The following is a 57,671-nucleotide window of genomic DNA, read 5'->3' on the forward strand; positions in this document are numbered from 1 at the left end:
CAACAGACCCGCCAGAATGCGTTGTGAATCCTTCTTCACTTCATGAATCTGCTGAGCAATGCCCAGGGTGCGCTGACTGTATTGATTCATGTCCTGCTCCCGGAGATCGCGATATAGATCATAGCTGTCTGCCGTAATGCCTTCAATTGTATTCATCGCTTTCTTCAGGTAAAATACCTCGCTGTACAGACCTGAGTTCACACTCAGCATCTGCTCCATCCGCTTCTCCTGCTCTGCATGTAATAGCCGCATCTGCCTCACCGCAATGCTGTTATATAACCCAATCACAAAGTAACTTCGCAGACCGCCTACCACAAGCAGATACAACCATTCCTTCATATAAAAGATATTGGTCCCGCTTAACATTCCACGAAGAAACAACTCAACAAGATTAGAGGAGAAATCGATACAGGTAATCAGCCCACCGAGCAGAAGAGGCTGCATCTCATGGAATCGATGCTTGAATTTGCTAAGCCCATAGGCAAAGACCACATAATACACACCTGCCCCCAGATTGTCCCGCATGCTTTCAAGTATGGACACAGTCTGCACATGATTGATGAGATCTGCCGACTGAAACAGCAAATTCGCGATGCCTGTCAGGATTCCTGTCTTCACATAAGACAAGTGTGGCATGATCATCAGCAGAAATAAAAGGATGCTAACCCCAAGCCCGATTCGGAAGTAATCTTCCCGGAACGGATTTATCTTGAATTGCGCCCCTACCGCTGTGGCAAAGGCAATGGCCGTCATCTGCACATTCTCATTTTTGACCCAATTGCGCATCGATCTCTTCACCCACTATAACAACGTTTAGCGCCCAATGCCGGAACCCGCGCTTCTAATGTTAAACATACTAACATATGAAAGAAGCATTAGAAATAATTAAAATTAGGGAATGAACGCTCAAGCAAAATAAAAAGGCCGGAAGTTTTCTGAAGTGCTCCCTGTCAAGTAGACAGACTAAAAAAACAAAATCATTAGTATTCAATATCCCCTCGGTTATATTGAGGGGATTATTTTTCTTAATTAAACTGCTCGTCGATATTCGTTTGGGGATAAGCCGTTTAGTCGTTCCGTGTATCGAAAATTATTGTAATAATGGATATACGTTCTTACGCTACGAAGGAGACTGTCATACGTATCGTACTTCTCCAGATAAAAGCTTTCTGCTTTAAAGGTACCCCAGAATCGTTCAATGGGTTGGTTGTCCAAACACCGGCTTACACGAGACATACTTTTTGTAAACTTGTATCTCTTTTGAAGTTGTTTGTATTCCAGCGAAGTATATTGAAAGCCCCGATCACTGTGCAAGAGCGGCGTAGCATTCGGGTTTCTTTTATAAGCTTTCTTTACCGTGTTCATGACAAGCTCATTGTTATTGGAGTGGCTGAGCACCCATGAAACAATAGAGTTGTCATAACCGTCGATAATGGCACTCAGATAGGCCTTACGGCCATTTCCGTATTTTAACTCTGTTACATCGGTGCACCACTTTTGGTTGGCGACCTCCGCTTGGAATTTTCGGTTCATGACATTCTCAGCGATATGAAGGGTTGGAGCTTTCACGTAATTGGGCCGCTTTTTGCGAATCACTGCCTTTAATTCAAGGGCTCGCATGATGCGGTAATACCGTTTACGGTTGTACCTTTTTTTAAGCTTACGATTCAACTGAGTACGCATTTGGCGATAACCGAGTATCCCGTTTCGTTTGTCATAGCGAAGTTTGACTTCCTTGGCTAGTGCAAGGTTTTCAAGTTCCCTGTCGGATGGCATCCATTTCAGCCCTTATAATAGGCAGATCGGGCGATTCCTGCTAGCTCACAGAGCTTGGTGACCGCATACCCTTTCTCGGCATGCAGCTCTGTAATCGCTTGATAGATGTCTGCATGTCGAACAAAGGTTAACGTGTATTTCTTCGCCGGATCTCTGCCAACTTTTTTGCGAGTGCATTCTCCATTTCTAAATGCTCATTTCGTGCCTCGAGTTCCTTGATCCGAAGCTTTAGCCGTTCCTGTTCGTCTAGCTCTTCTAGCGGCTTTTTACGACCTCGGAGGTCTTTTAAAGCTTCATGACCACTCGCTTGATATTTACGAACCCATGCGTACACTTGCTGGTAAGAGACACCGTACTTGTCGATGGCTTTCTGGTAATCTAAATCATGGGCGATGGCGAATTGTACAATTTCAATACGTTCCTCGTAAGTCGTTTTCCGTCCTTTATTCATATGAGGGGATCCAATCCTGTTCCGAGTTGGTTTCATTTTCACCCCTTCAGTATACTTGGAAATCCAGCTCTCTAACACAGATTTACTCGAAATATGGTACTTTTTCACCACCGCTCGTACAGAGTATTCGCCAGAGCGTACATCTTGAATGGCAGATAGCTTTAGCTCCTTGGAGTAAGATTTCCATCCCCTCGATTCTCTTAATCCTTCTTCTCCATCTACCTTGTATTTTCTTATCCAATCGGTAACCGTGTTTTTATGGACCCCCAGTTGCTTTGCCTCATGGTTGGGGTTGGATTCATGTTGCAGGCAACGCCTTACAACCTGAATCTTGATTTCATATGAAACCGGGCTTCTTTTGGACATTACAAAAACTCCCATCATGGTAGAAGTAGAGTTTTGTTTTTTCTACTGTCTACTGTGATGGGAGCATATCATTCACTTCTGCGGCCTTTTCCTTATATCTCATCTGGAATATCAAATGACACCATCGTGCCCTCACCCGGCTCACTTACGATCGATAATCCCTGACCATAACGTTGTAGCAATCTGCGGTTTGTATTCACAATGCCTATTCCGCCTTTTCCACCTGGCGTAGCATGTAACAGCTCTGCAACCTTCTCCGGTTCGATGCCTTTGCCATTATCCTTCACCTCAATACGGGTATAACCCTCATGACGAGTGATGGATAGGCATAACGTACCGCCTACATTGCGGCTTAATAGTCCGTGTCTGACGGCATTTTCAATCAACGGCTGAATTGATAACGGCGGGAGAAGCAACGGAAGGTCCGGCTCTACGTTTAATACCACCGACAATCGGTCTTCAAATCTTGTTTTTTCAATAAAAAGATAGGCTTCAACGAGTTCCAGCTCGTATGATAATTTCACCAGTTCCCCTGTATTGAGATAGTTGAAGCTGATCCGTAAATAAGATGAAAAAGCTTCACCAAGCTTCCGCATATGCTCTGTATCAATATCACTTAAAACCATAAGTGAATTCAGGGTATTGAACAGGAAGTGAGGCTGGATCTGAGCCTGCAAATAGGCGGCCTCCATACGCAGACGTTCTTGGATAGACTGATTTAGCATGGTCAATGCACGTATCCGGTATTTCAGTTCCACCGCATCTACAGGCTTCGTGACATAATCATTGGCCCCCGATGCAAACCCCGTGTAGATATCTGGCGGCTGACTTCGTGCCGTCAACAGCAGCACAGGAAGCTCCGACATCGAGAATTGTTCCCTCACCTTCTGGGTTAACTCATACCCGGACATATTGGGCATCATCACATCTGTAATGAGCAGATCCCACTGACGTGTGCCGAGCAATTCCATCGCTTCCTGACCCGAACCTGCTGTAGTTATATCGTATGGTTCCGTCGAAAGAATGCTGACCAGCACATCCAGATTCACCGGATCATCATCCACAGCCAGAATGGTGGCTCTCCCTTCTTTTAGCAACGGAGCAATCTCCGCTGTCGCCAAGGCTTCCGTGTCCCCCATACCTGGGCGGGGTAACAGGAATCCGCTAGGTGCATCTTCCATCATCTCGGCGGCCTGTTCCCATATCAGAGGAAGTTGTGACTGAGCCTGATGGGTGATTTCATTCGCAAGCGGCAGATTGAAGCTGAATACCGAGCCCTTTCCGAGTTCCGAGTGAACCGTAAGTGCCCCGCCGTGCAGTTCTACGAGCTCTTTGCAGATGTTCAGTCCAAGCCCGATGCCTTGTCCATCACTGATTCCATACGACCCTTGTTCATACGGGAGGAAAATGCGCATCCGTGTATCCTCATCCATGCCAATGCCTGTATCCGTCACATGAATCAGAGCATGTCCTTCACGAATTTCGGCACTTACGGATATCGTTCCTTCCTCTGTATGTTTAAGCGCGTTATGCAGCAGATTATACAAAATCTGAACGAGCCTTTCTTCATCAGCCATGACCAGTGGGAACGATTCCGTAATCTCCATATGAAGGCGGACTGGTTTTCGTTCTGCCATGAATTGCAGCATGGCGATAACGCCAGGCACAACCGACTGTATGGAAAGAGGCCCCTGACGTAACACAATACGGTGCTCCTTCAGCCGGACTACATCCAGTAGATCACCAAGGAGATGTGACATCCGTCGACCGATCGTAATCAGCAACTCCATATCCTCCAGGCTCCGTTCATCCAACCGGCTTTTCTCTCGGGTGATCACGTTGTGAGCGATGTTAATGATCCCGTGCAGCGGGGTCCGCAGTTCATGTGATGTATTCGCCAAGAATTGATCTTTAATTTTGTCACCCTTCTGCAGTTCTGTATTCAGCTTCATATTCTCTTTGGCATTCCTGAAGTATTTCTTGAACCAATAGGCGGAGAAGCCGGTAATGGCAAAAATGATGTCAATAGGATAATAGACGGTTGTCACATCTCTGGCTGTCTCAGCCACACTCCATAACAGGTTGGATGTAATGCCTCCTGCAGTAAGCAGCAGAAAAACAATATCCCGGTCCGCCTGTTTCCTGAAGATCATCGTTCCGACGATATATAGGAACCAGATCAGAGATACAAGAAAGAATAGGTTAATAACGTTGTAATGGATCATGGCATATGTAATATGAATGGGCACCGCCACAATCACGGCCGTATAGATCAAGGTCATGACAACATGCCACTTTAGCCATGCCTTTCGTACGTGAACCACCGTTAATCTCTGGAATAACAGAAGGATACAAGCATTTTGCAGTAACAATGAGATCAATCGAATTTTAATGCCCCAGGTATAATTAATTGGAAGCCATAACATCAATATATTGTCATGACCCATCGTAACCGTGATGCCCACAGATAAAGTTAATACGGCTCCAACCAGCAAGGAACGTTCCTGTCGATTAAATGCGTAAAGAATACAGGCATACATGCCGTGGAGGAGCAGAACCAGAAAGGTGAGCATCTGAAAACCAATGGAATACCAACGCGAAAAATCAACGGTTGCCTGTGAACCAAAGCGAACAGGTTTGCTAATTCCGCCCATATACGGGCTATCGTAATTGGCTACACGAACCAATAGTTCAATGGAGGTTGTTCCTTCCTGATCATAGGTCGCTGTATATGAAGTGCTTCGGGGTATATATGTACTGCTATCCGCGGAGACCTCACCCATACCCCCGTCGTTGTATCCATTCATCTCAACCTCGGATGAACTTTGAATCCCTTTGAACCAAAAGGTTACCGGCGTCTGAAGCGGATCTGTTAAAATGCGCAATCGATACGTTCCGTATCCGAACGAATTCTCTTGTTCCTGACTCTGTCCAATCCTCCAGTCTCCTGGGACCTGAACACTCTTCGCACCGCCATTCCTCTTCGCAATATCTTGTTGGGTTAGTAACTCATCCGGGTAAAGTTCCCATTCCCCATTCAAGTACATGACAGGGGACTGATCCAGATCCACATCTCTCAGATCAAGCACCCCGTTAACGGCGCGATGCTCATCTACTGTGTCGAATAACTCTGACCATACCGAGCGCATGCCAATTAACACTCCAAAAATGATTAGCATGATGATCAAATATTTGTAACGGTCCCTACGTTTCGTTTGAAGTAATTTCATTAATTATTTTCTCATGACTTTGGTTAAACCGAGCTTCCAGTCCTGATACCATTCGGTAATGTCCTCACTGATCGGTATCTCCAAATCTTGCTCCATTCTGGTGGTTAAGAGACGATACTGCTCCTCCACACCGAGATCGTTGTGCATTTCATCATATAACTTCATTAGCATAAAATAACTTTCTTCTTCATCCGGAAGCATGTGCTGGATACGTTGTGTACTCTCGATCACTTTCTCCGCCAGCCCATGCTGCTGGTAGTACAGACTTAGTTGTCTCATATGATACAACCACAGATAGCGTAATCTTTCCCGCTCAGGTTCAGCCCACATGTATTCATAATTACCAAGATAGGTACCCTTATATAGATGGAGCGCTTGCTCATAGGCATGAACGGTACTTGCGTTTACGACTTTCCATTGCCTGATCTCTTGTTCCCACTGCTCACTATCCAACTGAGCTTCACCCAATTCGAGTCGATAGCCGGCTTCCAAGTGTCCACTCTGAATGGTGATCATATCCATGTTGCATGCTTTCAGGGTTTGTCGGACATGATACATTGCGGTATAGAGCTGATGCACCGTCTTGTCCTCTTCCAATTCAGGCCACAGCATCTCCAGCAACACACTGCGATGAATTGTCTGATTCCGGTGGTGAAGTAAATAGGCAAACAGCTCCTGTGCCTTACTTGTACGCCACTTGGCAACTTGGATATCCTTGTCTGGAAGCTTAAATTGAATCTGATTAAAACAGCAAATTAATGGCACATCTATATCCTTTGACCGCTGCTCGCGTTTCGAACTCAGTTTCTCCCGTACTCGGCTCACCGTCTGCTTTAATCGATCCTTCTGGATAGGCTTCATGACATAATCCAAAGCCTGTAGATCGAAGGCATGCACTGCATATTGGTCGTAGCTGGTCACAAAAATAATTTCGACCCCAGGTACTGTGGCCTGAATCTGTTTCCCCAGATCCATACCGTCCATCTCTGGCATATGGATATCCAGAAACACCACATCAGGGCGGTGCTCCATAATTCCCCCTATAGCCTCTGTCGGATTCATATATGTAGCGATAATTTCAATACCGCTTACTTCTTTCTCTAGTGATTTTTGAAGGCCTATCAACGCTAGACGTTCGTCGTCAACCAATATCACTTTCACAGGAGCTTCCTCCTCGACCCTGAGGTCTTGAGATTTATTTTAACTATTATATCATAGACATTTTAAGTATTTAGCGTTCTTCGTTATCCATTTTTAATTTTTAGCAATTTAATTGTATAATACTAAATAGAAGACAGGTTAACAGATCCGGTCTGGAAGAGAGGAAGGTTCCATATGTCAGATGCTAATCATAGCTTTGGGCAAGCCCTAGTCAAATCATTAGCGGGCGAACGCGGTCATATCCGCATCGCTCGTGCTCTACCCGATATCGATGTCACACTTGCTGCTCGTACACACGATGCCATGCCATATACGATCTATCAGTTGGTGAAGCATATGCATTATTGGCAGCAATTCATGCTCGAACACTTGGAAGGACGCAAGCCACAGCTCCCTGCTAACGTGAGTGAGAGCTGGCCTGAAGAGAAGGGTCCACAAGACGAAGCCACGTGGAAGGCAGATATTCAGGCATTCCTGGATGGGGTTGATCAAGCCGTAGCCATTGCAGAGTCTGCACAATTAGATGATCCACTGCTCTATTTCCCGGGTGAAACCAAGGCAGGACTTCTGCGCAATATCGCATCCCATAACTCGTACCATTTGGGTGAGATTGTTCTGCTGCGTCGCTTCTACGGCGCATGGCCGCCTCCAGGTGGTGGATTCCCGGCGTAAACTGGAAAGAATCCGATAGAACGAAAACAAGCCGCAAGGGAATGTCTGTTCCTCGCGGCTTGTTTTGCTTTTACCATTCTGTGCATTGTCTAGATAGCGATAGTGTAGAAGCACTTCAACACAACGGTATTATACATACTTTACTGCATTCCATATGTCTGAACGTGCTACCGTTCATAAGGTTCTAAACCCCCGGAGTCATTAACCCTTGGATAAACGTCTCAAAGTTCGGTGCCAGTGGAGTGATCTCTTTGGGATTGTCCCTTTTCACATAGACTACCTCGGGTTCTCCGTCATTGCCAAATGAACGATAATCCAGCATGACGACCCCTGTCTCCGAAGGAGATACCGCGATGACCACGCCAATTTCCGGGTAGCCTTCACGTTCAATCAAATTCCAGCTGCCTTGTACACCCGCTAGTGTGCGAGGCTTCTCATGGCCAATGCCCAGTATGCCTTCAATTTCAACATAATCCGTAGCTCCCGTATCTGTGTTCGCTACAGGGAAATAACGATTGTACGGAATACCGCCGTTATGTACCTTCATCATCTCAATGTACGAGGCTGGGAGTCGGAACACCAACTGCTCCTCGACAGAATCAATGAGACCGTCACTTGGCGGATTGGACACATAATGTTCCAGTGCCTGCTCACTATCGTTCCAGAATTCACCCGATTCCGACCTCGGAACGGTTTGAAGAGTCGCTACAACGTCAACGGGTACACGGAATTCCTCGACAGCCTCTGGGCCCGTTTCAACTTCAGGTTCAGACTCGGACGGCTCCTCCATTTTGCTTCGAATCCATTCCAGAAACTCCAGCGTATCTTCATCCTCAGGCTCCAATTCATCCGCTCTTTCGAACGCTTGCAGTGCATGCGCATATTGCTCCAGATAATAATAAGCCAGTCCAATCCGATAATGCCAGAGTGGGTCACCTGTTCCCTCTTTGGCAACCGTCAGGAATTGTTCGACCGCTTCTTCATACCGTTCCAGGTTATTCAGCGCTCGTCCCAAATGGTTAACCAGCTCATAATCTCTTTCTTCCACAGGAATTGCTTGAATTGCATCTACAATTTCTTGAAATTCATCTTCTTCATGCCACTCTTGCAATTGAACCAACAGATCGTCTCTCATTCCTTTGGCCTCCCCGTTCATTCACTCATGATTACGTACTGAAAATTATACCACTATCCGGATCACCATCTCCAGCAAGGTGAGAGATAGAACGAGAGTAAGTACAAGGTATACAAAGAGTAGCTGTGATCATTTTATATAACGCTTACAAAATTATGTATAACAAAGAGAATTCTGTCTTATTAAGGTACATGGGCTTTTTAGAATATCAATTCACTATGATATGTCTGAGAGAGAGAACTCTAGTCTGAGAAATTTCCCTTAATTTTCCCGAGAGCAAAAGTAAATAAAAAAAGAAATCTGCTTTTTAGAGCAGATTTCCCTCATTCTTGGTTACCCGTTTGGGCCAGTTCGATGTTTAACTGTTTTGGCAGTCTCATCTTCATATCAATATTATACGACATACATCTTAAAATGTAAACGTCCGCTTACACTTTTTCATTTTACTCATTGCTGCTTTCCTTCAATTCGTTTAATAAATCAAAGAATTCTTGGGCCTCGTGGCTAATTTGTTGTTTTTTAAATAAATCAATAAGATATCAATTTTCCCTAGATTTTTTCTGTATTTTTCTATAATTCGTTCTTGGGTTTGTATTTTAGTTTCACTTTGTATTAACTTATGTTCATTTTGATTAATACTATTTTGTAACTGTCGAATTTCTTGGTTAAGATCATATACTTTAGTCCTTAACTTTTTATTACTCTCAGCACGTCGCTGTACTTCTTGATGATACTCATGATTTATTCTTAAATTAAATTCTTCAATTTTCTTAAGAATCCGTTGACTCGTTTGACGACCGGTGGCATGTTTAATACGATTTTTATGTATCCAACGCATGTTGTACAACAACAGTCCCGTATCTCTGTCGAATCCATCGTTTGCACTAGTAGCATCAACCACCCCTTGCTGATGAATGCCAAACTTTTTAGAACTGCCAGGAACAACGAATACCATATCCAAAGTTTCATAAACTACAATAACTGGATGCGTATAACTAAATTCATAGCCATAGTTCATTGCTCCAAGATCCACCATCAAAATATCTCCGCGGGAATAGTTGGTTGTAAACCTTCTTCCATATGTATTCGACCAATGATCTATGTACTTAGTCCATTGCACCATATTATAAGCCTTAAATTTTGAGGTTATATCATGCATGTTCCAGAGCATAAGCTTGTAAGCATTTACTACGTCCGGAACTTGTTGGCCATCCGTTTGTTTCATTACTGGTAATCTTACAGCTCTATCAAGCTGCACTTCATTAATTTGAAAACAATCCAATTCACCATCCTGATATTTATTCTCATGTTTGTATAATAACTGAGAGTGAATTATTGAACAACATATTATATTATAAATATCCCACTTAAATAATTGATTATCACATATGAATAAAATCACTAAAATATATCTTTATCAGATTTGATTTGCTAAAAAAATAAAAGAGCAGCATCCGCTGCCCTTGCCTACACATTTGATATGAATCTATTTCAACCCAGATACTCCGCCATAATGTGCTCGATATCGTACGGCGTAACGCCTTGATCCACCGAATAGATTGTATCCGCCTGATCCATTGTATCCACCAGTTCTCCTCTAGCTTTGGCATGGAGCATGAACAAGTCATGCAGATCGGGTTTACGTAAATTCGTTAGTGCTTTACCCATCAGGACCATGCCTTTCTGATTGCCTTCCACATTATTGTAGTAATCCGGGTGGCTTGTCAGCGCCAGGTCTGTCCAGATGACGGTACGTTCGACCAGGTCCATAATGACAGGGATTGCAATCTGGGTATCTGCTGTAATATCGATTTTGTTCGCTACGGTAGACGGTTCGAAAATCTCGCCAGACCCCGGCTTCTTCCGCATCATCCACCCTACAAAACATTCCGGCAGATCACAATACGGATGACTGGTGAACGAAAGCAGGGTTGCCACCACATATCGTCCACCATAAGCCACGATGGATGGAATATGCAGATCAATGAACTCACTTGCTCCGTTAGGTGCGGTCACAATGTCTCCGCTATGGACAGCCTTATAGTTGGAGGAGCGCAGATTCGTATAGGAAATATGCTCCACATAGGTCCAGTCCTTATCGTACATCACCGCAGACAAGTCAATGTCCACACGCCCTGTAGACTTTCCATCCACGTCCCCCTCTTTCCACCAGTTGAAGAAACGAATCGTATCTCCCTCGGCCATCGGCACACGGCTTCCACGAACGATGGTACGTAGAGCCTTGCTTGCCGATCTCTGGGAAAAGGGTACCAGATAATTATGAAGCTGTAGATCGACATAGGTCTTTCCTAGCGTGGGAAGGGCAGCGAAGCGCTCTACCAGCGCCTGTTCGCATAATTGCACGACCTCCTGACACGTGGCTTCATCGATGTCTGGCAACTCATTCGGAACAGCAAAGGCTTTGGCTACATTGCCTTTTGGGAAGAAGACACGCAGATCTTGCGGTTCATTACGCTGTGTAAAATGCTGTCTCACTTGCAACAAGACCGGGGTAGATACCTGCTCCAAAACCTCACCAAATGCCAGCAGTACATACGCTTCATCTTCGGTCATCCGCAACAAGTGATCCAGTCTTCTCGCGAATTCACCTGGACGCTGTGATAACAGATCGATCAGACTCCAGACATTCCGATATTGGAAGGCAAGTTCCACACTTCCGTTGAAGGTCGAATACGGCTTATTATTACGCAAAATAGCAAAGGCTTCTTCACATCGTGGATACCGAAGTTTATATTCCGAAGGATGAAGGATTTCGCCGAGGCGAATCCAGCGATCCTTATATCGCAGCATATCTTCCGTGATGGAGCCACATTGCTCCAGCAATCCGAGCAAAAGGCGTCTCTCGCGGCGTTTGAATTTCCGGAAGGGAGAAGCCGTTGCGAGGCTGACATCACCATCGGACCAAGCAACAGCCAGACGCAGGACATCACTTGCCGTTTTGAAATATGGTCCGATTCGGTCGATGTTTGCCTTTTCATGCTTCAACAGCGAGGCAACCACAGAGCCCACATTTTCTTTGAACGGAATCTCAGCGGGTAATAGCGCATCCACGTCTTCCGGGTCTGCATGCTCCAATACCATATCGATATCCGCCTTGTCCGTTTCCGAGATGGAACCTTTTGCTTCAATGATCTGACGGATGAGCGTCTGGAATGCTTGCTGGTTTCCCAAACCAATGACTTTCAAGTCCGTCTTCTCCAGCAAAGGCATTCTTTCCACACATTGTTGATCCGTATATACCACAGTCAGGTTGGTCAGATAATGAATAATTGCATTAAGGTATAACTCCGCTTCATCCGCTTGCATCACCTGCATCGGGAATCCTGCATACATTGGTTGATACTTCACATGTGCACCGACCATGACTCTCAGATCAGCCACCAGTTGATGATATACTGTTTCAAACTGTTCCTTGGACAGCTGCCGCATCGCCTGCATTAGCTCATCCGAGAAGGTGTATCCGAGTGCTTCAATATTTTTGAGGGCAGTCGCCAGATGTGTCTTAGGCAACTGTTGCTTCCCTTCGTTTGATTCGATAATGAGTTTGTTTGCTCTGCGCAAATAGATGGTATTGTTCATGATAAAAGAGTCCAGGAAAGCCACATCCCTATATAACGTGAAAGGTTAGGGTTAGAAGGAAGGAATATGATAGCCTGGACGCCTCCTCTCTGAAATAAAATCTTCAGGAGAGCTGCGACCCTATGATCTCCAATGATTGTAGAAGGAAGAATCGCAATAGCCTGAAGGCCAGCGGTTCGAAGTTTGTCACCCGAACCTCTGGTGAACCCATCATCTCAGATTCCACGATCTGCCAACAGGGCGAAAGTATTACGACATGAATTTGATGAAATAAAAAAAGCCTTTGCCGACCCCCAATGTCAGCAAAGGCTTTTCATTTTAGATTGTGTTTATTGATCAATCAAGTTTGTTACTTTCAACATTCTTGCAATCAATGCTGTGACCTCTGCACGGGTCATCGTAGTCTTCGGACTCAGAACCTCTGGCCCATTACCTTGGATGATACCCGCTGCAATCAACTGGGCTACATCTTCTTTCGCCCAATTCGATACATCCGCTGCATCACTGTAACGTTCAAGTTCAGAGTTCATCTGATCCGGGCTGATTGCCGCTTCCGGTTCAATCAGACGGTAGGCACGAGCAACCATCGCAAATCCTTGCTCACGTGTGATCTCCTGATTACCGTAGAAGTTCCCATTATCGTAACCGCGAACGATACCGAATTCATTCGCAAGGGCTACCGCGGAGCGGAACCATGCGGAATCGTTAACGTCAGGGAATAGATTCTGTGGTGCATCCTGACGCATTAAGCCCAGTCCAAGTACAACAATCTCGGCAAACTCAGAACGAGTAACCTGACGGTTCGGTGAGAATGTGTTATCTCCGTTACCTTGCAGATCTAATCTCGCAGCGATGTTGTTCACATCGGTTTTGCCCCAATGGGCTCTGGCATCTTCAAAATCCTGCGGGTTCCAGATAACCGAGTAACTTCCGCTGCTACGCAAGTCATTAATGAGCGCGTAGTAACGACTATTGATCTTCGTGACAACCGTTGGTACATGGAAAATGCTACCGTCCGGGTTGATAATCACGCCTGTTGTAATCCGGTTCGGGTCGATACCTTCCGGAAGTGCAATATACTTCGGTGCATAACCGTTCAGCTGGCCGGATCGCACGGTCTGTCCATCTTTCGTAAACGTCAGATCCAGATCAACCGGTGTGACAAGTAGCTCGTATCCTTGGGATGCGGCTCTCGTCTCGGCACTATCGATGATAGGATCCGAGGATTGCTTAATATTGATATGGACATCAATATCATTCAATTCTGCATCACCAAGCTGTCTGGACACACCACTCACATCCATTTTGCTGCCAGGCACCGGATAGATTGCCAGCGGATTGCTAATGTTTAGTTTGGAACCTTGATCTACCAATTGTTTCAGTGTTTCCAGGGTTAAACCGTCCACCTTCATATGTCCATCATTTGGTGAGTGAATGGCGAACTGCTGGCCTGTGCCTTGTGACATGGCAACATTCAGCTTGGCTGGATTAACATGAACCAACGTTTCTTTGTTATTAGATGGTTTGGATGTAGCAAATGATTGATGGTTACCATCCCGAGTTGTTTCCAAATTATCCTTCACGGGTGCTGGCGCTGGTGTAGGTGCTGGTGTGCTTCCACCGTTACCTCCCGTATTTCCGCCCCCATTGTTGCCTCCATCATTGTTACCATTGTCATTTGATGCTCTGGTCACGTTAATTTTATACTCCGTAACATGGCCAAGTGAATCCGTTACTCTAACAACGATCTTATTTCCACCAACTTGGAGCGGTAGATTCTCACTTACAGTACCACTTGAAACCTCGTTCCATTCTCCATCTCCAACAGCTATTTCAATCTTAGCAAGTGGATCAAGCGCCGTTGGCGTCAGCTGGAATTGATATACGCTATTTGGCACAGAGATGGTGTACGTGTCTTTAGCCGGATCAAATGCCGGGGACAAGCTTCCCACGGAAGGGACCAGTGTCTGCAAGGTAGATGCATCCGTACCAATCACTTTGGTAAGTCCCGTTCTAGCGTTAGTCAGGTCTTGAAATGCCTTGTCTACCTGCGCTTGATTCGCTGTCAGATCATTCAACACACGCTCTGCTTCATTCATCGCATCTTTGAGTGCTACCCAGCTCTCTACCGTATATTCCGTTTCAGTTAGATTTTCACCCTTGATTCTATCATATTCGTTTTTTAGTGCTGTCGTGTCGACACCAGCACCAGGCTTTTTGGTAAGACCCTTCCGGGCATCCACCAAATCCTGATAAGCCTTTTCCACGAGCTCCGGTGTTGCATTCGCGTCGTCGAACACGGATTCAGCAACTCCTAACGCATCTTGCAGCGTTTGCCATGTTTCTGGTGTGTACTCCTCTTCGTCCAGTTCGCCTGCTTCGATCTTACCGTTAATCTCATCGACTTTAGCTTTCAACTTCGCTTTATCAATAGGAACAACATAACTTTTCGAATTGGACTCTTCTGAATCTGAATAGGCTGGATTGTCCGTCTTCGCTCTGACTGTCACCGTGTAGGTGCCAGCTTCCAGCGGCGGTTCCAACTGCGACAAGTTAAGTACTCTATCGGTTACCTCTACCGTCCGCTTCTTGCCGTCTTCCATTTCGATCTTTACTTCATATTTATCTGCATGCTCAACTGCATCCCATTTCAAGTCATCGTCGGTCAGTGTGACGTCTGGTACCGTCAAAGGAATGGCAGCAGTTGCAATAGTAAAATACGAGTTCGGAACAAAGTTTGAGGTATTAAGGGTTACTTCGCCGTTCTCAATTAAATGTATTGAGTCTGGAGCACCAAATTGATCATCCTCGCTGATTACAACATACTGAGGCAACTCCGGGGTATCCCCCGTTTCGTCCACTTGGAGTGTAATTTGTGTTTCAGCCCATTTTGATTTATGTACTCTGTAGATACGCTCCATCCCAAGCAGCTTTTTCTCATCTTTCGTAATCGGTGTTTTGAATTCAGTACTTGAACCATTGTCACCAAACGTAAAGAAAGAAGAATCATTTGAAAATTTATTTTTATTTGTAGAATTGGTATCCTTAACACTGTCGCCCAATGCAATCGTCAACGTAGATCCCTGTTCCTGCGCTTTGGCTTGTTTCTGCATTAAGCCGCTCTGATCATCTCGACCGATGCTTGTAATGCGATGGGTATAGACCTTATTTACACTTGAATCCCAGATCATATCCATGTTGGAATCAAAATATGAATTGGCTGTCGCCTGATCCAGCGTATAGCCGTATTTGATTGCCAGATATGTACTGACTTTTTGACGTTCTAGGTCCGTCAGAGCATGGTCAAATACGATAATTTCTTCAATTGTACCCTGCCAATAGCTTTTATTATTTGCAGTTGCCGGGATAAGCTTACCAACTACAGCTCCGTCAGAATTACCGGTATCCCACTCCTTATTAAACTCTTTTCCATATCCATTCAGATCCTGTACCTTTTTCATTTTGCTGTATAATCTAGCTATGTTGGATTCCGTGTTCCCACCTGTCCAAGTAACAAATAGCTCGTTTGGAGACGTCGTTTCCATAAAGCTGTCGGGAGAGTATAATGTCTGATTAGGGGAACTGTTAAATGTCGTCAAGCCGCCTATTGTGTCAACTTGCAGCATCCCCATACCCGTATAAGGCCCCGTATGACTCCCCCAGGAAGTGATATATCTGATTACTCCAGTTATATTAGTTTTACTAACAGTAATGATCGATCTGGGACTCTTCCCTTGAGGAAGCTTACTTACATCCAGATTCATAAAACTACTTGTGCCGTTATATTCCAATACCGGATTGAAATTAATATTATGACTCTTATCATCCCAATAAATTGGTTGGTTATCGACCTCATTTTGCGTTGCGTTATTTACTTTACTGCCTTGATCTTCCCAGATACTCACCTTTTCGCCGCTGGTAACTCCGTTTACCCGCTCTGGTCGTAGCCATAGTGAAGGGGATCCAACTCCGCCCGGACCAACAGGAGTCTGGTCAGTCGCCTCCGCTTGAGCTAAACTCATTGGCAACGTTCCAATCGCCAGAATAAAGGAAAGAACCAGCATGGACATTCTTTGCCATGGTTTCTTCCGGATTTCTGCTGTGTACATAGGTTCCTCCTACTTAATATGTTATTTTTGGACTGCTTACTGACTCAAAACATCATATCTACCCTCATCTTGCTTATTCTACACATAGCCTCTTACCAAACTCTTACCAAACTCCTCGATAACAAATACAACAAAAAAACAGCCCTGCAGATGAAGCTGCAAGGCTGTGTACTTTCAATTATATATTCGAATTTTTCCATTGTTGGTACCATAACTCGACTTCCAGGCCAGGACGTATGCCCGCCTCTTGTTCTAACGCAGTAACTAACTGATTATATTGAGCAATCACAGGATCTTTGTTGCCTAATCGATCATAGGTCTTCATTAACGCCAGTCCAACTTGCTCCAATGAAGGCTCGAATTGCTGTACCCGGTGATATAGCGTGATTGCTTCCGTATTCTGTCCCATTTCAATATAGTATTGTGCAAGTTGCATGGCGTGATTACGCCAGAGTGCATGCAAGCGCTGACGCTCCAGCTCAGCCCATATGTAATCGTCCTCACCATAATATTTGCCTTCATATTGATCTGAGGTCTGTCGATGTTCAGCTATTGTAGACGAAGATAATAGAGGCAATCGGTTAAGACGGCTCTCCCATTCTTCCGCGTCAATCCTGAATTCACCCGTTTCCAATAGATAACCAAACTGTTGATAGCGAATGGACATCTTATCCTCACCCATGAGTTCGTTCATCATGCTGCGTAAGCGATGGATCCCACTGTGCAGATTGGATATACCTCTCCGCTCATCCAACTCTGGCCACAACAGTTCAAGTAACGTATCCCGCTTAATCGGCTTGTTCCGATGGTGGAGCAGATAAGCGAATAACTCTCTAATCTTGGTTGTTCTGAATTTCATATGTTTTGGCGGCTCATTGGGGTGCACTTGGACTTGGAGCATCCCCAGACAACGGATCAACATGGATGGCCCTTCTGCTATATTCAGACTTGCTGACACCGTTCGGCGTTGATACATCTTCATCGTTTTTTCCAAACGGTCACGCGTTACAGGCTTCATAATATAATCCAGCACTTCAAGCCCATAGGCCGTGAGTGCATGTTCGTTATATGCGGTTGTGAAAATAACTTCTGTTCCAGGAGAAACCTCATGGATACGTTCGGTCGCCTCGATCCCGTTCATCCCCGGCATCTGAACGTCCATAAAGACGATTTCCGGCAGATGAATTTCGATCTGATCTATGGCTTCCTGTGCCGTCAGAAAAGAGCCGATAACTTCGCAATCCTCTCTCTCTTGCAACAGTTTGTTCAACCTGCTCAGAGCGAGATATTCATCATCTACCAAAATCACTCTCATATGCACAACTCCTCTGGCTCACTGATCACCCTTTAATCTATAATTTTACCATAAATCCTGACGTGGGACCGCTATCATTTAAATATAGAATCTATGTTCCGGTATTCAAAAAAATGTTCTTCTTTGGCGGAGGGCATGCAGGAATTTGAAGTAAACTGTCGAAAACTAAAGTCTGCCATGAAACTAATAACCTATAAAAAAATACCCCGATATGTAATGTTGTCAATTCTATTTCTGACTATTTTACTTGGCTTTCGCTGGATATGGTCCGTGTCTTTCACTATACCCGCACATCCTGAACCCGTTAAAGGCGTGTTGGACCTCCGAGGCTGGGACCTCGCCAACGCTTCACCCATATCCCTGGATGGAGAATGGGAATTTTACCCCCAGGCGTTAATCTCTAATCGTGACGCGAAAATAGCAGACAACCCATCCACACGGATTCAAGTTCCCGGTGACTGGCGGAATGCATTACCACAATCCTCATCGTCATTCGGATATGGAACGTATCATCTTCGCATACTTTTAGATCCATCTGTGAAGGAAATCGCTCTCTGGGCTCAGAAAATCCAGACATCATCGATCATCGAGATGAACGGGACCATTGTGGCCGAATTCGGCCAACCTGCCACTCATGCCGAAGCCTATCGACCAGAAAGGACTGCATTTACGACTTCCTATGTGCTTAACGGTTCTACCGAACTCAATCTTTTGGTGCAGACCGCCAATTTTGACGATCCTTATAGCGGAGGGATCACGCGCTCTCTCTATTTTGGTTCTCCAGAAGCCATTGGAAGTGAACGAGGATTGTCTATCGATCTGCAAAAGATCACGTTCGCCATACTGGTTTTGCACAGTTTATATGCTTTTGTCATGTTTCTGTTTATCCGGAAGGAACGAGCTCTGCTGACGTTCTCAATGCTAACATTGGTAGCTGCCCTAACGGTCGCCTCCGACCATGACAATCTGTTATTGAGTTGGATGCCACTCAACTTCACTTGGATCGTTAAGGCCAAAGCGTTGTCCTATCCGTTGTTCGCATTCTTCCTTATACAGATGGCTAGAAGCTTCTCCCATAATCTACAAGGGCGTACACTGTTCCGTATCTATGCCAGCGTGCTTGGCGCTTACTGTTTATTTCTGCTAGTCGCACCAGTGACCCTGATCTACCATGTACTTGAGATTGGACTATCTGACATCCTTTATCTGTTTGCCATTGGCTGGTCTGTGTACCTGTTCTTCCGAATGGCAGCCGAGAAACGAAGTGACGCCAGCTTTTTGCTCTTTGCGGCAACTAGCAGCCTATCAAGCGTGTTATGGGGAATTGTGAACTCGCGTAGCGAGATCACCAACGTGTATTATCCGATAGATGTGATCGCGGCCATATTCGGCTTCTCCGCCTATTGGTTCAGGAAATACTTCCGCAATTCAAGTGAGATTGAGCAGTTGTACGAACAGCTCAAAGAGGAGGATCGGCAGAAGGATCAATTTCTTGTGAATACGGCTCATGAGCTGCGTACACCGCTGCATGGCATCATCAACATTGCTGAGAGTATTGCAGTCCGTGAACGGCGTAAATCAGGTGGGCAGCAGGCAGAAGACATGAAACTGTTAGTTACCATCGGTCGTCGCATGTCTCAACTCGTTGATGACCTCCTGGATGTCATTCGTTTGAAGGAAAAACGCATTACGCTTCAGAAGAAACCTTTATCTCTTGCATCTGTCATTCCAGGCGTGATCGGTATGTTCCGATTCATGGCAGAGGGAAGGCCTGTCCACATGAAGGTAGATATTCCTGAATCACTGCCTTTAATTCAAGCCGATGAGAGAAGACTCGTTCAGGTGCTCTACAACCTGTTGCATAATGCACTGAAATTTACCGATGAGGGTACGATTACCGTATCTGTCCGGGAAAATGGAGAAAGCATTGTAATTCAAGTCTCAGATACAGGTGTTGGTATAAGTGAGGAGATACAACAGCGAATATTCGAGGCGTATGAACAGGGCACCCCAGAGGCTCGTTTAAGCGGAGGAATCGGCCTCGGTCTTAATATCAGCAGGCAGCTCACCGAGCTCCATGGCGGTCAGCTCACCGTGCAATCTGTACCTGGACAAGGATCAACCTTCCAGATCTCGCTTCCACGGGAAGGTACCGCATCGCTATCGGACCAGACTGAGCAGCAATGGGACGCTCACAGCTTCGATGAAATTGCGATTGCAGAGCCGCAGCAGCAGACCATCTCTCAAGATAAGACTGCCGCAAGAATTCTTGCCGTCGATGATGATCCTGTAAACCTGCGAGTACTAGTCTCCATGCTTGCGAATGAACCATACCACATTCAACCAGCAGCTTCCGCACTTGAAGCACTAGAGTTGCTGGATAAGGAGCCTTGGGATTTACTGATTGCGGATGTCATGATGCCCCATATGTCCGGTTATGAATTGACCGAGAACGTACGCAAGCGTTATTCGGTATCGGAGCTTCCCATCCTGTTACTGACGGCCCGTAACGAACCAGCGGATGTATACGCCGGATTCATGGCCGGTGCTACGGACTATGTCACCAAGCCCGTGGATGCCGTTGAATTAAGGCATCGCATCGGGTCTCTGATCGTACTGAAACAATCCATTGATGAGCGACTGCGCATGGAAGCTGCTTACTTACAAGCACAGATTCAGCCACACTTCCTTTTTAATACGCTCAATTCAATCATGGTTCTTAGTGAGATGGACACGGAGCGAATGCAGAAGCTGGGTGACGCTTTTATCGAGTATCTTCAGACCAGCTTTCATTTCGTCAATTCGGAGAAAATGGTAGAGGTCACTCATGAGTTGGATCTTTCCCGCGCCTATCTCTACATTGAGAAAGAACGTTTCATGGACCGGCTAAATGTTATCTGGGATATTCCAGAGGATCTTGATCTGTCCCTGCCGCCACTCACCATTCAACCGCTCATTGAGAATGCTGTTCGACATGGTATTCTCAGCAAAGTGGAGGGTGGAACCGTGCATATCCGAATCATCAACCAAGCAGCGTCCACCTTGATTGAAATCGAGGATGATGGTGTGGGGATGCAGCCCGAGCAGATCGAGCGGGCCCTGGCTTGGCCCAAGAAAGGTCCCGGCGGAACCGGAGGCATTGGATTAACCAATACACATCGCCGGTTGACCCAGATGTACGGACAGGGCTTAAGCATCGTTAGCTCGCCGGGCCAAGGTACGAAAGTTTCCTTTGTCATCCCTTTGGACCGCAACACAGGAGTCTAAGCGATACGATCTTTCTATGACTCTACAGCCGCATGCTGTACGATCGGTATCCGTATGCTTTGTGTAAAAGGTCTACGGGGAACGCGATGATAGCGGACATGTTCAAGTTCAATTCCAAGCTCAAGTTCAGGTTCAGGTTCAGGTTCAGGTTCAGGTTCTGACATACCAAATAAACCAAAAGAGAGCTAGGCACGGGTTTCATCCCGGCTTAGCTCTCTTTTCTATGACTTCATTATGACCTAACACGATAAGCTAACGGTTATACGTGCATGACATGTTTTTCATCCGATAACCCCAACGCCTTGGCTGTTGAAGAATGAACCTCTTTGAGAAGATCCAAGTTCTCCACAAGTGAGATACCGTAGGAAGGAATCATTTCCTTAATCTTTGGCTCCCATGCCTCCATATGCTGCGGGAAGCAACGCTGAAGAATCTCAAGCATGACCTGAACCGCGGTGGATGCACCCGGTGATGCACCTAGCAGAGCCGCAATCGTTCCATCTGCAGACGTGACCACTTCCGTACCAAATTGGAGCGTACCCTTTCCGCCCTGGACGGTATCCTTGATCACCTGCACACGCTGCCCCGCCAGAACCATATCCCAATCCTCGCTCTTCGCACCCGGAACAAAGTCACGCAATTCAGCCATACGTTGTTCTTTGGATAACATCAGTTGCTGGATCAGATATTTGGTCAAAGAGATTTCTTTGACACCTGCTGCGAGCATCGTAAGCAGATTATGCATCTTAACCGACGTGATTAAGTCAGCATTGGAACCCGTCTTCAGGAACTTCGGCGAGAACCCGGCAAACGGCCCAAATAACAGCGACTTCTTATTGTCGATAAATCGAGTATCCAGATGCGGAACCGACATCGGCGGAGCGCCTACCGAAGCCTTGCCATATACTTTGGCGTGATGCTGTTCCACGACTTTTTGATTTTTGCACACCATAAAGATCCCACTGACCGGGAATCCACCGATATGTTTACCTTCCGGAATGCCCGTCTTCTGGAGCAAATGCAGACTCCCACCGCCCGCGCCGATAAAGACAAATTTCGCCTTATGGCGTTCGACTGCACCGCTCTTTAGGTTTTTCACGGATAATTCCCATTGTCCATCGCTGGTGCGTTTCATATTCTTCACGCTATGTTGGTAGTGGATGCCCACGTGTTGTTCCTTCAAATGTTTGATCAGCATACGCGTTAAAGCACCAAAGTTAACGTCCGTACCGGAGTCAATTTTGGTCGCTGCAACAGGTTCATTACTGGTACGATCTTTCATCATCAGCGGCATCCATTTCGCCAGCTCTTTCTTGTCATCCGAGAATTCCATGCCTGCGAACAACGGGTGATTCGACAAGGAGTCATACCGTCTTTTCAAAAACTGGACATTGCTCTCTCCATGTACATAACTCAAATGAGGAATCGGCATAATGAAGTCCCGTGGATTACGAATCAGACGGCTATTGACGAGATAGGACCAAAATTGCTTTGAGATCTGAAATTGTTCATTCACTTTAATCGCTTTGCTAATATCTACGGTTCCGTCTGGTCGTTCAACGGTATAGTTAAGTTCGCACAATGCAGCATGCCCGGTTCCGGCATTATTCCATTCGTTGGAGCTTTCCTCTCCTGCAGTGGCTAGCTTTTCGAAAACCTTAATATTCCAGTCTGGTGCCAATTCTTTTAGCAAAGTTCCCAAAGTTGCACTCATAATTCCGGCACCAATCAAGATAACATCTGTACTCGTTTGTCCCTGGCTCATGTCTACCGTCCTTATATCCTATATTTGCCAAAAGGATGTAAGCGTTATCGATTTGGCATTTGCAGCAAGCCCATTCTTGAACGGGATCGCACCTTCTCTGAATGATTATAACCTTGATCTAGTGTATCAATAATATAGAGCAATTTAAATATGCAATTTCAAGATATTTGCTATTCCATCAGTATACGCTAGTTTACATCGGAACGTTAGCCCGGTTATAGGCCTGAAAGATATATTTGTTCAAAACAAAGAAAGGAACCCGGTTTTAGGGGGACTTTGGGTGATCAAATGAATGCACTAAAAGCCGCTCTCGAATCTCTTCGTAAGGCGGCTTCATATATAAATTAACGATTACCACCCCCGGCGTCTCCGGGAGTACTCAGAAGATCGAAATTAACTCTTTCGTATACGGATGGCGTTCTTCAGCGAACAACGCTTCTGCACCGAAGCGGTCAACGATCTGACCTTCCCGCATAACAATGATACGCTGGCTCATGCGATGTACAGCAGCCAGATCATGCGAGATAAACACGTATGAAAGACCAAGCGATGTGCGGAGATCCGTAAGCAATTGCAGAACTGCACCTTGCGAGATCACGTCCAGGCTGGCTGTCGGTTCATCCAGAACGACAACGTCCGGTTCAATGCCAATAGCACGTGCAATCGTCACGCGCTGACGCTGTCCACCACTTAGCTCATGGGGGTATCGTCCAGCCAAATCGCTAGGAAGCTCGACCGCTTCAAGCAGCTTTTGGACGTATGCCTCCTTCGATGTGTAGGTAAAGTGGGACAGCTCCGCGTTCCGTCCAAGTTGTTCGTACGGATCAATCAGCGAATCAGCAATCTTTAGCTTCGGGTTTAGTGCTGCCATTGGATTCTGGAAAACAATCTGAATCTTCCGGCGATGTGGCCGCAACCGTCGGCCGCTCAGCCGCGCAATATCCTGTCCACCCAGTGTAATCATCGAGCCTGCATCTGCATCTTCGATCCTCAACAGACAGCGTGCGAGTGTACTCTTGCCACAGCCGCTCTCCCCAACAAGGCCAAGGCATTCGCCATGGTTCAGAGTGAAGGAAATATCATTCACAGCCGGTCGGTCTGCACCTGAATACGTTCGGCTGAGATGTTCCACGTGAAGCACAGGATTGCCAGGGATGCTGGGTGATGAAACGTTGCCTGTACCCGTGGTATTTATATCAGCATCTGTGTCTGCATGATCTGTATCTGTAATATCTATGACTGTACTGTCTGTGTCTGTATGGTTTAAGTCTCTAGCAAAATCATGGCTTCGCACACCGGATTCTTCAGACTGCACGAGTCCACGGCGTTTTTCATTTTCGTTCATCTTCATTCCGTTCCCGCCTCCTTCAATCCCGACTTCAGCGAACGACTCAGAACGGGAGCCGCATCAATCAGCTGGCGCGTATATTCATGCTGGGGATGGTCAAGAATGCGATGCTTCCCCCCAGATTCGACGATCTGCCCTTCCTTCATCACAGCCAAACGGTTGGCATAGCGACGTACATGGCGCCAATCATGTGTGATAAACAGAATGGCACAGCCCGTCTCCGCTTGTTTGCGTGCCAGCAGCTCCAACACGCGATGCCCGGACACACTGTCCAGTGCCGTTGTTGCTTCGTCAGCAATCAGCAGACGTGGAGACAACATCAGTGACGTGGCAATTGAAGCCCGCTGAAGCTGTCCACCGCTCAACTGGAACGGATAGCGACGCAGCAATTCAGCGCTAAGGCCAACCGATTCCAGCGCTTCCTCCGCTCGTTTCTTGCGGATAGCAGAAGACTTTTCTCCATGTACCTTCTGGTATTCATCAAAGTGTCCGCCAATGCTACGAAATGGCGTAAACGCTCCCTGATAGTCTTGAAAAATATATGAGATGCGGCTTCCTCGCAGGGCGCGCATATCCTTCGGCTTCCGTTCGAGCAGGTTGCTACCTTCGAACATGACTCGCCCCGACGCATGCAGGTTGGGCGGCAGCAGACGACCAATCGCTTGCGAGAGCAAGCTTTTGCCGCTACCGCTCTGTCCAACGAGTGCCATGAACTCACCTTCGCGAACAGCCAGAGAGACTTGATCTACAATAGTGCGATCTCGACTGGAGATGCTCAGTTCCTCAATGGAGAGAATCATGGCTGCACCTCCTTCTTCACGTCAAACCGGTCTCGCAGATAGTCACCCAGCATGTTGGCAAGCAGGACTACCGAGACAATGGCAAGGCCCGGATAGATCATCAGCTCTGGCCGAGACTGGAAGTAAGGCCGTGAGTCGTTCAGCATCGCACCCCATTCAGGTGTTGGCGGCTGTGCGCCAAGGCCAATGTAGGACAACGAAGAGATGAGCAGGATGATTTTGCCCAGATCGAGACTGGCCAGTACGAGCACATGGCCTGCGATATGTGGAAGCAGATGCTTTCTCATGATACGACCGTCCGATAGTCCGTTGGTCCGGGCGATGCGAATGTAATCCTTTTGTGACTCCGATAAAACTGTACTCCGAACGAGACGGGCGTAGCTGACCCACTTTACGATTACGATCGCTAATACCAAATTACCGATTCCCGCGCCAAGCAGGCCACTGAGCACAATCGCCACGATGGTATCAGGGAAAGCGAGAAAAGCATCAGCGATGCGCATGAACAGCTTATCGACCCAGCCACGTTTGTAACCCGCAATCAAGCCAAACGGAATGCCAATCAACAATGCAGCACCGAGTGCCAGCAGGCTATAACCCAGTGTTTGGCCGCCACCCAGCAGCAGACGTGTCAGTACATCGCGGCCCAGATGATCGGTGCCGAACGGATGGAGAGCACTTGCGCCCTGCAATCGTCCGCGCAGATCGGTTAAGGTATGATCATGTTTTAGAACGAAAAAGGCATATACGGAGGCCGCGATGACTAGAAGTGCAAATAGCAAACCAACGATCGCCTGCCAGCTATGTTTTTTAGATTTTGTCTTTGAAATAGGCAGGGGCATGGTTTTCATCGGTGGGCCTCCTTTTCCTTGAGTTTCATTTCAGGATTCAAATAACGATAAGATAGATCAACCGCCGTATTCACCAGGAATACCACGATCGCCATGATCAGGATGTAACCCTGGATCAGTGGATAATCACGCTGGCGGATCGCGTCCACGACGAGCTTGCCGATGCCCGGATAGGCGAACAACACTTCAATCACGACGACTCCGCCAATCAGGCTGCCGAGGCTGACGCCGAATACCGTAATGACAGGCGGCAGACTGTGCCGAAACGCGTGGAGCATGAAAATCCGGCCTTCAGATAACCCTCTTGCCCGGGCGGATCGAACGAACTCCTGACTTAATGAATCTAGCAGGCTGGAACGCAAAAGACGCACATAGACGCTGGAGATGGCAAGTCCCAGCGTCAGAGATGGCAGAATAAGCGATGTGAATCCATCCCGGCCCATCGTCGGCAGATTGCCGAAGCGTACGCCGAACATGTCGATCAGGATTAGACCCAGCCAGAAGCTCGGCACCGCCGCACCCACAATGGAGAGCATTCGGCTGCCCCGGTCAATCCAACTGCCACGATGGAGCGCTGACAGCGAGCCGAGCGGGATCGCTATGACGAGCATGACCAGCAGTGCGCCTATCGTCAGCTCAGCCGTAGCTGGCAGCGCACGCATCAAGGTCTGCATAACGGGCTGGCCTGTCGAATACGATACACCGAAGTCGAGTCGAACGAAATCGAGCAACCAGTTGCCGAACTGGACAGGAAGCGAATCATTGAAACCCATCTCCTCGCGTACAGCTTCGACCTGCTCCTGACTAACGGAAAGTTCGTCTACGTTCAGGATCGTCAGTACCGGATCACCGGGAGCCAGACGAATGAACAGGAAACTTACAAACATAATGAACAACAGAAAGATAAATACCTCAAGGGACTTCCGAAGCAAAATGCGAAACATTACATCACATCCAGCTTATTGGTAATCATGTAATATTCACTGCGGGTGGTAACCCAGTTCTTAATCTTCTTACCGTTATAGGCAACGATCGTACCAGGATGCAGCACGAATGAATTCAGCACGTTGTCATGCACGTAGTTGGCTGCCTTCTCAGCAAGCTCTGCGCGCTTTTCCGGTGCAACTGTGAGATTCAGTTCGTCGATGATCTTGGTCAGTTCTGGATCTTCCGATCCACTGAAGTTAAGAGCACCTTTCGGATGGTACGTCGCATTCAGATAATATCCAGCATCCCCACGAGGAGCTGTCAAATTACTGTAGGTCGCAATATCCCAGTCACGGTTAGATGCCATATAATCTTCTGGCGTGTCAATCTGGCGAATCTGCACGTCGATACCGATCTTCTTCGCATCAGATTGGAACACTTGAGCAATCAATGGCAGATCGGCACGAGCCGAATAGGTAAGCAGCGTCAGTTGCAGCGGCTTGCCATCTTTCGTCATCACGCCATTTTGCAGCTCGTATCCAGCTTCCTTAAGATAGTTCACTGCGGCTTCAGGCCCGGATTGCTTAGCAGTCTCTGCATAAGTTGGCGCGAACGGCAGCGATGGCAGGAATGGTCCGATGGCCGCTTCGCCGTAGCCGAGCAGGATCGTGTCCACGATGCCCTGACGGTCAATCAGCGCGTCCAACGCTCGACGAACATTGAGGTCCTTCATACTCTCCCGCTGCATGTTCATCGTTAGCTGATGCACGCGGAACGTAGACGTGGACTCAACCGTCATGCCGTCCATCGCTTTGAGCGATTCGAGGCTCTCGACCTCTGGACGGTATACGATATCAACCTGTCCAGATTTGAGCGCTAGCGTGCGGGCATTGGCATCTTCATTGAATGAAAACGTGATGGAATCCAGTGGAGATGCTCCGTCCCAATATTCATCATAACGATCCAGATCCAGCTTGCTGCCTGGTGTAAAAGAAGTTAGTTTGAACGGGCCCGTACCAATGGGCTTGTTCACAACGTCCGGCTCACTCACGTCGATAATCGCCGTGTTCGGATTCACCAGCTCTGAAGCGAACTCCGGGAACGGCTGAGTTGTGGTAATCTCCAGCTTATCACCCTCGGCTTCAATCGTATCGATCTTCAGCGCGTTCTGGATGGCTACATTCTCTTCCAGTGCCCGCTCAAGGGATGCCTTAACGGATTCGCCCGTCATTGGTTTGCCATTCTGGAAGGTCACATCATCTCGCAGGTCGATCGTCCAATGCTGACCGTCTTCGCTCTCCCAGCTCTCGGCGAGCCATGGAGCAACCGTTAGATTCTCTTCATCGAGACGAACCAGCGTTTCCGTAATGCCCGCGCGCAGCGGCACATAGCTAGAATCCACATGTGGATCTAGCGAACTGGTGGAGAAGTTATATAGGAAGTGAACATTTTTATTATCGGTGGATGGTTGCGCAGCGGGACTGGACTCAGATGATCCGCAGGCGCTCAACAGTCCAGCGCTTAAGGCCAAGGAGACCAGCGCTAGCAGTGGCGTCTTTTTATTCAAGGTAATGCCCCTCTCTCTTAATCGTAATCATTATGATCTAAACAATGAGTATTATCATATCGTAATGATTACGTTTTGACAAGAGTTATATTGGTGTTAGAACGAGAAAGAATCCGACTCTCGGATGAGAGCGGATTCTTCATGTTTTTTGTTACATATGAGGGCTTTATTAGTGGGCATTTCCTTTACGATCCTGGATTGTTTACATGTAGAACCATGCAAGATTACTCGAAGAGTTACAACCCTGTATCGTCGTCTTCTAGCAAATGTGACCAGTAACCTTCGACATTCTTCATTGCTATCGGATCAATCTTCTCAAAATAACCACGAAGTGCTCTAGCATACTCATCTGAGGTATATGTACCTTCCAGTCTCATTTTAGTTGCCAGTTCACTTCTAATTAGATGAAACAAAAAGAAGGTTCCCAAATTCTTATTGAGCATATATATGTTGGACTTATCCAATGATGATGTTGTGAAAAACATATCGCTCCCTTGTTTTAGATAGAGACCATACGAGTCTCGCATATACCATAACTTGCAAAGTGACCAATCTGAATATATTCCTCTCCCTCAATAACTTTTACTTGGAAAGCTTCAGATTCATAAAAGGAAAAATCATCATATTGTTCTGGAACTCCTATGTCGATTAAAAAATGAGCATTCTCTTCACTTATGCCCCAATCTTTAGTATAGTGTAGTCATAATTAATTATTTCCGATTCATAGTAGTCCTTTATCTCTACGATATCAAAATCCATGCTCTCACTCCTCTAACTTTTAAAATGCTTGAGATAGAACCATACGACTGATTTAAGAAATCACTGGTGCGCCCAGTAGTCCCTCATCACTTATATCAATTGGTGCCTGCTTAGACATGTATTCGGCATGCGCTAGAGGAAAAGCATAGCCACCTGTAATAATCTCACCATGCTGTCTTCTAATGGTTCCTCCTCTTTCGATTAAAAGAATCAAAGGTTCATACAAATCATGAAACTCCGACGCAATTTCATTTCCGGAATCAAATAATAACAACCATTCCAAATATGCTTCACACGTTCCTTTTAGGAAATTATTTTTTAGTCCCTTTAATTGAGGACATTTTTCAGTTATATCCAGATCAACGTCATATCCAAACGCACGAGAAGCGTTGAAGAAAGGATACGATGTTTTCAAACGGTATGTAGTGGTCAATATTGCTGCTCTTCTAATATACTCCTGTAATAATGCCATGTTTGAGGGCTCATCTGTTCTACCGGAAGTACCCCAATTGATGCTATTTATTCTTTCTATACCTCTACATAATTGATTCATTAATACCTCCTCCTCTAGAGTCAACTATTCAATTCTAATAACTTCCCATATAAAGCTACCAACCTCAGAATATATACAGAATTGTACTTTCACTAATAAATGCGCTAGGTAAAATATCTTGTAAATTTTCAATCCTACCCGTCATATAATCTAACTCACTCCCGTTTAAATGTTCCTTTGTCCACTCACTTAATCGTTTTAACTCAACTACAGCAGCTTCTAATTGGTGAAAATATATTTTAGATCCATCCCGAATCAGGGCTATTCCTAATTCATGTATTGCTGCCTCCCAGTACTCATCGTAAAATTCCTGAGTAGCAATATTCTCACTGAGTGTAAGTTCACAATTCCGATCTTCTATATCCCCGTTATATCTGTATAGACCTACGGACATTACTATCCCCCCAAGTTTGATCTACATGATCCTATTCAATGTTGCTAATATCTTGTACTGAAATATTTAAATGTCTCCAATACTTAAGAGGATAAGCTGAACCACCTACAACCATTTCACCTTGTCTTATGGTAAAACTCTCACCTCGTTCAAAGAGTTTTATCATCGGTTCGTAGAGGTCGATGTATTGAATGGCTTCATCCACTCCTTGATCTGCTAATTCGGAAACTTCTAAATAACCGTAGCAAATTACCTTCACATAAGGTTTTCCTAGCGTGTCGAGTTTTGAACAAGCTCGATATACCTTTTCATCTATAGCTTTTCCATGAATTTTAGCAAAACTAAGTAGGGGATATTGATCTATTGAAGCATCCATCTCGTTTAATAATTGATTAACGCGTCTAAGATATTCTTTAATCAAAACATGAGAAGAAGATTCTAGTGAGCTATCTTCTGTATCCTCAAATGAAATAGACGATAATCGTTCAATAGCTTTGGTCAGTAGCTGCCCCATGCGTTGCTCTCCTCTTGATTGACTATTAAACCTATTTAGAGTTACTTCAAAGGTAACGACTAAATAACGCAGCCCTAGCAACTGCGTTATCGTTTGAAATTATGTTCCTTAATCTCAATCAGACGTATTCAATATACACGATGCAACCGTTCGTTTTGGCTAATTCTAAAAATGTTGATATCTGATGTGCTACTTCTGGGAGAGTAGGAACAACGTTCTTAACATTCTCTATTTGCTCATCAGTTACTTTACTCACATTGAAGGACTTAAATAAATGAATAGCTAAATCAAGGTCCTGTATTTCCCATGGACTTCCCTCATACCAACCTTCATGGGCATAGTATTCTTGTAGAATACCATTGTCAGTAGACTCATACTGGCACATAAGATCCAATAATGTCTCAAAATATCCATTCCACATCTTTAGGATATTTTTCTCCGCAGAGTTTTCAAATACAATTAATATTTCCGGTTGCCCCTCGTAACCAACATAATAAAAGTCATTAACTTTATCTTCTATCATAGCTCAACTCTCCAACGCTCATAAAGAGCATCACCCTCGCTCTAATGAACTTAGGCACTCGCTTATTATACTCATTTCACCTATTTTAACCCCTTAAGAAATTCCTCTAATATTTTTCGGCTAGCAGTTCCTGCTCCTGAAATTGCATTATGCACACGATCTAATATTATAGGATGATTTATAATTCGTTGCTTATGTTCAGTAGATGTGTAACTTCTTAATGTATCTATACATATTTCGAATAACTCGCTGTCTTCATCAGAAAGTAGAGAAAGCAGGATTTCAAATTCTTGTGTGTGCTGTGTACTATCTAGACAGTAAGCCAGCTTTTTCTTCCAGTACAGTGGCTTATTTAACACCTCAATGGTTAATTATCCCAATCACTTTGTCCGAATTCCTCCAATGATTCTGCTGCTATAATACAACCGTCATCATACCAGGAATCAACTGTCGTCACAGCTGATAAAAGATTATCTAATTGTTTGTACATATTAAACATTAACCTCTATCTTAGTCATCTCCCAGTTTGATCCTACTTTCTGTATACCGGTAAGATTAATCCATGTAAGAAATGGCCGTCTTGATAATATTCGTTAATTTTAATTCAGGATATTTTTTATCACATTCCTTGAGGGTGTTGATATATTCTGTACTTTGGAGATTATAAGCTATTTCTTCAAACACCTCACTAACCCAAATAAGTTCGTCCTTACTACAGTTCTTGAGGAATTGAATCGTCTCATCTTCATTTTGACTTAGTATATTAATTAGTTCATCTCTGTATTGCTCGATTACTGGATCGTTCATATGAAGAGCCGCTCTTTTTCGTATTACTTCTCTAGACTCTTCGATCATTTATAGTGACCTCCATTTAGAAGATTCAGCCCAATCGTAATCAGACACCCAAAAATAGTCCGATCTATTAAGATTCAGGTATTCATAAACATTCGTTATTCTCTTCTTTATTAGTTTAAAGACTGTAGAACTGCTATGAACGGAGGATGCCCCGTTTCTTGGTTTTGTAACAAACTTGGTTTACGAAATCTTAGACTCGTCTGTAGTTCAATTACAGGTGCTTCAGCCCTGACTTCTTTAAGCAAAACTTTTATCCAAAGGGGGCACAAGGGTACTCTACAACCCAACATCTTTATAACAGAATCAATATCGAACTCGCGTCCATCTAAATTATTCGAATTTAACATTCCCCGGTAAAGATATTCGTCTGTAGAATTTAAAGATTTACCCCGCTCCTCAATCGTAGTAATTATGAATTTACTGGTTTCACCCAGTACTTCGTTATGATAGGTGGATAATTCATCTACAGTTTTTAGTAAGTATTCCTTAAAAGAATCTAGGTCCATATATTTTATCAACATGCCTACTCCGTTAATTTAAATTCAATTCAGCACTTGTCTTTAAGATATAATTTAAAATTTATTCTTCCACGGTAGCTTCTAACCATTTTGCTGCATCTTGACCTAGAAGGACTGTTGGGTTGTCAGGAGTGCCGACATTAATGCTATGGAAATTCGCTTCGGTTATTCCTTTCATATTTTTCAAAGTTGCTCCATAGAATGAAACTCCTTCAAACCTCGATTCTCTTATATCTATATTTATTAATGAAGCGTTACTAGAGTCAGTTAGAGAGAAGCTACTTGCCGAAAAATTACAATCTATAATCGTAGCCCTTTTAAAATCAGCCTCCCAAAAATCACCTCTAGCAAATCTTAAACCATTCAAAGTTGCATTAGAAAATTCAGTATAAGATAGGTCCGACTTATAAAAATCACAATTCACTAATTCTGCGTCGTTATAAGTTGACGAACTTAAAACTGAGGCATGGAAATCCATGTTGTTCAGGCTAAGATTATCAAAATTACAGCTAGTCATATACGATTGTGCCAAACACACACCAGTTAACTCATAATGTTGAAAATCAACTTCCTGTAATCGTAGCTTCTCACCTTCTTGACCATTAGTCTCTAACCACTTTTTGTGAAGCTCAAATTTAAGATCTAACTCTTGTTTCATAGCTCTTCATCCTCTAGTGTAGGTATGAATGGGGAGAGAAACGGATCATTATTCTCCATTACTTTACCTCGGATTAAAGTGTAGACCTTAAACTGATTGAAGGATTCCGTATCATCACTATCTCTTACATAAAGAATTCCGTAGGAACCCGGAGCTATTTCACCTACCTTTTTCAACACTTCGGCGGGATCATACTTTGATACAGGTTTGTGATTATCTAGGCCCGCTATCCATAGTTGAAAGTCACCATTAACTGCTCTCACGTCCAAAACACCTGTAGGCCAATTTAGCACTTTTACATATTCTCGCAGATGTTGAATAACTAAACCATATTGATACTCATCTTCTTCAAACGACGCACACTCTCTAATGGTTGCCCAGCCATGATATTCATACATAATCTCTTCACAACCCCTCATCTGTATCTATGTGGGCTAGTTGACTATAAAGGTCATTATCTTTAATCTGTTCTTTCAATAATCGCTTTAAAGGGGGCATGTCCTGTTTCAACATTTCTCAGCAAAGTAGGCTTTCTAAACCTTAAACTACACTGTAATTTAAAGATCGCTGTTGTTTCATCTAAACCTATAAAGATTACATTAATCCATATAGGCACCATTGGCTCTAAACCGCAAAGAACATTCACCGTATTGATTAACGGTAACTGCTTTCCTCCTATATTATCCTCACTCAAAATATTCAATCGCATCATATCATCTGCACTATTCAATGGCTTATCCTTTTCCCTCACAGGCTCGATAATGAATCTATATTCATTAGATGTTAACCCAATTTCATTTGAGATTTCTTGAATTGTCTTTAATAAATTTTCTTTGAATATTTCTTTATTCATCTGTTTTATTTGTTCCAAAGTCATTCCTACTTCCCTGAAATTTTCGTACTTGAGACTTTAACAAGTTCATTGGTATTAACATATCCTGAAGGAGTTGTATCTATAGAGAATATTTCTAACCATGCATTTTTGGTTCTTACCCCAGCCTGTTCCAGAATTTGTGGAAATGCCCTTGTTTGTTCAACTGAGGGAGTGTAATGTCCAGATAAGTTAGTGATTCTTCTAACTTGTCCATCCGCATTTATCTTTAGCTTCCCTGCTGCTTGAACAGACTCACCATTTGCTAGAAAAGAATGACCTCTTCCTATATGAAGTTTGTTTTTCATGTCTACAACAAAATCCATCTCATTAAGTCCATTTACATCTTTCAGTCTTCCGCTCTCTATACTAAAGGTGAACTCTTTCCCAGCTTGAGCATCATCAGGAAACCTATTATTGATTTTTTGTGATGATACTATATTTCCCGGGCTCTTACCACCTGTACTTGCAGCCTCAATATGCTGCTTAATCTTCGCCACGGCTGGATTAGAAGCAGGCAATCGATAAGGCCCCTTACCACCCGGCATACTCCCGCGAACCATCTGAATCGCCATGAATATCTGACTAAACTTCAGAGAGGTCACCATCATCTGAGCATACTTATCGGATACAGGCTCTCCTGTCGTAGGATGAATGCCCATCTCAAATGCCTTGATCTGTAACGCAAAAATATCTTCCCCAGGCGGTTCAACGTTCACAGCTTGCATGCGATTAAAGTCCAGATTTCCCTGATCTCTCTGATACGCCTGAAGAGCAGCCTGATCCGCAACACCATTCTCGTTGACAGGCATCCATACCAATTTACCAAACATATTGATTTGCGCCATCCGATAGCCCTTGTCACCCGAACCTGAATCACCTGTTGACTTGGTCATCATAGCTGCGACACCGACTGCTCCAAACGCACCACCCAGACTTACCTTCTGAGCATCTGCATCTTGGAAACGCGTGGCGATATCCTTCAATTCCTTGGATGTATTCACCATACTCTCCAGCGCTTTATCCAGTATAGGTCGTGACTGCTCGAACTCATAGTAAAATCGCTCCTGCGTTGCGCCCATCCACATCATCTGAACAAACATGATCTGTCTCGTCAGATCACTTCGTATACTCTCCAACTGTTGTCTTGCTTGATCCACCTGATTCGATACGTGATGTAGTTGTTCAGGGGTAACTTTAATTGTACTCATACGTTTCTCCGCTCATTTGAAATAGGATTATCCTATGTTAGCAGAAGTGTAATATGTAAACTATCCAGCTAACATCCTGTTTTTACCATGGTAAAAACATAAGCTGTGCTCCTCATCGGTGCTATGGTCCTATATGCATATACCCACTTCAAGGCATATTCTACCAGTTCCAGTAAGCCCCCCCCTACTTCATCTCCTCCAACATCACCCGATACCGTCCAATTTGCTCCTCTGTCGCCTCTTCTCTCAATGATTCAAAAGTGAAGTTTGACGTGCGAACTATTTCATACTCTGGAGTGAACTAAACCACATACAGGTTTCTAAGAAAAAGGAAAGAAGAGTGTTGCACTAAATCAGCATAGACAACACTCTACATATATTAATTGATTTAAGTTACCTTGTTTTACTCATTTGCTAACTTAGTATATTTCTTAGCAGTGAGGATCCCGGGATACGATGTCTCTAAAGTATCATAAGTTATTTCTATCTCGTCCCCAACATTAAATTTAGACAGGTTTATACCACTAACCCAATATGCTTCACTATATTTGTTGGATTGTATTAATTTATTCGTATCTTCCTGAAAATCATCTGGTACCAAATCACTTATTACAAGAATTCTTTTGTTCGATTGATCAATCTCTTTTACATACCCTTGAATCCGTTAATCATTTGAATTAAAAATGGTACATGCACTCAATATAAATAACAGTGAACATATTAACAACACCTTCATAAATTTCATACGGACACACCTCCACCAGTAACCTCGACCTTCTATCCTGGCGATATTACACAGGTTGATTCTATTGAAATGATGAGTGGCAGTGATGGTACTAAAAGAACAACTACAGATCAAGTGCTGATTAAGGAATGGATTGAAAAGGTAAGCGATTTAGAAATCGTACTTGATCCAGATCAAGAAGATTCAACAGGGGTTTTGTACCATGTCACGATGTTTGAGCAGGGAAAAGAATTGCTGTACATGACACCTACCGATATGAATCATCAGCGAATAGAGCCGCAGTTGGAATTAGCTGACCGAATGTCGGAACTTTATGATGCCATAGAATAAGATAAAGTTCGATATGAAATTATCCATCGTAATCAACATTTTCATTAAAGTAGATTCTCTATGAAGTCAATTGCTTTACATCGTTTAACTTTTCCTGAAGTATTTGAATACTCGTACTCTGCAGTATGTCAGGATTCAATTCAGTAACAAAATCTAGAAACTGATGTGCATTTTTCATAATTTCTTCTGTAAAGGATGCCGAACTTACATTAACACCATTCCAATTTGAGTATCTAAATTCCTCATTTGGTTCAGTAATAAATAAGTCCAGAATAACTTCCCGATCAATACCTTCTACTAAACTAACTTGTAGTTCCACTCCCTGCTGTATAAACTCAAGCCACAAATTAGCGCTATCAGGAATTCGATAAGCAACATATTGATGTATTCTAATCTTCTGGACTATAGTCAGTAAGTCCACAAACCATCTAATAAGTCTTTCATTACCAAATGGACAATCGTCAAAGAACATACCGTACTTACTTCCGTTAAAATCCAATTCAATACTTCCCTCGATATCTTGTTTCGTTAGATCAAACCGCTTTGCAGACATTTGTTTAATTTCATCAAAGTTATCAATTGCTTTAAATGAAATAGTGAACATAATTGAACACCCTGACCTATTAAAATAATAATTATATATATGTGTACTATACGGAATTAGGCACAAACAATACACCTCCGTTTGAGATTTTCAGGAGAATGGGTACAAGCAAATAGAACTATAGGTCCTCACAAACAGCATCTAACATGGATTAAAATATAGTACAGATCAAGAACTGAGGATTGAGACGATGACAAAGATACGATAGTTATCTAAAAGCGATACAAGAACAAAATAACGGAAAAATACAACTATCTGTTGAACAATTAGAAGAATCAGATTTTGGAAGAAAGATATAATGAAATTTGTGAGTTAGGTATTGAGGATATACAGGCCTTGAACGATCATATAGAGGATTGGTTTAATTTAGAGAATAAAATGCCGATTTTCCCCGAAGATGAATGACTCATACTAAGAGGACCGTAATTACTATATTCCTTGAAATTAGTGGATCAAAAAACGAAGTAGCCAAAATGATTATCTCTAGGGAGTAGATCAAATGGTCGATAATAATAATGCATGGAGCACGGAGTATCCTCCTGTTGATATTCATACCGTAAAGACAGTGGAAAAGACTTGGGGTATACAATTTCCCTCTGAGTACATTCATTTCATAGAAAAATATCACGGTGCAGAACCTGCCCAACGGACGTTGAACATTAGTGGAAAAAAAGTGATGTTTTCTTCCTTCTTAACCTTCATCGCATTTGATGAGCTTGATATATTGGATCTATATAATGAGCAAAAGAACAACCTTCCTCCTAATCATTTTCCTTTTGCTATAGATGTAGAGGGTAACCTGTTTTGTTTTAATTACAGCCACAATTCTCAGCCTAATATTATCTATATTGAAACGATATATTCTTACAACACCTTGGGTGGTCATCTGGCCGCCACAGACTTTACAGCATTTATCCAACAATTTAATTAAACAATCTGACTTCATCCAGTAAGGATGGAGTCTATACTAGAATTCTTCAAAGGATGCTCTCATCAAGCTTCTGATATGGGAAGATGTTTATGTGACGACCAGACCCGAAGGATCAATAAAGAACTTTAAAAGAGGTGTTACATATGTTAGTTAAAAAAATAATAAACGATTGGGACCCCATTAATCTATTCCCCTACGCTCCTGAGGATGAATATGAGGAAGAGGTAACACAAATTGAAGAATATATTCGCACCGCCAGCTTGGACAAACATAACTTAGCTAAAGAAATATACACGATGTTCAGTGAGAAATTTGGGAGCGATATATTCACTGAGAGTTTAGAGTCATGTACAAATATTGCGAATAAAATTCTGGGACTGCCGCACTTCATAGGCTATACATTATCTAAGCTTCGTACCTACGAATGGGTCAGATATAATATGTTTGCAAGAGAGGATCTTTATCATCACACGCCCGGATTTTATTTCAGATTTTTCAATCCAGGGAAGATGTACAACGAATTAGCTACATGTATAGATGCTTTCCAGGGCGAGTTACAATGGAAGTTGTATCTTGGTCGTGAGACTCGCAACCATAATTACAGCTTGGAACCATATGAAGTATATCAGGCAAGATTAACGGACGAATATAAGAAAAATTATAATCTGAAAGGAATTTTAGGCGATAAGTATAACGAAATATGTGAAAAAGGGATCAACGACATTCCATCTTTAAGTGATCATATTGAAGATTGGTTTAATTTAGTAAATAAAAAGCCGATCTTTCCTGACCGTGACTAAGTATACGACTGTGACTCAGGTAAAATATAAACTGCGTATGATCAATTAAATCGTAGGCAGTCTTTTCAACGCTCAGAGTGTTTGTCTATTTTACCCAACTTAGATACGCTCCTGTCCTATCCCTTTCATAAATGCCCGATACCGCCCAAGCTGCTCCGCCGTCGCCTCTCCCCGTAATGACTCCAACAATGCTATGCACCTTATAAAATACCGATCCAACCCAAGCTTATCCGCTAACCGAATCACCTGCAAAATGAATTCCACGGCCTCCTGCGGTCTTCCCATCCACCGTTCATACAAAGCCCGCTGATAACAGTAATGGTACATATCATCGTTGTTTGAAGAATTCATTTTTGTGCCATCGCCCAGCATCTGATCCTCAAACAAATGTATAACTCGATCAATCTGCCACCTATGCCGCACTGCTGCTTCCGTAATCACTTTCAGACCCACCAACCATTCCTTAGGATGCTCAAGCAAAAAGTCCACAAACTCCTCCAGCAATTGCACCTGCCCGGCTTCAATCTCAAGAGCATACCGATTCACCTGTGCCTTATGTCTGAACTCCTGCACCACCTTCATACCTACCTCATCTAGAACCTCCATCCATCCTAGTTCTGCATATTGATCGATACATGCTCGCGCCTGGTCTGCCTGTCCCATCTTCTGGTGAGCCATACCCCGCATTAAGTGACTGAACCCGTAATAGTAAACCAAGGGACGCTCGATGTGTATATGTGGTGCAGGCACTCCCTTTGACTGAAACTCCTGCCGCTCTTCATGGAAAGACTGCACACATTGATATAACATGTCCGCCCTCTCCATCACCTTGTTCCAATTTTCAAAAGCCACAGCCATGTCCAACATTTCAACAATGATGTCCGGTTTGAGTGATTTCAGGATAGATTTTCGCAAAAGGAGATCCTCCTTAATTATCCATTTTCTTATAATTGTATAGATAAATCAAAAGAAGATCAATATAAATTGTACTTATAAGTACTTTTATTCAACAAAACAATTTGCACATATTAGTCTGTAAGGATTCTATAACCTCTTCTAACCTTAAGTGGAGGTGATCAAATGAGTTTACCAGAGGACGTAGGAAATCGAATACGTGAGTTAAGGAAGGCAAAAGGCTGGACTCAGGAACAACTGGCGGAAGCAGCAGGTCTTCATTATAGCTATATTGGTGGGGTTGAACGTGGAGATCGAAATATTTCATTGGAGACTTTGGAAAAAATAATGAATGGATTGCAGGTCAATGCTGAAGAAATCTTTAAATTTAAAGAAGACTCTGAGAACAAAAGAGCCTTGGATGAACATATAACTCTAATAAGTGGCAAAAGTACAGATACAATCGTATCATTGACCAAAATTAGCAAAGAAGTTTTAAATGCTATCGAAAAATCACATAAAATTTCCGATTAATATATCTGTACCAACATCATTCTTTAATACCAAAAAAGAGTGGATTGCGTCCCCACTCTTCTCTTATTTCTCTTCTCAAACAACTCCCCGCTCAAACTCCGCAAACTCCACTCTGTTCCGCCCATTCTGCTTCGCCTGATACAACGCCTTATCCACCGCAGCGAATAGATGCGTCAAATACCCCTCCGGGTTGTCCGGTACATGCACAACTTCAAAGTCCTCAAAGGAAAGAATCCCAATACTTATCGTAATGGACACTTGCATAATCTCGTGATCCACCATGATGTGGTTGGACTCCACAGCTGTTCTCACGCGTTCCGCGATCTGGTTCGCCAAATTATGCTCCGTGTGGGGAAGGTAGATCATGAACTCCTCCCCGCCATAACGCGTCAGTATATCGGTACTGCGAATCGATTGTTTGACGGCCTCCGTCGTGCGAACGAGCACTTCATCCCCGATGACATGTCCGTAGCGGTCATTGATGGCTTTGAAGTAGTCGATATCGAGCAGCAGGAGTGAAAATGGTGTTTTGTATTGAATATTGGTAATGACCTCGTGATTCAGATGTTGGGTCAGATAACGACGGTTGTAACAGTTGGTTAAACTGTCCGTCAGGGCGAGTTCCTCAAGTTTGCGATTGGCCTCGGATAACTCCTGACGTATCAAGTCTAGCGCCTGGTTTCGCTCCTGGAGTGTTACGTTCTGGCGATTCATCTCTTTCACGTAGAAACGCTCCTGCGAGACATCCTGGAACGTGAGAATATGACCGATCGGCACAAGAGCCGAATCCACAATCGGAGACGATTGCAGGATATAGTGCCGGATATTGTTGTCTCGCTCCACGATCACTTCAATGTGAGAGAGGGTATTTTCTTTTTTCTTATAATGATTGGCGAACTCCCGACAGCTACCCACAACATGAACAGACTCCAGAAAGGCTTCCATATCAAAAGAATCCCCCACATGCAGATCCATAAAGGATCGTGAGGCTTTGTTCGCTTCAACAATGACTTCATTCTCATCCAGTACCAGGATGCCATAAGGAATGGTATTGATTACGTCCTCATGGGCGATGGAGACCAGATCGAACACATTGTATCTTTTGATCACATAGACGAAGAAGAGGTCCGACAGAAAGATCCCCAGCGAAGTCATGCCAGGAATGATCGGCAACCAGCGGGCTAGAACGACATTCAGAATCGCATCAATCGTTGCAAAAACAGCTAACACCAAGATGCCCCACAGGGTAATTCTCACCTGTTTTTTGATCATGGCAGACTTCTGCGAAGAATACACCGCCCGGAATAGAACCACGAGAGAAGTCAAGAAATAGCTCACCAGAATAGTCATCACAACCCAGAACCAAAGGCCATAATCCCGCTCGATGTACCCGCCCTCCAGTGGAATGACGAATTCGTTCCATGGATTTGCGACCACACCTATAGCCCCGATCACCGCAGGGACAAATAGCAAGAAGGTTCCTTTTGCACTCAGACGCTCTGAATAACCGGTAATAAAGATCGTCAGTAGAAGCCACCCGCTTCCAAGCAAGGAGACCGCAACGAAAGATAAGGTAACGTAGAACAATTGCAGACCGGAATCATCCGTGAGCGTACTCGCAAATTGGCAGAAAGGCCAGAGCATCATCAACCCGTGAAACAAAAAGTACACCTTATGTAAGTTCGTAATTCTAACCGTAGCAAACACATATAAACCTACACCGAACAATAGGACAAATAAAAAGAGATCATACCATACTAATGGGTTCACGAATCTTCTCCTTCTTAGATGCTACAATGACAACGTGATTGCTCATAATTCTATGGGATACTTATATAAAACTTCAATAAACACCTATACAATACTGCTACGCCATACTTATTGGTTAATTTAACCATATCTTATCACACCACCCTAAGGGTGAGTAGCCCATACACTGGAAGTCTGACCAACCTCTGATCGAAATGCTGATCTATTTCTGATTATTTATGAATGCTTTTGAAGGTTTAGAGTACAAACAGGAGAGGAAGGTCATCTGCTCGGGAGATATTTGGGCATTTTCATGTGATTCATATTAAGCCATCCGGCTATCGGACGGCCCTTATATCATTCGGTTACTGCATGTAGAGGGAGGTTGTCCGTGAATAGATCGGGGTTATCCTTCAGCATTTCCGTGATTACCTCTGCCGTCTTAGCCGCATCACACACTCTTACGACCGCATCGCCGAGCTTTCCTTTACGCATCGCACCTTCGCGAACCAGCACCTCGTCTACTTTCCAGAAATGCTCCGACCATGGCAATCCACAATGTCTGCGGGACGGTACTGAAATCTGGCTTCCATCTGGTAAAACCGTATAAAGCATCTCATGCTCGTCCGTCATTCTGCCAGGGATGTCCACCCACTCTTCGACCCCATGAATAAATGTATTCCGCTTCAAATCAACGCCTACTAACAAGATCGTCGCTTTCCGATCAAGCAGTTTCCCCCATGCTGAACCTCTCGCACATGGTGTATCGAAGAGATGATCGTCCTTCGTAAATGCCTCTGCGTCCCGTCCCAGTGCTGCTACCGAGTGCGTTGGGTGCCACGAACGAACTACACCCGGACGTTTACGAAAAAGTTCAGGAAGAATACCGACACAACAGGTAGAATTTTCCACGTGGAACAATGGGTTATCTGCATTAATGGTAGACCATGTATGAGTGGGAAGCACCAACAATCCGTCTCTCATATAGTCGCTAAAGGCATCCAACACCGTGTCTGCTCCACCTTCAACCTCGCCTATACTTTTCATGGAAGAGTGCGTAAGCAACGTACCTTGGCGATCCAAACCAAGCTGCTCTAGTTGCTGCATCAAGCTTTCTTTTGTATACATGTCCTTCCTCCTTCATTTCTTACCCCTTTTCGATGAAAAAGCAAATCCTTGCTCAGCTTCACATCATGCTTCTCAGCATAACAAACAAAGGGCCGAGGGTTAACCCCCGGCCACAGAGAAAAAAATTGGTTGAGTTCAGGCAGTAGCTGCTGATCCACTTTTACTTAATAATAACGTACTCCAGATTCACCAGCTTCGCATACGTTACGATCTGATCTGTCGTCAAGTTCAAGGATACAACCGTATGGTGACCACCACCATTTTCGATCCATGCTTTCACTCCATCTTGGAAGTTAGGCTTCACGCTCCACAGAACACGTGCTACCGGCAGGTTAGGTGCTGGAACGGTTGGCTCAAATGCAGATACTTCATTGATCAGCAGTTTGTAATGTGTACCGAAGTCTGCCATGGATACCACGACACCTTCGCCTGCTTTGCCATCGAATACGAGACGTGCCGGATCTTCACGATCGCCAATACCCAGTGGGGACACGATGATTCTTGGTTTCGTGCTAGCCAGTGTAGGGTCTACTTCAAGCATGTGGGATTGCAGGATAGCTTCCTGTCCAGTGGCCATCTCGTATGTGTAGTCTTCCATGAAGCCTGTGTTCTCGTTATGGGCCATGATTTTCAGCAAGCGATCCAGCGCAGCTGTTTTCCAGTCACCCTCACCGGCAAATCCGTACCCTTGAGCCATCAGGCGTTGTACAGCCAGACCCGGAAGTTGTTTCATGCCATGCAGATCTTCAAAGTTTGTAGTGAAGGCACTGTATCCACCTTCGTCCAGGAAACGTTTAATTGCAATCTCATAGCTCGCTTGCACACGTACGCTGGCTTCCCAAGCTTCCTTGCTATTCGTGCCATAATCGAATTCATACAGGTCTCCGTACTGAGCGATCAAATCATCGATTTCCTGCTCTGTTACAGCGTTCACGTATTGCACAAGGTCGCCAATGCCGAAGTAATCAACGGTCCATCCGAATTGGATCTGTGCTTCCACTTTATCACCTTCGGTTACGCCCACGTTACGCATGTTATCACCGAAGCGCGCTACTTTGATGTTAAAGCTTTCATTATAAGCTACCGCTACGTCCATCCAGTCAGCAACCTGTTGTTGCACTTCTGGGCGCTCCCAGTAGCCAACAACGATTTTATTTTGTTTTCTCAGACGGGCATTAATGAAGCCGTATTCGCGGTCACCATGTGCCGCTTGGTTCAAGTTCATGAAGTCCATATCGATGGTTGCCCACGGAATGCTTTCGTTGAATTGGGTTGCCAAGTGAAGCAAAGGTTTTTGCAGCAATTTTGTACCACGAATCCACATTTTCGCCGGGGAGAACGTATGCATCCACGTAATCACACCTGCTACTTCGTCGCGATAGTTGACTTCCTTCATCGTACTCGTGATTTTATCTGCGCTTACCGCCAGATCCTGCAATACGAGCGGGTACGGCAGTACGCCACTTGCATTAAGCGCATCCGTGATTTTCTGTGCGTTGGCTTTTACTTCGCCCAGTGCTTCTTCTCCGTACAAATGCTGTGAACCGACCACAAACCAGAATTCTTTTGCTGCTGACATATAATCATCCTCATTTCATTATTTTATAGTTGAACCAATGGGTTTACACTAGCACACTGCGCAGCCAGAATAATCTTTCGATCGCTGGTTATCCCCGGATTTTTTTGATTCCCTTTTTTAAAGGGAAAATCCTGTGATAAACGCGAACGCTCCGCTTCTCCAGCTTTCTTCTGTCTTCTCCGTTATCGTGTAAAAAGTATAGTTGAACAAATCATTCCCACACTAAACCACTTGGAAGCCAGGACATGCTTCCAGTCACTGTTATAACCTAATTACTTCTGTCCGTAATACGCGTCTTTTCCGTGTTTTCGCAGATAGTGTTTATCCAAGATGCCTTGCGGCAGTTCTTTCGCGAAGTTATTTAATTGCCGCGCGTACAGGTTCATTTTGCACACTTCCTCCAGCACGACACTGTTCACCACCGCAGACTTGGCATCTTTCCCCCATGTAAACGGTGCGTGACCATGGAGCAACACTGCCGGAACAGCCATAACATCAATCCCACGCTGTTCAAACGTTTCAATAATGACGCGTCCCGTCTCTGCTTCGTATCCGCGATCAACCTCGTCCTGGTTCAGGAAACGTGCGCAAGGCACCGCCCCATAGAACGTGTCCGCATGTGTTGTTCCCATCACAGGTACGTCCAGTCCGGCTTGCGCCCAGATGGTCGCCCATGTGGAGTGTGTGTGCACGATGCCACCAATCTCCGAGTAATGCTTATATAGTACGGCATGTGTTGCGGTGTCCGAGGAAGGTCTCATCTCACCCTCCACCACGTTACCGTCCAGATCAACCACAACCATGTCGCTTGCTTTCATCGTATCGTAGCTGACGCCACTTGGTTTGATGACGAACAGACCACTTTCCCGATCGATTGCACTGACGTTACCCCATGTGAATTTCACAAGTCCGTGCTTTGGCAGTTCCAGATTCGCCTGGAATACCTCTTCTTTCAGTTGTTCTAACATGTTATTCCCTCCCGTTCTCTACCAGATGATCTACGGCTGATTGCTCAATCGCAAGTCCATTCCGGTAGCGTTCGATAAATGCTTCAAACCCTTTCACATCCGATGCATCCGGTGCCACTTCGACTCCCTCAACATCGTTAAAGACCTTCTGCTCCAGGAACACATCCAGGCTCTCCTCTTGATCCTTGTTGATCATGTACGATGCCAGAAGTGCCATACCCCATGCGCCGCCTTCACCAGCGGTAGACATTACCGACACCGGTACGTTCATCGCAGCAGCTACAATACGTTGTCCGACAACAGGGGTCTTGAACAGGCCACCGTGAGCCAAAATGCTGTCAATGGCTACATTCTCTTCTTCCGTCAAAATGTCCATACCCAACTTGAGTGCACCGAAGGCACTGAACAGATGTGCCCGCATGAAGTTTGCCAGATTGAAGTTACTTTCCGGGGAGCGGACGAACAATGGACGGCCTTTCTCAAGTCCCGTAATGTTCTCACCCGAGTAGTAACCGTAGCTGAGCAAGCCGCCACCATCAGGGTCTGCCTCCAAAGCCTTGTTAAACAACACGCTAAACAACTTGGCGTTATCCACTTCATATCCCATTGCTTGAGAGAACTCACGGAACAGTCCAACCCATGCGTTGATATCACTGGAACAGTTGTTAGCATGCACCATCCCTACTGGGCTACCATCCGGCGTGGTGACCATATCGATCTCGGGATACACTTTGGATAATTCCTTCTCCAGTACGATCATCGCAAATACGGATGTGCCGACGGAGATGTTCCCCGTACGTTTTCTCACGCTATTTGTTGCCACCATACCCGTTCCGGCATCGCCTTCTGGCGGGCAGAGCGGAATGCCTGCTTGCAGATCTTGCGAAGGGTCGAGTAACTTGGCTCCCGCTTCCGTCAACTCACCTGCATTCTCACCCGCGAGATATACCTTGGGCAGAAGGTCCTCAACTTTCCACGGATAACCTTTGCCTGCGATCTGTTCGTCGAACTGTTGGATCATGGATGGATGATAGTTATGTGTAGACTCGTCAATTGGGAAAATGCCTGAAGCATCGCCGATCCCAATCGCCTTATTGCCCGTCAGCAACCAGTGGATGTATCCAGCCAAGGTTGTCAGGTGATCGATCTGTGGCACATGCGCCTCTTCGTTCAAAATCGCTTGGTACAAGTGGGCGATGCTCCAGCGTTCCGGAATATTGAATTGCAGAAGATCCGTTAGCTCTCTTGAAGCTGCTCCTGTAGTAGCATTACGCCAAGTGCGGAAAGGTACCAGCAGTTCGCCCTCGCTATCCAACGCAATATATCCGTGCATCATGGCCGAGAATCCGATAGAACCAACCGTGCGCAGCGTGATTCCGTATTTCTGTTCCACATCTTGCTTCATCTCACGATAAGCCGTTTGCAGGCCTGTGATGATATCCTCCTGGTTGTACGTCCAATATCCATCTTTCAGGAGGTTCTCCCATTCATAACTGCCTGACGCGATGGTCTCAAAACGCTCGTCAATCAATACCGCCTTAATCCGCGTTGATCCAAATTCAATCCCAAGTGAAGTAGCGCCCGTGGTAATGGCTTCTTTCAAGTCCAATTGACTCATAATCACGTGTATCCCCTCTCCGGTCACGATTTCACATCCCAAAGGATGCATATATAAGGTGAAGCTTTTACCTATGGCGATAGCTAATGATGAATTTTGTATAGATACTTCCTGTTGTGTTTTCAAAGAATGCGCTTTCCTTTTCTGACAGCCTTAGTATATTTTTTGTACGTACATTTGTCAATAATATATAATAGTTATACTTACAAAGAGCACATATCGTGCTCTATTTGATTAATAAAAGGACTTAAATGGCTATAAATTGGCTATGCTGTAAGGTACACCTCTTTCTAAAAAGACCTGATATGTACGGTTTATTTCAAAAATTGTGCTGTTTTATATGCATTTAAACTGAATCATGCTAAAATATGTACGTACAACTATTTGAACAATAACGTTGATATAGATGAGTAACGATGAAAGAAGTGGACTACGTGAAGCCAAAATACCAGGTCATCATTGATGATATAAAGAGTCATATCCTCTCGGGGACATATAGCATAGGCGAACAGATCCCCACCGAGTTGGCATTACAGGAAAGCTACACCGTAAGTCGCCAGACGGTGCGGAAGGCTATTTTAGAGTTGTCAAACGAAGGATTTTTACGAAGCGAAAAGGGGTCAGGGACCTACGTTAGCAATCAGTATCGATCACGATCAGGCGTAAACACGTCGAAGAAAACGATCGGTGTAATCACGACATACATCTCGGATTACATCTTTCCGTCCATTATTCGCGGCATCGAGAGTCGTCTGAATGAGGACAACTACTCGTTACTGCTGGCCAGTACTAATAATGATGTAGCACAGGAGAAAAAAGCCCTCGAAATGATGCTCTCCTACGGCGTGGATGGCCTAATTGTCGAACCTACCAAAAGTAATCTCTACAATCCCAACATTGCATACTACCTATCGTTCAAGGAGCAGGATGTGCCGTTTACGATGATTAATGCATTTTATGAGGAGCTGGAAGTTCCTTTCTTCTGCCTGGATGACGTGCAATCCAGCTATCTTGCCACACGGGAATTGATCTCTAAAGGCCATACCCAGATCGGCATTATTGCCAAAATGGATGATCTACAGGGCAAGTACCGGATGAAGGGGTACATCAAGGCGCTGGGTGAAGCGAAGTTACGGTTCCATCCTGAGCAAGTGCTCTCCTTTGATACCGCATCGAAGCAAGAACTTTCCTCCAATGTAGCAGCGTATCTGGACGAAAACAGAGATTCTCTTACAGCAATCGTCTGTTACAACGACGAGGTAGGACTGGAAGTCGTGCACGCCTGTAGGCAACTGGGCATCTCGATCCCGGATGAGTTATCCATCATTGGACAGGACAATTCGTACATTGCCAAGAACGCCAACATCAGGCTAACAACACTAACCCATCCCCAAGAGCAGATGGGCCGCGATGCTGCCGACTGGGTGATCAAGAATCTGCAAGGCAAAAAGGATCTGCCAACGAACACCTACTATCAGCCGGTGCTGGTTGAGGGGGAGACGGTGAAGGAGATCGTAGTGGAATAATATTGTTGTGGGACGAGCGTTAAGTTGTTACCGAGCGTTTCTGTCCAACATAGTTAAAGAAGGCCGTCAGAATATCTGCGGCCTTCTTTGTTTTTGTTCAATATAATGAGGGATTAACTTCTTTCTTACATATACATATACATTTTCTCTAATCAAAACTACTTCGCCTGACCCTCTTCATCGCTTACCAGACTTACAACGACGCCTTTCTTCTCCAAGTTTTTCACAACCTGCTCTGCACGCTCATTCAACGGATTGTTAGCCAAATATACCTCTGTTAGATGTGGGATGGTTTCGAGCACTGTAATATCCTCGATGAGGTTATCTTCTACATAAAGGTACTCCAAGGTCGGATGATTTTTTAAAGGAGTTAGATCCTGAATTTTATTACCATTCATAATGACCCATTCCAGCTTTAACTTCTGAAGAGGACTTAGATCAGTCACCTGATTCCCACTGGCGAGTAGACTGGTCAGCTTATGCATATTTTTTAATGGAGTCAGGCTTTTGATTTTGTTATCGTCCATAACCAGATTTTGCAGATTAGTCAGACCTAAAAGTGGCGAGATATCTGCAATCTGATTGCCTTCAACAGCTAAGAACGTCAATTTCTTTAACTTGTTAAGTGGTTTAATATTTTTTATATTTTGACCAGGCAAGAATAAATCCGTCATATTAACGGCATGTTCAAGACCTTGCAGGTTAGAAATCTTATTTTTCGTTTCCATAGCATATATGGATTTTAATTTTTTCAAATCGGTAGCCTTTACTTCCTTCTTAGCCGACAGCTTCAAATCTGTTCGAATAACTTTGGCCAGGACCGGGTCTTTGATAAGCGATGCAGCCGAGATAATAGTGGTCGGTAATAGTACAAAAACCAAACATAAAACGATCATACTTTTGATGAATTGATTACGCATATAGAATCTCCCTTTAAGCATCTTAAATTAGTGGCTCCGTTTCAAGGAGTTGAGGTCAGCCGTAACGATTTTACCTGTATTTCCAAAGACGTACACTTTCCCTTTAAACTCCACCGCATCGTACCAATCGTCTACCGTCAAGACATCCTGCTTGGTCCATTTCTCAGCGTCATCGGAAAGGAAGATGGAACCTTCACTGCCAACAGCAATGAAGAGATTGCCCACGTATGAGATGCCAAAGAATCCAGTGTTCATTCCACGAGCATATAATTCATCACGGAACTCTGTCCTCGCCCATTTCTTACCGTCCTCTGAAGTCAAAATAACCGCACTCTGTGCATTCCCATAGTGACTGGCAGTGGTCACGACAAACTTTCCATCACCCCATACCACATCGAAATTATGTCCAGGAAACCGTGCCGGGATTTCGTTCCACTTCAGACCATCCTCGGAGACGAGCAAAAGCCCTTTTTCTCCAACGGCTACCAGTGTTTTGCCGTTTGATGCCATCGCATTGATTTTTTTCTTTACATTAGTGTTCAAGGTTCTCCACGTCTTCCGATCCTTGGAAGAAAGAATCGTGCCAGCCTCCCCTGCCACGTAATACGTATTATTGGCATATAACACACTCGTAAGTGATCGAGTTGTCGGTGATTTAATGACTGTCCACTTTACTCCATCAACAGAGGACATCATCTTCCCGTTATCTCCTACCGCAAAAAAGTCCTTCCCTGACCATACAACTCCCCGAAGTGGATACGCTTGATCCACATAAGAAGATTGCCATTTGCCAGCCGTGTTCATCTTTGCAGAACCCTGCGAGCTGACGGAAAGGAAGTTAAGCTGGCTACGATACCCACCCACCAGCACCAGCCTATCCTTGCTCACTGCTGCTTCATATACGTTACTCGGAAGCACAAAAGGATATCGCTTTGTCAGCTTCCATTTGCGCCCATCCGCAGATGTTTGAATACCAGCATCCGTAATCGTTATATACTGTTTGCCGTTGTAAATGGTAAAAAAAGGGTTTTGCTTAGGGCTAGTTGCAAACCCAGCATCGCTCCAGCTCTTACCATCCTTGGATGTCCAGTTGACCTCCTTCAGGACATGATTGGCTTTATTCACATATTCAAAACCAAACATATAAAACCTGTCCTTTGCCCAGTACACCTTGGACCAAAAGGCTTTGGACGATACGTATGTCCATTTCTGTCCATCCTTCGAGGTCATGATCGTTGCATCCCCTACAGCAACAAAAGCTCCACCGCCATAGGTCATATCCCAAACTTGCTCATAATTAGGCTGATTGGTCTTCACCTTTTTCCAGGTGATTCCGTCTTTAGATAACGCTACAACTCCGCCTTCATAACCTTGAGCTACGAAGGTATTATTGCCCCATGCTACGGCTGTAAAATTGGTGGAGATTCCTGTTTTTCGTTCGGTCCACGTTAATCCATCCTCTGAAGACAAAATCTTTCCTTCATATGTGGTTCCACCAACTGCAATATATCGTTTTCCGTTCCATACGGCGTCTTTTAAAAATCTTATATGTATTGGATTATTTAACTTCTTCCATGACAGACCATCAGTGGATGTCCATACGGTTACATTGTCTGTTTCCTCACGAAAACCCATGAATTCAGACTTTCCACGAATAATCAAACTAAAATCTACTGGATTTCCTGTATAGATTGTCTTCCATGTAACCCCATTCTTTGACGTTTTCACATAGCCTCCAGCAGCTGGCATCATATAAATCCCTCCACCATAGGCAATGGAATGGGAAAATCCACTATTTAACTCATCCAACGAAGACCAATTAAGGTTCAACTGACTTTTTACTACAGCATCCTCAATGTTCGCAACTTCACCCTCTGCCTGGGCAGGATCTACAGGAATTAGGGAAAACAGAAGGATCATAGTTAACAGCAGAGGTATTACTTTTAGTGAAAAAACTAGTGTACGACTCATGGCTATCTCCTTACATTATTTAATACTAGAAATATACCATGATCTGGAATGCAATACATCGATAATATGTTCATCCCTTTCTAATAGAAACCCCTAATATGATATGAGCCTTTACAATTTTTTCATTGACACTCCCTTTGATAAAAAGATATATTTATTGATGTTGATAATCATTATCAGGTATATAAAACGTTTTATATATCTATTTTATGCATCTTAAAGGATGTAACTGATCAATCAGGATGTTAAGCACTACCAAATATATTTTAGATTCAGGAAGGGGAAACACATGAATACAAAGAGAAAGTTTCCATTAATGGCGTTACTGGTTTCAATGGTCTTTATCCTGGCATTGGTAGGTTGTGGAAACCAAACAGCTGAGCCAGCAGCAACTCCTGCTGCAAGTGATTCGGCAACTCCAGCTACAGAAACACCAGCCGCTACAGATGAGAATACCGGATATCCAATTACAATCAAGCATGCACTGGGCGAAACGGTTATTGAGAAAAAGCCTGAGCGTGTAGCTACTGTACAATGGGCAAACCAAGATGTCGTTCTCGCGCTTGGAAAAGTTCCTGTAGGCTTCTCGGCAGCTAACTTTGGTGTTCAGGACGACAGCGGACTGCTGCCTTGGACAGCGAAGAAACTTGATGAACTCGGTGTAACCGACCCGAACGTTTTCCAAGATACGGACGGACTTGATTTTGAAGCCATTTCCGATTCCAATCCGGATGTTATTCTTGCAGCATACTCCGGTATCACTCAGGAAGACTACGATCTTCTTAGTGAAATTGCTCCGGTTGTAGCTTACCCAACGGCTCCATGGGCAACAACATGGCGTGAGCAGGTTACGTTCAATGCGAAGGGTATGGGTATGGAAGCAGAAGGTGAGCAACTGATCAAAGATACAGAGGCCATGGTCAACGAAAAATTAGCCGCGTATCCTCAGATCAAAGACAAAAAAGTGGTTTGGGTTAACTTCTCCGCTGAAGACATGTCCAAACTTCATATCTATACACCTGTCGATTCTCGTGTATCTTTCTTGGGTGAGCTGGGATTGGTTGTCCCCGAGAGCATCACAAGCCAAATTACTGACCCTAATAGCTACTCCCTGAGCTTAAGTGCAGAGAATGCTGAAGCCCTTAATGATGCAGATATCCTCGTTGGATACGGAGATGCCGAGTTATTGAAAGCTATTCAGGCTGATCCTTTGCTGGGTAAAATCCCTGCGGTTAAACGTGGTTCGGTAGCGTTCATTGAAGCAGATACACCTTTGGTTGCTGCTGGAACGCCAAACCCACTTTCCATCTCTTATACTATTGATGATTACCTGAAATTGATTAGTGGAGCTATCGACAAGATCAATGAATAGTACATCGCTTTCGAACGATAATCACATACGAGCACATGTCCCCAAGAACTTCATCTTGGTATTAGTCATTTGTTTCATTCTGCTCGCTGCAACTCTGATTGCCTCACTGGTCTTTGGCTCTAGACCCGTGAGGTTTCATGAGTTAATCGACGGATTATTTCACCCGGAAGTAGATTCATATGGGGCAAACATCGTGCGCAAACGGATCTCCCGAACAGTCTTCAGCTTGTTATGCGGGGTAGCACTCGGCGTATCAGGAGCACTGATGCAAGCCGTTACCCGGAACCCACTTGCCGACCCAAGCATATTGGGCGTCAATACAGGGGCATCCCTGTTTGTGGTTATCGGTATTGCCTTCCTGAACATCAGCAGCGCCAATCAATATATCTGGCTGGCACTGGCCGGGGCTGCAATAACGGCTGTGTTTGTATTCGGAATCGGCTCAATGGGGCGTGGCGGAGCTACGCCCATTAAGCTTGTTTTGGCCGGAGCGGCCATAAGTGCCGCGCTCTCCTCACTCGTCACCGCCATTATGATCCCTCGTTCGTATGTCATGGACCAGTTCAGGTTCTGGCAAGTGGGCAGCGTAGGATCGGCAACCTGGAGTGGAATCAGTACGTTCATCCCGTTTCTGCTCATCGGCGTACTCATTGCATTTCTTACGGCTCCGGCACTAAATGCGCTGGCGCTGGGTGATGATGTTGCAACAGGACTCGGTGTTCGCACAGGAACACTTCGATTCATTGCAGCCCTTGCAGGGGTTTTATTATGCGGAGCAGCTACTGCTCTTGCTGGACCGATTGGTTTCATCGGATTGTTATCCACCCACGTCATACGCCTTATACTGGGGCCCGATTTACGTTTTGTCATACCCATGTCAGCCATAGCTGGAGCGATCATTCTAACGATATCCGATGTTGGTGGCAGACTCATCAGCAACCCTGGAGAGCTTGAAGTCGGTGTCGTTACTGCCTTTATAGGTGCTCCAATATTAATCATCCTCGCGATGCGATCGAAAGTGCGTTCATTATGAGAGATCAATCGATTGAATTTATTATGGCGGGCAGACGTCATCGACGTCGCCGCTGGATACTTGTCACCAGTCTCCTTGCCATACTTGCATGTGCTCTTTGCTGCGCCATGCTTCTGCTCGGCAACACAATCTATCCGGTCAAAGATGTCATTAGCTCCCTTTCGGGAGAGAAGATCAAAGGTGTATCTTTTGCCGTAAATACCATACGTTTACCGAGAATGCTTACAGGTCTCTTTGCCGGATTTGCCTTCGGTATTGCAGGTTATACCTTCCAGACCATGTTGCGGAACCCGCTGGCGAATCCTAATGTTATCGGGATCACGTCAGGTTCAAGCGCTGCTGCTGTGTTTTGTATCGTCGTACTTCATGCAAGCGGAGCTATGGTTTCCTTGGCTTCAGTGATTGCAGGTCTGGCTACGGTATTATTCATATATGTACTTTCCAGAGGAAAAGTGTTCTCCATCGGACGGTTAATACTTATCGGGATTGGTATTCAAGCTATGCTTGATGCAGTAATCTCCTATCTCTTACTGGTTAGTTCTGAAAAGGATATTCCTGCTGCAATCCGATGGCTCACAGGCAGTCTGAACGGTTCTCAGATGAGTGCACTGCCGCCTCTCGTGATTACCGTACTGATCTGCACACCTATCATCATGATGTTGGGCAAACACCTCAGTATATTGGAACTCGGAGAACAATCGGCATTCTCCCTAGGTGTGGATACGGACAAAACCAGAATTGCACTCATTGTGAGTTCCGTCTGCATGGTTGCCATTGCTACCGCGACTACAGGTCCGATCGCCTTTGTCTCCTTCCTTGCGGGACCTATCGCGAAGAGGCTCGTAGGTGTTGGCTCCTCGAACATCATCCCGGCAGGTTTGGTTGGCGTTAATCTGGTTCTAGCCTCAGATCTTATCGGACAGTTTGCTTTTGAGTACAGATTCCCCGTAGGCGTCATTACCGGATTGCTCGGAGCACCGTATCTGATCTTCCTGTTAATCCGAATGAATCGTAAGGGGGAGTTATAATGAAACCGACACATGTATTTGAAGCGAAACAACTCGTTGCCGGATATGAAAATAAAACCATTATCCACGGTGTGGACATCGTAATACCGAGTAACCAAATAAGCGTCATTATTGGCTCTAATGGTTGCGGTAAGTCTACCCTTTTGAAAACAATGGCCAGACTCATTAAGCCTATATCTGGCAGCATTACACTGGATGGCAAAGCCATTAGCAAGATCCCGCCCAAGCAATTGGCTCGTGTGATCGGATTACTCCCGCAGTCTCCTATTGTTCCGGAAGGCATTTCGGTAGCCGATCTGGTGGGCCGTGGAAGGTTTCCACACCAATCCTTGTTCAGTGGCTGGACCAAGAAGGATTATGAGGCTGTCGCTGAAGCCATGACCATCATGAACATTACCGAGTTTGCCAATCACAATATTGATGAACTCTCGGGCGGCCAACGTCAGCGTGTGTGGATTGCGATGGCGCTAGCGCAACAGACGGATATCCTTTTTCTCGATGAGCCTACAACCTTCTTGGATATCACATATCAAATCGAGATTCTGGATCTGCTTACCGAGCTGAATCGCAAACACGGAACGACCATTGTAATGGTACTGCACGATATCAACTTAGCAGCACGGTATGCAGATCATATCTTTGCGCTTCACACCGGAAAACTTGTGGCTGAGGGTAAACCCGCAGAGGTCATAACTGCCCCACAGGTTAAAGACATTTTCGGATTAGAATGTACGGTCATAGAAGACCCCGTCTCGGGATCACCGATGGTGGTGCCCAAAGGGCGATATCATGCGAGATAGACGAATAGCGGCAGTTGAAACAACGATCCTTTTGTCCTAACTGTCGCTATCTTATTTTTATGCCTAATCCGTTCTAGCTACAAAGCGAATCGTCACCGAGGTCCCCTGACCTTTTGCGCTTTGATATTCGATCGTTCCCTCATACTTTTCCACGATATTATAGCAGATCATCAATCCAAGCCCCGTTCCATTTGTTTTCAATGAATAAAACGGAGTCCCCAGTGACTTCACCTCTTCCTCCGTCATGCCGCTTCCCTGATCCGAGATCCTTATCTCTACCCATTGCTTCACTCGCTTCGCTGTTACGTGGACGGTTGTACCCGCATTCGAAGCTTCTAATGCATTTTTGATAAGATTGATCAGCAACTGCTTGAATTCAATTGTATTAATAAGAATTATGCAATCCTCATCCACCTTCACATCCATATGTTTGCCCGATAACATCGCATAGGAGCTGAGCAGACCCGTCACACCTTCAAGGACCTCCCTTACATCGACCTTCTCTGGTCTCAGTTCTCTATTGGGTTTGGCAAGGGTCAGAAATTGAGAGGTCACCTGTTCGACAGTATTCAGTTCATCAATCATTAAGGCAAACTTATTCCTCACCGGCTGCTCAAAAGAGTGATCCTCTCGATATAGCTGCAAAAAACCTCGCACCACCGTCACTGGATTACGAATCTCATGAGCGACAGCAGCTGTTAGATGAGCGATCATCTTCAAACGCTCTGTTTGTTGTAGCTGCTCAAAATAAAGTTCCTGCTTTTTCATTCGAGAAACGCTCAGATGAAAAATAAGAAATAAAATGACCTGACTTCCCATAATATTGATAAAATTGCCTACCACATCTGTATGTATATATGCATACTCATTCCCTTGGTTATACAGAAGATTATAACCAAACGTAATGAGGAGCAATATTCCATTGAGAATTAACGAGAAATAAAATAATTTCAGATCATAGAACAGGATGGCGAGGGCTGGAAGTAGACTTATGAGAATGTAGGTTGTCCAAGACTGGGGATATAAAAGAGCAAGCGTATAGAAGTATGCAAATCCGATCAGAATGATGCTCAATCTGAAGGGAAACGTCTCAAACTTGGGATATATCAATAAACATACAGTGAGAACGGTTACGCATAAGCAATGGATCATATAACCCACGGTAATCCCATTCAATTCTGTCGTGGACAGGATTAATCCCGATAACATCAGAGCAATAATCGCTAGCATTGAAATATAATACGTTTTCCGATTCATCTGACTGTGCAATTCTTTCATGAATTCACCACTTTTGAATGGATTTCTACAGTATTTCTACAGTATCATTGTATCTTATTTGGTGACCTGCATACTATGGATTCTGATCAAATTATTGAAGCGGATGAGCACATTTAATATTAACATTCACTTCGAAAAAGATTACACTAAAAAGCCATACGGATGTTGTCCGTACAGCTATTTCGCAGTTGTTTTTGTTCATACACAACATGTGATTAGTGACGAATGAAGATAAGAAATTTTACTTCCTTACTTCCAAAGCTCTTCGGCAATTTCCTTAATGAAGGCAAGCTTGCGCCATTGCTGTTCCTCGGTCAGATGGTTGCCTTCTTCCGTGGAAGCGAAGCCGCATTGTGGACTCAGGCAGATTCGATCCAGATCAACATATTGTGTAGCTTCCTCAATCCGTTTCAGGATATCTTCCTTGTTCTCCAACTCTCCGAATTTGGAAGAGAAGAGGCCAAGTACAACCTGCTGATTGTCCTTCAGGAAACGAAGTGGTTTGAAGTCACCAGCCCGTTCCGTATCAAACTCCAGATAGAAACCAGAGTAGTTATCGATGCTCAGAAGTGTCTGCGCAATCGGCTCGTAACCGCCACCGACTCCTGCAAATGTCGAAACATAATTACCGCGGCAGACATGAGTGGTTACCACGAGGTCTTCCGGC

51 protein-coding genes (2 of these 51 running past the window's edge) are annotated in these 57,671 nt (G+C 44.7%); 12 read left to right on the top strand and 39 right to left on the bottom strand.

The window, feature by feature from the left end:
- The 5 genes from MKZ13_RS30640 to MKZ13_RS30660 form a co-directional block, all read right to left on the bottom strand.
- Positions 1 to 786 carry the 5' portion of a sensor histidine kinase gene (locus MKZ13_RS30640; RefSeq protein ID WP_237178029.1) on the bottom strand. It extends 534 nt beyond the left edge of the window, so 786 of the gene's 1,320 nt are visible here — the first part of the coding sequence; its start codon is at positions 784 to 786; the stop codon falls past the left edge of the window.
- 243 nt (positions 787 to 1,029) lie between these two features.
- On the bottom strand, positions 1,030 to 1,776 hold the full coding sequence (locus MKZ13_RS30645; protein ID WP_083656962.1) for an IS3 family transposase: 747 nt from the start codon (positions 1,774 to 1,776) through the stop codon (positions 1,030 to 1,032).
- Between the two features lie 127 nt (positions 1,777 to 1,903).
- Positions 1,904 to 2,593 (bottom strand): helix-turn-helix domain-containing protein, encoded by a 690-nt coding sequence (locus MKZ13_RS30650; protein WP_339180709.1) that lies wholly within the window; start codon positions 2,591 to 2,593, stop codon positions 1,904 to 1,906.
- A gap of 92 nt (positions 2,594 to 2,685) precedes the next feature.
- Entirely contained in the window at positions 2,686 to 5,823 is a 3,138-nt protein-coding gene (locus tag MKZ13_RS30655) for an ATP-binding protein (RefSeq protein WP_339180712.1), read from the bottom strand.
- 3 nt (positions 5,824 to 5,826) lie between these two features.
- The gene (locus tag MKZ13_RS30660) at positions 5,827 to 6,984 is read right to left on the bottom strand and encodes a response regulator (protein WP_339180714.1); all 1,158 of its coding nucleotides are present in this window, start codon (positions 6,982 to 6,984) and stop codon (positions 5,827 to 5,829) included.
- Between the two features lie 174 nt (positions 6,985 to 7,158).
- Here MKZ13_RS30660 and MKZ13_RS30665 point away from each other — a divergent pair, with 174 nt between their 5' ends.
- Complete coding sequence (locus MKZ13_RS30665; RefSeq protein ID WP_339180715.1) at positions 7,159 to 7,656, top strand: DinB family protein; 498 nt, start codon at positions 7,159 to 7,161, stop codon at positions 7,654 to 7,656.
- Between the two features lie 184 nt (positions 7,657 to 7,840).
- On the opposite strand, the gene MKZ13_RS30670 is transcribed toward MKZ13_RS30665, so the two are convergent.
- The 5 genes from MKZ13_RS30670 to MKZ13_RS30690 form a co-directional block, all read right to left on the bottom strand.
- On the bottom strand, positions 7,841 to 8,791 hold the full coding sequence (locus MKZ13_RS30670) for an SMI1/KNR4 family protein (protein ID WP_339180717.1): 951 nt from the start codon (positions 8,789 to 8,791) through the stop codon (positions 7,841 to 7,843).
- Positions 8,792 to 9,263: 472 nt separating this feature from the next.
- Entirely contained in the window at positions 9,264 to 10,016 is a 753-nt protein-coding gene (locus MKZ13_RS30675) for a hypothetical protein (protein ID WP_339180719.1), read from the bottom strand.
- Between the two features lie 266 nt (positions 10,017 to 10,282).
- Positions 10,283 to 12,391, bottom strand: coding sequence for a TerD family protein (locus MKZ13_RS30680; protein ID WP_339180721.1), 2,109 nt, complete (start codon positions 12,389 to 12,391; stop codon positions 10,283 to 10,285).
- Positions 12,392 to 12,720: 329 nt separating this feature from the next.
- On the bottom strand, positions 12,721 to 16,500 hold the full coding sequence (locus MKZ13_RS30685) for an S-layer homology domain-containing protein (protein ID WP_339180723.1): 3,780 nt from the start codon (positions 16,498 to 16,500) through the stop codon (positions 12,721 to 12,723).
- Between the two features lie 178 nt (positions 16,501 to 16,678).
- On the bottom strand, positions 16,679 to 17,815 hold the full coding sequence (locus MKZ13_RS30690) for a response regulator (protein WP_339180726.1): 1,137 nt from the start codon (positions 17,813 to 17,815) through the stop codon (positions 16,679 to 16,681).
- A 270-nt stretch (positions 17,816 to 18,085) separates the two neighbouring features.
- On the opposite strand from MKZ13_RS30690, the gene MKZ13_RS30695 reads away from it, so the two are divergent.
- Positions 18,086 to 21,082: an ATP-binding protein gene (locus MKZ13_RS30695; protein WP_339180728.1), complete on the top strand. Its 2,997-nt coding sequence runs from the start codon at positions 18,086 to 18,088 to the stop codon at positions 21,080 to 21,082.
- A 14-nt stretch (positions 21,083 to 21,096) separates the two neighbouring features.
- Here MKZ13_RS30695 and MKZ13_RS30700 read toward each other — a convergent pair whose 3' ends face one another.
- The 18 genes from MKZ13_RS30700 to MKZ13_RS30785 all read right to left on the bottom strand — a co-directional run bounded on the left by MKZ13_RS30700 (position 21,097) and on the right by MKZ13_RS30785 (position 35,196).
- Positions 21,097 to 21,246 carry a hypothetical protein gene (locus MKZ13_RS30700; protein ID WP_339180730.1) on the bottom strand — a complete coding sequence of 50 codons (150 nt, stop codon included), beginning with the start codon at positions 21,244 to 21,246 and terminating at the stop codon, positions 21,097 to 21,099.
- 95 nt (positions 21,247 to 21,341) lie between these two features.
- The gene (locus tag MKZ13_RS30705) at positions 21,342 to 22,847 is read right to left on the bottom strand and encodes a malate:quinone oxidoreductase (protein WP_036611787.1); all 1,506 of its coding nucleotides are present in this window, start codon (positions 22,845 to 22,847) and stop codon (positions 21,342 to 21,344) included.
- A 379-nt stretch (positions 22,848 to 23,226) separates the two neighbouring features.
- Complete coding sequence (locus MKZ13_RS30710) at positions 23,227 to 24,198, bottom strand: dipeptide/oligopeptide/nickel ABC transporter ATP-binding protein (protein ID WP_339180734.1); 972 nt, start codon at positions 24,196 to 24,198, stop codon at positions 23,227 to 23,229.
- The gene (locus MKZ13_RS30715) at positions 24,195 to 24,995 is read right to left on the bottom strand and encodes an ABC transporter ATP-binding protein (protein WP_339180737.1); all 801 of its coding nucleotides are present in this window, start codon (positions 24,993 to 24,995) and stop codon (positions 24,195 to 24,197) included. Before MKZ13_RS30715 ends, MKZ13_RS30710 begins: the two co-directional genes overlap by 4 nt.
- On the bottom strand, positions 24,992 to 25,846 hold the full coding sequence (gene nikC, locus MKZ13_RS30720; protein WP_339180740.1) for a nickel transporter permease: 855 nt from the start codon (positions 25,844 to 25,846) through the stop codon (positions 24,992 to 24,994). Before nikC ends, MKZ13_RS30715 begins: the two co-directional genes overlap by 4 nt.
- Entirely contained in the window at positions 25,843 to 26,790 is a 948-nt protein-coding gene (gene nikB, locus MKZ13_RS30725; RefSeq protein ID WP_339180743.1) for a nickel ABC transporter permease, read from the bottom strand. Before nikB ends, nikC begins: the two co-directional genes overlap by 4 nt.
- On the bottom strand, positions 26,790 to 28,340 hold the full coding sequence (gene nikA / locus MKZ13_RS30730; RefSeq protein ID WP_339180747.1) for a nickel ABC transporter substrate-binding protein: 1,551 nt from the start codon (positions 28,338 to 28,340) through the stop codon (positions 26,790 to 26,792). The genes nikB and nikA overlap by 1 nt, the downstream gene beginning before the upstream one ends.
- A 236-nt stretch (positions 28,341 to 28,576) precedes the next feature.
- Entirely contained in the window at positions 28,577 to 28,717 is a 141-nt protein-coding gene (locus MKZ13_RS30735; RefSeq protein WP_339180749.1) for a hypothetical protein, read from the bottom strand.
- Between the two features lie 434 nt (positions 28,718 to 29,151).
- Positions 29,152 to 29,652 carry a hypothetical protein gene (locus tag MKZ13_RS30740; RefSeq protein WP_339180752.1) on the bottom strand — a complete coding sequence of 167 codons (501 nt, stop codon included), beginning with the start codon at positions 29,650 to 29,652 and terminating at the stop codon, positions 29,152 to 29,154.
- Positions 29,653 to 29,716: 64 nt separating this feature from the next.
- Complete coding sequence (locus MKZ13_RS30745) at positions 29,717 to 30,046, bottom strand: hypothetical protein (protein ID WP_339180754.1); 330 nt, start codon at positions 30,044 to 30,046, stop codon at positions 29,717 to 29,719.
- 31 nt (positions 30,047 to 30,077) lie between these two features.
- Complete coding sequence (locus MKZ13_RS30750) at positions 30,078 to 30,560, bottom strand: hypothetical protein (protein WP_339180756.1); 483 nt, start codon at positions 30,558 to 30,560, stop codon at positions 30,078 to 30,080.
- Positions 30,561 to 30,678: 118 nt separating this feature from the next.
- Positions 30,679 to 31,083, bottom strand: coding sequence for a hypothetical protein (locus MKZ13_RS30755; RefSeq protein WP_339180758.1), 405 nt, complete (start codon positions 31,081 to 31,083; stop codon positions 30,679 to 30,681).
- A gap of 80 nt (positions 31,084 to 31,163) precedes the next feature.
- On the bottom strand, positions 31,164 to 31,442 hold the full coding sequence (locus tag MKZ13_RS30760) for a hypothetical protein (protein WP_339180760.1): 279 nt from the start codon (positions 31,440 to 31,442) through the stop codon (positions 31,164 to 31,166).
- Positions 31,443 to 31,638: 196 nt separating this feature from the next.
- Complete coding sequence (locus MKZ13_RS30765) at positions 31,639 to 31,938, bottom strand: hypothetical protein (protein ID WP_282319815.1); 300 nt, start codon at positions 31,936 to 31,938, stop codon at positions 31,639 to 31,641.
- A 579-nt stretch (positions 31,939 to 32,517) separates the two neighbouring features.
- Positions 32,518 to 33,114, bottom strand: a complete 597-nt coding sequence (locus tag MKZ13_RS30770) for a pentapeptide repeat-containing protein (RefSeq protein ID WP_339180764.1) — start codon at positions 33,112 to 33,114, stop codon at positions 32,518 to 32,520.
- Positions 33,111 to 33,512 carry an Imm7 family immunity protein gene (locus MKZ13_RS30775; RefSeq protein ID WP_339180767.1) on the bottom strand — a complete coding sequence of 134 codons (402 nt, stop codon included), beginning with the start codon at positions 33,510 to 33,512 and terminating at the stop codon, positions 33,111 to 33,113. Before MKZ13_RS30775 ends, MKZ13_RS30770 begins: the two co-directional genes overlap by 4 nt.
- Positions 33,513 to 33,574: 62 nt before the next feature.
- Complete coding sequence (locus MKZ13_RS30780; protein WP_339180768.1) at positions 33,575 to 33,991, bottom strand: hypothetical protein; 417 nt, start codon at positions 33,989 to 33,991, stop codon at positions 33,575 to 33,577.
- Positions 33,992 to 33,993: 2 nt separating this feature from the next.
- Positions 33,994 to 35,196, bottom strand: a complete 1,203-nt coding sequence (locus MKZ13_RS30785) for a WXG100 family type VII secretion target (protein ID WP_339180770.1) — start codon at positions 35,194 to 35,196, stop codon at positions 33,994 to 33,996.
- Positions 35,197 to 36,010: 814 nt separating this feature from the next.
- Between MKZ13_RS30785 and MKZ13_RS30790 the strand changes: the two genes are divergently transcribed.
- Positions 36,011 to 36,271, top strand: a complete 261-nt coding sequence (locus MKZ13_RS30790; protein ID WP_339180772.1) for a hypothetical protein — start codon at positions 36,011 to 36,013, stop codon at positions 36,269 to 36,271.
- 58 nt (positions 36,272 to 36,329) lie between these two features.
- On the opposite strand, the gene MKZ13_RS30795 is transcribed toward MKZ13_RS30790, so the two are convergent.
- Entirely contained in the window at positions 36,330 to 36,875 is a 546-nt protein-coding gene (locus MKZ13_RS30795) for a hypothetical protein (protein WP_339180774.1), read from the bottom strand.
- Between the two features lie 282 nt (positions 36,876 to 37,157).
- On the opposite strand from MKZ13_RS30795, the gene MKZ13_RS30800 reads away from it, so the two are divergent.
- From MKZ13_RS30800 to MKZ13_RS30810, 3 genes are all read left to right on the top strand, one after another.
- Positions 37,158 to 37,280, top strand: a complete 123-nt coding sequence (locus MKZ13_RS30800; RefSeq protein ID WP_339180775.1) for a hypothetical protein — start codon at positions 37,158 to 37,160, stop codon at positions 37,278 to 37,280.
- A 94-nt stretch (positions 37,281 to 37,374) separates the two neighbouring features.
- Positions 37,375 to 37,806 (top strand): SMI1/KNR4 family protein, encoded by a 432-nt coding sequence (locus MKZ13_RS30805; RefSeq protein ID WP_339180778.1) that lies wholly within the window; start codon positions 37,375 to 37,377, stop codon positions 37,804 to 37,806.
- 143 nt (positions 37,807 to 37,949) lie between these two features.
- On the top strand, positions 37,950 to 38,606 hold the full coding sequence (locus MKZ13_RS30810; protein WP_282319805.1) for a DUF1871 family protein: 657 nt from the start codon (positions 37,950 to 37,952) through the stop codon (positions 38,604 to 38,606).
- A gap of 99 nt (positions 38,607 to 38,705) precedes the next feature.
- Here MKZ13_RS30810 and MKZ13_RS30815 read toward each other — a convergent pair whose 3' ends face one another.
- Positions 38,706 to 39,521, bottom strand: coding sequence for an LLM class flavin-dependent oxidoreductase (locus tag MKZ13_RS30815; protein WP_339180781.1), 816 nt, complete (start codon positions 39,519 to 39,521; stop codon positions 38,706 to 38,708).
- A 165-nt stretch (positions 39,522 to 39,686) separates the two neighbouring features.
- Between MKZ13_RS30815 and MKZ13_RS30820 the strand changes: the two genes are divergently transcribed.
- Entirely contained in the window at positions 39,687 to 40,034 is a 348-nt protein-coding gene (locus MKZ13_RS30820) for a helix-turn-helix transcriptional regulator (protein WP_339180784.1), read from the top strand.
- Between the two features lie 75 nt (positions 40,035 to 40,109).
- On the opposite strand, the gene MKZ13_RS30825 is transcribed toward MKZ13_RS30820, so the two are convergent.
- The 5 genes from MKZ13_RS30825 to MKZ13_RS30845 form a co-directional block, all read right to left on the bottom strand.
- Positions 40,110 to 41,804 (bottom strand): diguanylate cyclase, encoded by a 1,695-nt coding sequence (locus MKZ13_RS30825; protein ID WP_339180786.1) that lies wholly within the window; start codon positions 41,802 to 41,804, stop codon positions 40,110 to 40,112.
- Between the two features lie 336 nt (positions 41,805 to 42,140).
- A complete protein-coding gene (locus MKZ13_RS30830) occupies positions 42,141 to 42,911 on the bottom strand; it encodes an AAC(3) family N-acetyltransferase (protein ID WP_339180789.1) in 771 nt (256 codons plus the stop codon).
- 160 nt (positions 42,912 to 43,071) lie between these two features.
- A complete protein-coding gene (gene araA, locus MKZ13_RS30835; RefSeq protein WP_133386379.1) occupies positions 43,072 to 44,490 on the bottom strand; it encodes an L-arabinose isomerase in 1,419 nt (472 codons plus the stop codon).
- Between the two features lie 272 nt (positions 44,491 to 44,762).
- On the bottom strand, positions 44,763 to 45,458 hold the full coding sequence (locus tag MKZ13_RS30840; RefSeq protein WP_036611813.1) for an L-ribulose-5-phosphate 4-epimerase: 696 nt from the start codon (positions 45,456 to 45,458) through the stop codon (positions 44,763 to 44,765).
- Position 45,459: 1 nt separating this feature from the next.
- Positions 45,460 to 47,076 carry an FGGY-family carbohydrate kinase gene (locus MKZ13_RS30845; RefSeq protein ID WP_339180792.1) on the bottom strand — a complete coding sequence of 539 codons (1,617 nt, stop codon included), beginning with the start codon at positions 47,074 to 47,076 and terminating at the stop codon, positions 45,460 to 45,462.
- A 434-nt stretch (positions 47,077 to 47,510) separates the two neighbouring features.
- Between MKZ13_RS30845 and MKZ13_RS30850 the strand changes: the two genes are divergently transcribed.
- Entirely contained in the window at positions 47,511 to 48,602 is a 1,092-nt protein-coding gene (locus MKZ13_RS30850) for a GntR family transcriptional regulator (RefSeq protein WP_339185478.1), read from the top strand.
- A gap of 158 nt (positions 48,603 to 48,760) precedes the next feature.
- On the opposite strand, the gene MKZ13_RS30855 is transcribed toward MKZ13_RS30850, so the two are convergent.
- Together MKZ13_RS30855 and MKZ13_RS30860 are read right to left on the bottom strand one after the other, a co-directional pair.
- Positions 48,761 to 49,522: a leucine-rich repeat domain-containing protein gene (locus MKZ13_RS30855; RefSeq protein WP_339180794.1), complete on the bottom strand. Its 762-nt coding sequence runs from the start codon at positions 49,520 to 49,522 to the stop codon at positions 48,761 to 48,763.
- A gap of 27 nt (positions 49,523 to 49,549) precedes the next feature.
- The gene (locus MKZ13_RS30860) at positions 49,550 to 51,493 is read right to left on the bottom strand and encodes a hypothetical protein (RefSeq protein ID WP_339180796.1); all 1,944 of its coding nucleotides are present in this window, start codon (positions 51,491 to 51,493) and stop codon (positions 49,550 to 49,552) included.
- Positions 51,494 to 51,782: 289 nt separating this feature from the next.
- Between MKZ13_RS30860 and MKZ13_RS30865 the strand changes: the two genes are divergently transcribed.
- The 4 genes from MKZ13_RS30865 to MKZ13_RS30880 are packed head-to-tail and all read left to right on the top strand — an operon-like array spanning position 51,783 to position 55,726.
- Positions 51,783 to 52,865, top strand: coding sequence for an iron-siderophore ABC transporter substrate-binding protein (locus MKZ13_RS30865; protein WP_339180799.1), 1,083 nt, complete (start codon positions 51,783 to 51,785; stop codon positions 52,863 to 52,865).
- Positions 52,858 to 53,898, top strand: a complete 1,041-nt coding sequence (locus MKZ13_RS30870; protein WP_339180801.1) for an iron ABC transporter permease — start codon at positions 52,858 to 52,860, stop codon at positions 53,896 to 53,898. Before MKZ13_RS30865 ends, MKZ13_RS30870 begins: the two co-directional genes overlap by 8 nt.
- Entirely contained in the window at positions 53,895 to 54,926 is a 1,032-nt protein-coding gene (locus MKZ13_RS30875; RefSeq protein WP_339180804.1) for an iron chelate uptake ABC transporter family permease subunit, read from the top strand. The genes MKZ13_RS30870 and MKZ13_RS30875 overlap by 4 nt, the downstream gene beginning before the upstream one ends.
- On the top strand, positions 54,926 to 55,726 hold the full coding sequence (locus tag MKZ13_RS30880) for an ABC transporter ATP-binding protein (RefSeq protein ID WP_339180807.1): 801 nt from the start codon (positions 54,926 to 54,928) through the stop codon (positions 55,724 to 55,726). Before MKZ13_RS30875 ends, MKZ13_RS30880 begins: the two co-directional genes overlap by 1 nt.
- Before the next feature lie 63 nt (positions 55,727 to 55,789).
- Here the strand turns inward: MKZ13_RS30880 and MKZ13_RS30885 are convergent, their stop codons facing one another.
- Positions 55,790 to 57,004, bottom strand: coding sequence for a HAMP domain-containing sensor histidine kinase (locus tag MKZ13_RS30885; protein ID WP_339180810.1), 1,215 nt, complete (start codon positions 57,002 to 57,004; stop codon positions 55,790 to 55,792).
- Positions 57,005 to 57,253: 249 nt separating this feature from the next.
- A protein-coding gene (locus MKZ13_RS30890) for a 5-methyltetrahydropteroyltriglutamate--homocysteine S-methyltransferase (RefSeq protein ID WP_339180813.1) crosses the window boundary here: on the bottom strand, positions 57,254 to 57,671 show its 3' portion. It continues 722 nt past the right edge of the window; only the last 418 of its 1,140 coding nucleotides appear in the window; its start codon lies off the right edge, out of view; its stop codon occupies positions 57,254 to 57,256.

The organism is Paenibacillus sp. FSL R5-0701 (genome assembly GCF_037973995.1).
Taxonomy (GTDB): Bacteria; Bacillota; Bacilli; order Paenibacillales; family Paenibacillaceae; genus Paenibacillus.

Excerpts from the sequence above, each read along its gene's own strand:
- MKZ13_RS30780 (WP_339180768.1), bottom strand. The coding sequence starts at position 33,991 with ATGACTTTGGAACAAATAAAACAGATGAATAAAGAAATATTCAAAGAA.
- MKZ13_RS30885 (WP_339180810.1), bottom strand. The coding sequence starts at position 57,004 with ATGAAAGAATTGCACAGTCAGATGAATCGGAAAACGTATTATATTTCA.
- MKZ13_RS30755 (WP_339180758.1), bottom strand. The coding sequence starts at position 31,083 with ATGATAGAAGATAAAGTTAATGACTTTTATTATGTTGGTTACGAGGGG.
- MKZ13_RS30680 (WP_339180721.1), bottom strand. The coding sequence starts at position 12,391 with ATGAACAATACCATCTATTTGCGCAGAGCAAACAAACTCATTATCGAA.
- MKZ13_RS30870 (WP_339180801.1), top strand. The coding sequence starts at position 52,858 with ATGAATAGTACATCGCTTTCGAACGATAATCACATACGAGCACATGTC.
- MKZ13_RS30740 (WP_339180752.1), bottom strand. The coding sequence starts at position 29,652 with ATGAATCAATTATGTAGAGGTATAGAAAGAATAAATAGCATCAATTGG.
- MKZ13_RS30790 (WP_339180772.1), top strand. The coding sequence starts at position 36,011 with ATGATGAGTGGCAGTGATGGTACTAAAAGAACAACTACAGATCAAGTG.
- nikC (WP_339180740.1), bottom strand. The coding sequence starts at position 25,846 with ATGAAAACCATGCCCCTGCCTATTTCAAAGACAAAATCTAAAAAACAT.
- MKZ13_RS30770 (WP_339180764.1), bottom strand. The coding sequence starts at position 33,114 with ATGAAACAAGAGTTAGATCTTAAATTTGAGCTTCACAAAAAGTGGTTA.
- araA (WP_133386379.1), bottom strand. The coding sequence starts at position 44,490 with ATGTCAGCAGCAAAAGAATTCTGGTTTGTGGTCGGTTCACAGCATTTG.
- MKZ13_RS30665 (WP_339180715.1), top strand. The coding sequence starts at position 7,159 with ATGTCAGATGCTAATCATAGCTTTGGGCAAGCCCTAGTCAAATCATTA.
- MKZ13_RS30785 (WP_339180770.1), bottom strand. The coding sequence starts at position 35,196 with ATGAGTACAATTAAAGTTACCCCTGAACAACTACATCACGTATCGAAT.
- MKZ13_RS30865 (WP_339180799.1), top strand. The coding sequence starts at position 51,783 with ATGAATACAAAGAGAAAGTTTCCATTAATGGCGTTACTGGTTTCAATG.
- MKZ13_RS30775 (WP_339180767.1), bottom strand. The coding sequence starts at position 33,512 with ATGTATGAATATCATGGCTGGGCAACCATTAGAGAGTGTGCGTCGTTT.
- MKZ13_RS30820 (WP_339180784.1), top strand. The coding sequence starts at position 39,687 with ATGAGTTTACCAGAGGACGTAGGAAATCGAATACGTGAGTTAAGGAAG.
- MKZ13_RS30710 (WP_339180734.1), bottom strand. The coding sequence starts at position 24,198 with ATGAAGATGAACGAAAATGAAAAACGCCGTGGACTCGTGCAGTCTGAA.
- MKZ13_RS30875 (WP_339180804.1), top strand. The coding sequence starts at position 53,895 with ATGAGAGATCAATCGATTGAATTTATTATGGCGGGCAGACGTCATCGA.
- MKZ13_RS30705 (WP_036611787.1), bottom strand. The coding sequence starts at position 22,847 with ATGAGCCAGGGACAAACGAGTACAGATGTTATCTTGATTGGTGCCGGA.
- MKZ13_RS30685 (WP_339180723.1), bottom strand. The coding sequence starts at position 16,500 with ATGTACACAGCAGAAATCCGGAAGAAACCATGGCAAAGAATGTCCATG.
- MKZ13_RS30670 (WP_339180717.1), bottom strand. The coding sequence starts at position 8,791 with ATGAGAGACGATCTGTTGGTTCAATTGCAAGAGTGGCATGAAGAAGAT.
- MKZ13_RS30830 (WP_339180789.1), bottom strand. The coding sequence starts at position 42,911 with ATGTATACAAAAGAAAGCTTGATGCAGCAACTAGAGCAGCTTGGTTTG.
- MKZ13_RS30840 (WP_036611813.1), bottom strand. The coding sequence starts at position 45,458 with ATGTTAGAACAACTGAAAGAAGAGGTATTCCAGGCGAATCTGGAACTG.
- MKZ13_RS30845 (WP_339180792.1), bottom strand. The coding sequence starts at position 47,076 with ATGAGTCAATTGGACTTGAAAGAAGCCATTACCACGGGCGCTACTTCA.
- MKZ13_RS30860 (WP_339180796.1), bottom strand. The coding sequence starts at position 51,493 with ATGAGTCGTACACTAGTTTTTTCACTAAAAGTAATACCTCTGCTGTTA.
- MKZ13_RS30855 (WP_339180794.1), bottom strand. The coding sequence starts at position 49,522 with ATGCGTAATCAATTCATCAAAAGTATGATCGTTTTATGTTTGGTTTTT.
- MKZ13_RS30795 (WP_339180774.1), bottom strand. The coding sequence starts at position 36,875 with ATGTTCACTATTTCATTTAAAGCAATTGATAACTTTGATGAAATTAAA.
- MKZ13_RS30750 (WP_339180756.1), bottom strand. The coding sequence starts at position 30,560 with ATGGGGCAGCTACTGACCAAAGCTATTGAACGATTATCGTCTATTTCA.
- MKZ13_RS30715 (WP_339180737.1), bottom strand. The coding sequence starts at position 24,995 with ATGATTCTCTCCATTGAGGAACTGAGCATCTCCAGTCGAGATCGCACT.
- MKZ13_RS30880 (WP_339180807.1), top strand. The coding sequence starts at position 54,926 with ATGAAACCGACACATGTATTTGAAGCGAAACAACTCGTTGCCGGATAT.
- nikB (WP_339180743.1), bottom strand. The coding sequence starts at position 26,790 with ATGTTTCGCATTTTGCTTCGGAAGTCCCTTGAGGTATTTATCTTTCTG.
- MKZ13_RS30805 (WP_339180778.1), top strand. The coding sequence starts at position 37,375 with ATGGTCGATAATAATAATGCATGGAGCACGGAGTATCCTCCTGTTGAT.
- MKZ13_RS30745 (WP_339180754.1), bottom strand. The coding sequence starts at position 30,046 with ATGTCCGTAGGTCTATACAGATATAACGGGGATATAGAAGATCGGAAT.
- MKZ13_RS30655 (WP_339180712.1), bottom strand. The coding sequence starts at position 5,823 with ATGAAATTACTTCAAACGAAACGTAGGGACCGTTACAAATATTTGATC.
- MKZ13_RS30675 (WP_339180719.1), bottom strand. The coding sequence starts at position 10,016 with ATGAAACAAACGGATGGCCAACAAGTTCCGGACGTAGTAAATGCTTAC.
- MKZ13_RS30700 (WP_339180730.1), bottom strand. The coding sequence starts at position 21,246 with ATGTCAGAACCTGAACCTGAACCTGAACCTGAACCTGAACTTGAGCTT.
- MKZ13_RS30650 (WP_339180709.1), bottom strand. The coding sequence starts at position 2,593 with ATGTCCAAAAGAAGCCCGGTTTCATATGAAATCAAGATTCAGGTTGTA.
- MKZ13_RS30735 (WP_339180749.1), bottom strand. The coding sequence starts at position 28,717 with ATGAGACTGGAAGGTACATATACCTCAGATGAGTATGCTAGAGCACTT.
- MKZ13_RS30690 (WP_339180726.1), bottom strand. The coding sequence starts at position 17,815 with ATGAGAGTGATTTTGGTAGATGATGAATATCTCGCTCTGAGCAGGTTG.
- MKZ13_RS30645 (WP_083656962.1), bottom strand. The coding sequence starts at position 1,776 with ATGCCATCCGACAGGGAACTTGAAAACCTTGCACTAGCCAAGGAAGTC.
- MKZ13_RS30810 (WP_282319805.1), top strand. The coding sequence starts at position 37,950 with ATGTTAGTTAAAAAAATAATAAACGATTGGGACCCCATTAATCTATTC.
- MKZ13_RS30765 (WP_282319815.1), bottom strand. The coding sequence starts at position 31,938 with ATGATCGAAGAGTCTAGAGAAGTAATACGAAAAAGAGCGGCTCTTCAT.